The organism is Sphingomonas sp. UNC305MFCol5.2 (genome assembly GCF_000712135.1).
Classification (GTDB): domain Bacteria; phylum Pseudomonadota; class Alphaproteobacteria; order Sphingomonadales; family Sphingomonadaceae; genus Sphingomonas.
Genome location: NZ_JOOE01000006.1, coordinates 2,501 through 59,774, shown reverse-complemented (window position 1 = coordinate 59,774; position 57,274 = coordinate 2,501). Strand labels below are relative to the sequence as shown.

Here is a 57,274-nt window from a genome sequence, read left to right as displayed (position 1 = left end):
GGCGGGCAAGAACAACGATATCCGCGCCATTCTGGGCAATGACATCGCAGTGAAGGCCTTTCGCGAAGGCAAGCGCCCTTTTCCCGAAGGCGCCGTCATCGTGCGACTGGCGTGGCGATTTGAATCCTCGCCGCGCAACGACAGCGTCTTTCCCGCGCCCCAATCCTTCGTCGCCGGAGTGCCGGTTAACGTGCAGGTCAGCGTCAAGGATGCGAGGCGCTACGCCGCGAGCGGCGGCTGGGGCTATGGCCAGTTCGAGAACGGCGTGGCGAACCACGACCCCGCGCTCACCCGCGCCTGCTTCACTTGCCATGCGAAGCTCGACGCACTGGACAAGAATGCGGACCTCGTCTTCACCGACTATTCGCAATAGGGATCGCCCGCGACCGGCGACGCAGGGGCGAAGCCGGCCGCGGGCGTGGCGCCGGCGGCGTTGGGGGGAACGCCGGCGCTCAGCTCATCGGGCGGTCGCCGCCTTTTCGATCAGCCCGGCCACCGTCGCCGCGTGCGAAACCATCACCACATGCGAGGCGCCCTTCACCACCACCGTATCGCGCGACTTCGCCCGATCGGCCATGAAGGCCAACGCGGCAGGCGGGATGTTCCGGTCCTTGTCGCCATAGACGAACCACGAAGGGACGTGCTTCCACGCGGGCGCTGTGGACGCTTCTCCCAGCGCCGCCTCAGCGATCGGGCGCTGGCCGGCCGCCATCAGCCGCGCCTCGGTCGCGGGCACGTCCGCCGCGAACTGATCGTGAAAACGTGCCTGGAGGATGTAGAGGTCGTTGCCGCCGCTCGCGAGCTTGACCGGGGGCGCCAGCGTGGGCGGCAGGGTGCTGCCCGGGAACTTGCCGGTCAGGCCGAGCGCGGTCTCGCCGGCCTCGGGCGCGAAGGCGGCGACATAGACCAGCGCCTTGACGTTCGGCGCGCCCTCGGCCGCCTCGCTGATCACCGAGCCGCCATAGCTATGGCCGACGAGCACGACCGGACCCGGGATGCTGTCGACCAGACCGCGCACCGCGTCGGCATCGGCACGAACGCCGCGCAGCGGATTGGCCGCGGCGACCACGGTGTAGCCGTCGCGCTCGAGAATGGTGATCACGCCGTTCCAGCTCGACGAATCCGCAAAGGCTCCGTGTACGAGCACCACGGTCGGTTTCGCGCTTTGCGCCTGCGCAGCGAGCGGCAGCGCGGCGGCGAGCAACAGCCCGCCGGCAATCAGCTTCTTCATGTCGGGTCTCCTTCGGAATAGGGGTCAGACGAGCCTGACGACGGCATCGATATTGCCCTTGATCGCCTTCGAATAGGGGCAGGTGCGGTGCGCGGCCTCGATGAGCTGGCGCGCAACCTCGAGCTCCACGCCGGGGACGCTCACATTCAGCCGGGCGGCGAGCGAATAGCCGTCCTCGCCGTGGCACAGATCGACCTCGGCATCGATCGCGAGGCCCGTCGGCAGGGTCATACCCTTGCCCTTCGCGGCGATCGCCATCGCGCCTTCGAAACAGGCCGACCAGCCGGCAGCGAACAGCTGCTCGGGATTGGTGCCGGCGCCGGGACTGCCGGGGACGGCGAGCGCGATATCGAGACGGCCGTCCGAGCTGCGGGCGGCGCCCTCGCGGCCGCCGGTCACATGCACGTGCGCGGTGTACAGGGTCTTGATGTCGGACATGGTGCTTCTCCTTGGGATCGAGGGCCTAGCGAAGCGGACGGAAGGCGGCGCGGACTTCCTCGCTGAACAGCGTCGGCTGTTCCCAGGCGGCGAAATGGCCGCCGTTTCTCGCTTCGTTGAAGTAGTAGAGATTGGTGTAGCAGCGCTCGGCCCAGCTCCTGGGGGCGCGGAAGATCTCGCCGGGGAACACGCTCACCGCGACCGGCAGGTCGATGATGCCGCGTGCGTTGAAATTGTTGGAGTGATCCTCCCAATAGATCCGGGCGGCGGATGCGCCCGTGCCCGTGAGCCAATAAAGCGAGAGGTCATCGAGGATCGCGTCCCGGCCGAGCACCCGTTCGGGATTGCCGGCGGGATAGGTCCACTGGCCGATCTTCTCGTACATCCACGCGGCCATGCCGACCGGCGAGTCGACGAGCGAATAGCCGATCGTCTGCGGCCGCGTGTTCATCATCGCAGCATAGGCCGCGTTGTCGCGGTAGAAGGCTTCGAGCTGGTCGAATGCGCCGCGCTCCCCGGGAGTCAGGGTCGCGGGGGCGGAATCGCCGGCGGCGAGGATCTTCGCGATGCCGGCGGGAACGACCGCGGGCATGTTGAGGTGGATGCCGATCAGCCCGGGCACATGCTGGAGCGCCATGCGCTGCGAGATCACCGAGCCGCAATCGCCGCCCTGGCTTACGTAGCGGTCATAGCCGACTCGTTGCATGAGCATCGCCCAGACGCGGCCGATATGATCCGATCCCCAACCGGGCGTCGTCGGTTTGCCCGAGAAGCCGAAACCCGGGATCGACGGGATCACCAGGTGGAACGCGTCCTCTGCCTTGCCACCATGCGCAGTCGGGTTGGTCAGCGGATCGATGACCTTGAGGAACTCGAGGATCGAGCCCGGCCAGCCATGGGTGAGGATCATCGGCAGCGCATTTTCGTGTCGCGAGCGGACATGGATGAAATGCACGTCGAGACCGTCGATCCGGGTCAGGAACATCGGCAGCGCGTTGAGCCTCGCCTCGATCTTGCGCCAGTCATAGCCCTGCGCCCAGTAGCGCATCAGCGGCTCGAGCGTCTGGCGGCGCACGCCCTGACCGTCATCGGGAACCGGTTGGGTATCGGCCCAGCGGGTCTCGCCGATCCGCCGCTGCAAAGCCCGAATGTCCCGCTCCGGAATAACGACTCTGAACGGTCGGATAGCGCTGTCTTCACCCTGGGCGCGTACTGCGGAAGGCATGGCACTGAGCGCCCCTGCCAAGCTCGCTCCGACGACGAACTGCCGGCGCGAGGGTTGATCTGCAAACATTGGGCTCTTCTCCGATCTGGTGCGGCCAGATGTAGAGGAGCGGCGCAGCGGCGCTCGTTAAGTGCGGTGATGCGGCGTTAGCGTTCGCGAGGGGAACAGGCGTACCGCACCCACTTTCAGGAACTAACGCGCACCCGGTGATGGCTAACGGGCGGCGCCCGCGCCGACGGCCTATTATCCGCGGGGACCGGAAGCAGGAGGCACGCACCATGGACCAGAGACGCTCGCCTGGCTTTGCAGCCGCCGCAGTCGTGGCGGCCGCCGCCGCCACCGCCATCTGCTTCGGCGATGCGCTCGGCCTCGCCCGATCCCCCGCCAGAGCCAGCAATGCCATCACCGGCGCGCCCTTCAGCGCGACCTCGCGCCCGATAGAAGTATTGGAGGACGCCGCGCCATGGCTTCTCCCCGCACCGGAAGGCCCCAAGTCGCTGCGCGGCAAGGTCGTGATCGTCAATTTCTGGACCTATTCGTGCATCAACTCGCTGCGCGCGCTTCCCTATCTGCGGGCGTGGAGCGAGCGCTACGCGAATAAGGGGCTCGAGGTGATCGGCGTTCACGCGCCCGAATTCGGCTTCGAGAGAGACCCCGCGAACGTCCGTCTCGCCACAAGTCGGCTCAATGTCCGCTACCCGAACCTGCAGGACAATGACTATGCGGTGTGGCGCGCCTTCGCCAACCGGGGCTGGCCCGGCATCTATTTCATCGACGCCCAGGGCAAGGTGCGCGGCTATCGGCTCGGCGAGGGCGGATATGACGAGGGCGAGCAGCTGATCCGCAGGCTGCTGGCCGAGGCCGGTCACGACGTCTCCGACGTGCCGCTGGCCCCGATCGCGGGCAAGGGCTTGGAGGCGCGGGCCGACTGGGCCGATCTGGGTTCGCCCGAAGCCTATCTCGGCTATGCCAAGGCCGCCGGCTTCGCCTCTCCGGGAGGTTTCCGCAATGATGCCGCGCGCAACTATGGCCCCGCCGCGACCCTGTCGCGCAACCGGTGGGATCTGGCGGGCAGCTGGAGGGTCGGCGGCGAATACGCGTTGCTGGAGAGCGGCCCGGGCACCATCCGCTTCCACTTCCACGCCCGCGACGCGCATCTCGTGCTGGGCGCTGCGGCCGACGGCCGCCCGGTTCGCTTTCGCGTGACGATCGACGGCCGGGCCCCCGGCGCCAGCCGCGGCGTGGACGTCGATGCGGCCGGCTGGGGTGAAGTGAAGGAGGATCGGCTCTACCAGCTGGTCCGCCAGCCCGGCGAGATCGCCGATCGCACCGTCGCGATCACATTCTCGCGCCCCGGCGCGCGCGCCTATGTCTTCACCTTCGGTTGAGAGGAGCAAGAGCATGAGACGAACCTGGCTGGTGACCGGCAGCTCGCGCGGCTTCGGCCGCGCGCTGTGCGAAGCGATCCTCGATGCAGGCGACAATCTGCTGGCGACCGCGCGCGATCCCGATGGGCTCGCTGGCCTCGGCGACGGCTGTCCCGGTAGGCTCGCCACTGCGCGGCTCGACGTGACGTCCGAGGAGGACGCCACCGCCGCTGTGGCCACGGCCATCGATGCGTTCGGCGCGCTCGACGTGCTGGTCAACAACGCGGGCTATGGCGACGTCGGCTCGGTCGAGGACACCTCGATCGACTCCTTCCGCCGCCAGATCGACACCAACCTGTTCGGCACGATCCTCATGACCAAGGCCGTGATCCCGCACATGCGCGAACAGCGCCGCGGCCACATCGTCCAGTTCTCCTCGGTCGGGGGCCGGGTCGGCGCGCCGGGACGCGCGCCCTATTCCGCGGCAAAATGGGGAGTCGAGGGCTTCTCCGAAGTGCTCGCACTGGAGATGAAGCTGATCGGCGTGCGCGTGACGATCGTCGAGCCCGGCGGCTTCCGCACCGATTTCGCCGGATCCTCGACCATGCTCGATGCGGGCCGTGCCGAATATGACGCCGTGGTCGGCAATGCCGCGCGGATGCAGGAGGCCTATCACGGCAAGCAGCCCGGCGATCCGCGCCTCGGCGCGCAGGCGATCCTCGAGGTGGTCGCCTCCGACGCGCCGCCGCTGCGCCTGCCGCTCGGCAGCGATGCCGTCGCCGCGATCGAGCACAGCGACAGAGCCCGGCTCGACGAGCTGGAGCGCTGGCGGGCGCTCAGCGTCTCCACCGATTTCCCAAGAGAATAATCGCCCGGCAGGATTGAGACGCGCCGCCACGCGCGGCATGGATCGGCCGACCGGACAGGGGTAAGGGCAGATCGTGGCGGACCTGGATCAGCAGCTTGGCGAACGCATATGCTTCGGGCCCTTCTGCCTGTCCCCGGGGGCGCGCCTGCTCACCCGGCATGGCGAGCCGGTCGAGATCGGCGGCCGCTCCTTCGACCTGCTCGTAGTGCTCACCGAGCAGCCCGGACGTGTGCTCTCCAAGCGCGAACTGCTCAAGCGCGTCTGGTCGGACGTGGTGGTCGAGGATGGAAGCCTGCGCTTTCACATGGCGGGGCTGCGCAAGCTGCTCGGCGACGGGATCGACGGCGTGCGCTACATCGCCACGCAGGTCGGCGTCGGCTATGCGTTCGTGGCGCCGATCGAGCGCCAGGGCGGCACGGCCCCGCGGCGCCCGGAAGATAGCGCCAAGGCCGCCGGCACGAACCTGCCTGCGCGCCTGCCTCATCTGATCGGGCGCGAGCGCGACGTGGAGTTCCTCGTCGACAGGGTCGCCGATACGTCGCTCTTCTCGATCGTCGGTGCAGCGGGCGTCGGCAAGACTTCGCTCGCCGTCGAAATCGGCCACCGGCTGGCCCCCATGTTCGAGGATCAGGTCGCCTTCGTCGACTTCAGCATGATCGAAAACATGGCGGTGGTGCCCTCGATGATCGCCGGCGCGATGGGGATCGCGGTCCAGGGCGAGGATCCGCTTGCCGTGATCCTCGGCCATATCCGCGACCGTCCCTTCCTGCTCATCCTCGACAATTGCGAGCATGTCATCGAGGCGGTCGCGGGCATCGTCGAGCGGATCGTCGAGGAGGCGCCCCGGGCACGGGTGCTGGCCACTTCGCGTGAGCCGCTGCGCGTGCGCGCCGAACATGTCCTGCGCCTGGATGCGCTCGGCTATCCTGAGGACCTCTCCGGACTGACGCGCGATCAGTTGCTGGCCTATCCGGCGGTGCAGCTCTTCCGCGAGCGCGCCACCGCAGCTGACAGTGCCCTGGTGATGGATGAGGAGGCCGTCCGGCTCGTCGCCGAGATGTGCCAGCGCCTCGACGGCATGGCCTTGCCGATCGAGCTGGTCGCCGTTCGCGCGGCGACGCACGGTATCACCATCACCGCGCGCCAGCTTGGCGAGCGATTCAGCCTCGGCTGGGCGGGCCGGCGCACCGCGCAACCGCGCCAGCAGACGCTGCAGGCCACGCTCGACTGGAGCTACGATCTGCTCTCCGATGTCGAGCGGGTTGTGCTCGAGCGTCTCTCAATCTTCGTCGGCCCCTTCTCGATCGATGCTGCGCTGGAAGTGGTGGCGGATGCCGGGATCGGATCGGACGAGATTGCCGTCGCGCTGGACGAGCTCACTTCCAAATCGCTGATCGCCCCCGATCGCTCGCGCCGTACGGGCACTTATCGGTTGCTCGAGATGACGCGCGCCTATGCCCGCGAAAAGCTGGTCACGCGCGGCGACGCGGCGCAGGCCGCCGTTGCCCGCCACCACGCCGCTTTTTTCCTCACCGAACTCGAAATGGCCGAGCAGGACGAAGGCGTGCTGCAGGACGCGAGGCCGCTCCGCCCCCAGCTCGGCAATATCCGCAGCGCGCTCGCCTGGTGCTTCGGCCCCGATGGAGATCGCCGGATGGCGGTCCGCCTCGCCGCCGCCAGCGCGCCCGTGTTCCTCAACCTGTCGCACCTGATCGAATGCCGCATTTGGTGCACCCGCGCGCTGGGCGAAATAGTGGACGACCAGCGCTGTACCGCATTGGAACTGGAGCTTCAGGCGGCGCTCGGCATCACCCTGATGTTCACGCGCGGCAACAGCGAAGCGGCGGGGAACGCGCTCGCCCGCGCGCTCGAGATCGCGACGTCGCTCGACGACAAATGGAACCAGCTGCGCCTGCTCGGCCGGCTCCACATCTTCCATGAGCGCGTCGGGGAATATGCTGTTGCGATGTGCCACGCCGAGCGCGCGGTCGCGGTTGCCGAAGCCATAGGCGCACCCGAGGCCATCGGTATCGCCTGCTCGCTTTCGGGAATCTCGCACCATCTCGGCGGGGACCAGAAACGTGCGCGGCACGCGCTGGAGCTTTCGCTGCAGATGAGCCAGCCTTCGGCCCGGGGCCGGACCATCCATTATGGCTTCGATCATCGAAACCGTTCCGGCATCGCGCTCGCACGAACCTTGTGGCTCTCCGGCGATGCCGAGCAGGCCGGCAGGATCGCGCGACAGTTCGTGCGCGAGGCGGCGCGGCTCGATCATCCGCTCACGCACTGCATCGCGCTGATCTGGTCGTTGTCGGTCTTTCTGTGGATGGAGGATTTCGCCGCAGCCGAGATCGATCTCGCTGTCTTCACCGAATGCGCCGAGGTCAATGCATTGGGGCCCTATATCGCTGCGGCGGCGGGGTTTCGCGGCGAGTTGGACATCCAGCGTGGCCGGACCGGCGACGCGCTCGGCGCGGTCGAGGAAAGCCTCTCTCGATTACGCGCGGCGCGCTACGAACTGCTGACCACACCTTTCTCGATCGCGCTCGCCCGCGGCCTCGCCGCGGAGTCGCGGACCAGCGAAGCACTGACCCTGGTCGACATCACGCTCGCTCGCTGCGAGGCCAATGGCGAGCGGTTTGCGGTGCCGGAACTGCTTCGCCTCAAGGCCAGGATCGTGCGATCCGCCGGGGCGGAAGAGAATATAAGCATCGCGCTGCTCGAAGAGGCGCTCGCCCTCAGTCGCGAACAAGGCGCGAGTGCCTGGGAGCTGAGGGCCGCGGCCGATCTCGCTGCGAGCGATTGATCGATAGAAGCTCCCGCCGATACCGAAAGCGTTGCCTTTCAGCTGCCCAAGCTGATCGCGGCCATCTCTACTCGACGCGAAACTCGAGGAACGGTGGTCGTGACTGACGACCCGTATCGCGCCATCGAACGCGCAGCCCGACCTCGATGGCGGCGCCAGACTCCGTGCCGACGCGATTTGCGGGCTGCTACATACGCATATCCGGAGTAGCCTTGGGTGGGCCGTACGCAGCTACGCGGTTACACTACAGAACGTCAGCTTTCAGGTGCCACCGCGGGCGCACCGAACGGCCGAAGATGGGCGCATAGCCGCCGATGCTATCGCCTGAAGGGCTCGCAGGCGATGCCATCACCGTCACCCTCCATGCGAGTACCGTAGGCCGGCTTCCTGCGATGTGGAGGGCCGGCACCGACACGACGAGCCTCGGCGCAATTTCCGTAACTCCAGCCGCTGACCATAGGTTGCGACCCTGCCCGGACATTACGCACGCGCGCCGTGGGTGGTGACGTCAGCGCGTCTCGAGTGGCCAATCTGTGCCTAACCAACCGACTGGTCCCAATCAGAACGGTAGATCGCGTGTCCTCGAACGGCAGCTTCCGGTTCGACGGATATCGTAAGGTAGTCAGATTCCGGACCCACAGTGGTCGTTGTCGAGCGATAAGCGTTATTTGCTCCGGGCGTCGAGCCTCCACCCGGCTGGGCACGGATTTAGCCTCTGCGGCCGCCTCGTTGTCCTGCGGGTGGCCGCGGTGGGGTCCGTTGCGGCGCTGAGAGAGGTAGATTCGGACCCGCCGCCGTGGACGTGCATCAAGCCAAGCGCTGAGGCTATCGCTTTTTCAGGGGGAACGAGTGGAAGCGATTACGGATTGATGCCTTCGGAGGATCGATGGTGGCGCCCCCCATCCGTAGCGGCAAGATTCTATTCGCTTCGTGCGCAATTCTCGTCTCTGCTTCGCTCGGAGGCATCGGTCTCTCACGGTACGTGGAGGGAGATGCTTTTCAATTCTACCAGGATCACCCCGCGCAGTCCCCCCAAATCATAGCATCGAGCGCCGCGCCGAACGATCTGACATATCCGGCGCACGCGGCCGAATATCGGCCAGAGCTCTATCCCGAGCCGGCCATTACCGCCGGTCAGGTCAGCGATACTTGGGCCTCGAACGATGAGGATATTTATCCTTCTTATGAGGAACCTAAGGTGTCGTCGGGAGAGGTATCCGACGATCCGCCGCAGTGGTTGGTTGTGCCCGTCATCGAACCACCGCGCATTTCGCCAACGCCGCCGGGAAAGCCGCCCGTCGCGTCGCCGGATCGATTGCAGGGCGACTCTAGGGCAGTGGCCGACGACGAAATCGGCTTTGCCGCGGAGCAGATGCCCGACGAGCGTCCGCGGGCGAGCTCCGCGGCCATCGTTTTAGGGACTAGGCCGGAAGAGGCCACGCCTAAGTCCTGACGTATCGACGTTATTCGGCCGGTCCGGGAGGGCGGAGCAACTGCTTCATATCAGCGCGGTTCGCATGGTCTCGGAGAGACAACAGCTTAGCCTTGTCCTCAGACCGATGCGCTTCCGCTTCATCCTGCCTTATCGCATCATTTGGGCGTCTCCACCTTGATGTCGGCGTCCACCTTCTTCGTCGTGCCGTTCAGCAGACCCTGACCGAACAGGAAATAAGCGACGACAAGGATCGCGATTATGCCAACCACCACCGCGATGACGGTGCCGGCGCCGCCGCCCCGGGTCTCGACTACAGTCGTTCTATCGTCGGCCATCGTTCACTCCTTCGGGATGTTGCCAGTGCGAAACGGCCACATCCTTAGCGGGGTTCCCGGCCATGCTCCCCCGGGGTCATCGGAAACCCCAGAGCTTAACCTTAATCTTATCAAGCGGTGGCCGGGATGATGCCCGACAGCTAACCGTCGCTGCGCGGACTACGCAAAAGCAGCCAAAAGAGGAGGATCTGCCACTCCCGCCAAAGGCAAAGCCAGGGCCTCCCAAAAGAAGGCAAGCGGCGCTTCGGGAAAGATCAGCAGAGCCGGCGTGCCGGCAATGCCGCGCTTATTCCCAGCTGAGCACGACGCGTCCATTCGCCGGGATACGAAAGTCGATGCGATCCTCGGATCTTTCGTGGGGGCGCAGTGCGTCGCCGTCGATCGTCACCAGCCGCACCTTGGGAAGCCTGCGGCGCCGTTCGCGGACCAGGCTCAATCCGGCATTACAGGTTTCACCGCCGTCGAGCGTCAGCGTGAGCGCACGATCACCGGTGCGTTCGCTCGCGCGCAGGAAATGATCGCAATAAAGGCGGAAAGGCGCGCCCTCGACGAGGTGAAAGGCGCGGGTCGCGAAGATGAGCGCGGCGCCAGCGCCGTAGATTTCTTGCCCGACCTGCCCCGCGAGCTGGCCGTCGGCGTAGAGATCCTCGAGCGGAAACGAGAGCGCCCGGTCGACATGGCCATTGGTCTCGCGCTGCTTTCGGGAGATCGCCTCGGGCGGAAGCGCATCGGGATAATAATACCAAGCGCGATCGAGCGCGTATTTGCAATATTCGGCAATGAGCATGCGCGCTGCGGGCTCAAGGTCGGGACCGCTGTCGACGAGATATCGTTCGAACGCGGCAAACGAGTCGAAGCACTCGTAAATCGCCATATACGGCGCGTCCTGCAGGCAGGTTACCGCGAGGAAATTGCGGAAATGCCGGGCAAGCTCGATCTCGCTCTCCCAGATCTCGCTGTTGTGGAAGAAGCTGCCGAGATAGACGTAGCTCTGCTCGAGATAGACTTGCCGGGTGGTGATCCGCCAGAGTCGCATGCAGGCCGCGGCGCCCCAGGCGGTCAGGTTAGCCTGATAATTGACGTTGAAGCGCAAGCCCATCGCCGCGTCGATTGCGGTGCGCGCTTCGTCGAGGAAACGCTTGTCGTCGGTCAACTCGAACGCCTGGAGCATCACCCAGGCGTAGATGCCGCCCACGTCGGTCTGCCCGCGCCCGTCTGCTTCGGCGACCTCGGTGATCACCGAAAAATCGGTGACCTTGTACTGAACCGGCCACCTGTAGCTGAAATGATGCGCGGCCTTGATTCCATAATCAATCGACTTGAGGAACAGGCGGCGCGCTGCGACGTCGCCATCGAGCGCGAGATGACCCAGATTGAGCAGCGGATGGTAGAGATACCAGCTGTCGACCGCATCCGCGTCCTTATCGTCGCCTACATTGGGCAGATAGCGTCGCAGCGTCCCCAGCTTCGCATTATAGAATTTTCCAAGACCCGCCTTGAACTCGGCTTCGAGCGGATGCGGTTCGCCCCGCCACTTGCCCCACTCGTGGATCGCCTGGACCAGCGACATCTGCACCATGATGTCGGGATATTCCGCCCCGGTATAGGGATGGACATAGCGATGGCCGTAGTGTCGAATCGTCGCTTCTGGAGCCTGATCGAGATCCTGCAAGGTCTGCTCGGCGCGGCGGACCCAGTCGCGATAGTCGGTACGCGGCAGGTCGATCAACTTGTAGGCGACGCCGAGCATCTGAAGGAATTGGCGCGCCGACTCGCGCTCGTGCGGCGGCGCCTCGTGACGAAAGACAAGAATCGCGTCGGAGAGCGTGACTTCCTCGCCGGCCGGAATCGGGCGGGGCGGCATCCCATCGTTCTGCGTCGGTGTCGGGAGCAGGTAACCGAGCTCGGGCCAGACACCGCCCACCGCGCCGTCAGGCTTGGTCTTCGTTGCGCGATAATAATCGTTCATCGCCGTCAGGTTCTGGAAATAGAGTATGTTGCCGAACGCAGGCTGGTCGATCCGGAAGTAAAGCAGTCCGGAATTGAGTCCGCGCTGCGCCGCCTCGATGCTGCCGACCGCGCCCAACGGATCGTCGTTCGCATCGAGCGGATAGAGATCGCGCGGCATGAACGGCACCAGAAGCGGCGCCGCAGGTGTGAATTGCACGGTCATGCGCAGGTGTTCGAACGCCTCGCCACCCGTCCTGAACACGACGCGGTGCTCGCCAAGCGCGCTGGTCACGCGAACGCGAAGGACCTCGCCCGCTTCCGGCGCAAGCTGCTCGCACGTGAAGTCGCCGGCGAAGAATCCCGCGCGCAAGGCCAGGCCGCCGCGCCCCTCGCGGCGGATCAATGCCCACAGCGAATCGCCGCCAGCGCGGAGTTCGACCGAGAGGTCGCCCATGTCGAAACGGGCGACCGCTTGCTTGGCGCCTTCCAGCGTCTGGCGCAACGCCAGGAGATACGGACTGACGCCTGGCACATCTTCCTTTATCGCGATCGTCGCCATCCGCGCACCTTCACAACATTGGGGACGCCGTTTCCGGCAGGTTCCGAACCGGAGATTCGGGAGGAAGTTCCGCAATCCCGCAAACAGAAAAGACGAATTTTACCCGACACTTCCGCGACGGTCGTCGGCTGTACTTCCAATCCGAAGGCGACGACGCGTTCCGACTGACGGAAGCGGCAGCGCCTCAGAGCGATCAAGCGAAAGCGGACTTGGGAATATGCGTGATCCGGCAGGCGAGATCGGCTTCGCCCGACGCCACGACATAATGGTCCCCGGCGTCTGCGATGCCGGTCGTGAAAACCACGTCGCGGACATATAATTGGTGCTCGATCGGCCTGGTCAGCTCGGGGTCGGCCTCCAGCAAGGGCGTGTGGTCGCCGCGCAGAATGCGGGAAGGATCGTCCTTGTCGAGGATCGACCAATAGGTGCGGTAGATGCCGACGATCTCCTTGGGTTCGACGCCGTGCCACAAGGTCAGCCAGCCGGCGTCGGCGAGGATGGGCGGCGTGCCTCCGCCCATGCGCGCCGTCGCGACCGTGCCGGCATGCGGACGGATGCCGGGTTCCAGATGGGGTCGCCAATGGCGCCCATCGGGTGAAGTCGCCAGATTGATCGAAGGACCGGCGCGCCATTCACTGCCGGGCGGATAGGCGAAATAGAGATCGCCGAGCGGGCGGGTCTGCGCCCAATATTGGCCGCTGATCAGCCCTTCGAAGATCAGCATGTCCTTGTTCTGGTGGTCGAGGACGATCCCGTCGAATTCCCAGTCGAGGCCATTCCCCGAACGATACAGCGTCGTCGAATGGCGTTCGGGGCTGACCGAGCAGGTCGTCATCAACCACTCGTTGCCGACGCGGCTGATCCGTGCATCCTCGACGCCATAGCATTGCCAGCTGCCGGCCGGGGCCACCGCGCGGTCATAGTGGATCGCGACGACCGTCAGGCCGTCCGGCGTAAGCTCGACCGGAAGCAGCCAGGACAGCGACGTCAGCGCCATGATCTTCCAGCCGCCGCCGTGGAGCAGGAACTTGCGCGGATCTGCGGTGTTGACGAGCTCCAGCGGCCAGCCATCGAGGACATAGCCCTGCTCCGACCAGCGGATCGCGTGGACCTTGCCGCCGCGGATCGGCTCGCGCAACGCCTCGGCCACACGCACCATCATCAGCAGATTGCCGCCCGGCAGCCGAGTCAAAGCGGGGTTGAACGCGCCCAGTACATAGGTCTCGGCGTCGAGATGACCCGCCAGAGGCGATTTCGACAGGTCGATGTCGTCCGGGACCAGGACGAGCCGATCGATTTCGTAGCGCCTCACGGATGCTCGAGCCGGGTCTCGACACGCACCAGCGAAACCGCGGTTCGCCGCGGCTGGGTCAGCATGAAACGGGTGGCGACCGCGATATCCTCGGCGCGCAGCATCCTGCCTTGCTGGATCAGGTCACGCTGCCTCTCCGGCGGGAAGTCGGGATATTGGAAATCGGCACCGGTGAAGCCGGGTTCGATCAGCCCGACCTTGATATCCTTCTCTGCCAGCTCCTCGCGCAGCGACTTGGCGAATCCCTGGATGCCCGATTTGGCGGCGACATAGATCGAATTGCCGCCCGTGCGCGACACCGCGGACATCGATCCGATCAGGACGATGTCGCTCCCGGCCGGCATCCGTTTCGCGGCGTGGGTCGTCGCAAGGTACGAGGTGAAATCCACGGCGATCTGATAGTCGGTGTCTTCGCGCGACGTGTCGGCGAGCGCCTCTACGGGAACCGCGGCATTGATTACCGCGATATCGAGCCCGCCAAGAAAGTCATTCGCAGCCGCGAAGAACCGCTCGGTCTCTTTGGGATCGGCAAGGTCCACGTTGATCCCATCCCCGACACCCACCTCGCGAATTCGCTTGAGCGCGTCCTCAAGATGCTGGGGCGTGCGCCCGCAGACGAACACTTTGGCGCCTTCCGATGCCAGCAACACGGCGATCGCACGACCGATGCCCGTCGTCCCTCCGGTCACGACTGCCTTGCGGCCCGCCAGGCCAGGCTGTTCAGTATGGGCGTCCGCGATATCCTCAGGGTCGGCGAGATCCGGCATGGTGAGCCCCGATCAAGCCGGCTGCAAATTGACCGCCCGCGGCTGCGCCGGAGGCAGGCCCTCGCGCTCCGCTTGGAGCATCAGTTCCTGCTTGCGGGACACCATCAGGTCGCGAAGCGCCACGAGATCGACATCGGTCTTGCGGCACTGGGCGAACATGCCTTCGGAGGGCATTTCCTCCTCATGAACGTGGTGCTTGATTTCCTCGAACAGCACCGTGACCTTGGCATCGTAGAAATCATCTTCGGGGCTGCCCGCCTCGATGTCGTTCACGAGCACCTTGGCCCCGTCGTGCTCGACATAGGCTTCGTCGAGCGTGTCGTCCTCGATTTTGCCGCGAAAGGCGGGGTAGAAAATCTCCTCCTCGACGGTCGTGTGGATTTTGAGTTCCGTGCAGATCTGTCGTGCGAGCTTCGCCTTGGGGCCGGCCGCCGCGGCTGCGAATTGTTCGAACAGCCCCTCGACCTTGCGGTGATCCGCCTTCAGCAGCGCGATCGCGTCGGTAAAGCTCTCTTGGGCCATCAAGAATCTTCCTGTTTCCCGCAGGTTCTAAAAGCGCCAATCGTCTCGCGGTTCCTGCACAACCAAACGACAACGATCGCGGTACGATCACTCCTTGCCAAACAAAGTGCGCAGTTCGTCCTTCGCTTTCTCGAGCGTTTCGCGCCGCTCCGCGGGCAGGTTTTCGCCCGCCCTTACCGCTCAATCGGCCACCCCGACCCGGCCTCGATAGACCATTTCCCAGCCACGCCAGCCATTGTAGAGCAACAACAGGGTGACGCCCGCCGAGACGACCAGTCCGGTGGGAACGACGAAAGCATCGCCCTGCTCGAGCCGCTGCCAGAGATTTACTATTTCGGCCAACACTGCGACGATATTGCCGATCATATGATGCCAGGCGGCGCGCAACGCGCGTACCCTTGGTTCGCCGAGGAAATCCGTCAAACCGGCCGTCGCCGCCAGCGCGGCCATCACCAACCCGGCGCCCAGCAGCCAAAGGGTATCAGCATCGGATGGATCGGATGGCCGGCAATCTTCGCCGTCGATCGCGGGTTGGAACCGTCCATCATATGCCTCCTTTGCCTGCGGCATGCACCGTAAACCATTGCCCCTCCGGGCCGGTTCCGTATTGCGCTCGGGCGGATTGCTGCCGCGAAACCTCCTTTCCAAGTTGTTCGAGACCCGCCTCTCGCGCCGGAGGACAGCTCAGCCATCTCGCGGTCGGCGCCAAGTCGCCTCGCCCATCGCCGGCGTGAGAACCATGCTGAAGCATGCGCCTTCGCCTTAAGCCGAAGCCTGACATGCGCGCCGGCAGCGGATGCCTTCTCATAAGCGCCCGAGCTTCTCACGCCACGACAGGTCATTGAGGCCAATCCGCCACGCAGGAGGCATATCGCAGCGCGAGGAAAGGCGAGGCAGGGTTCATGCTTTTACACCGCCATGACTCGATGTCGGTTCCGCCACAGCGTCACGATCGATTGCTTCAGAGAGTCTATCTTCGCCGTGGGTACAGGGATGCCGAGCGCTTCGGCGACGCCGGCTCTCCGCGCGATGCCGGCGATTTCATTTTCCCAGGCAAGGAACCAGGCGACCTTCTCGTCCTCGAGCTCATAGCCGTCGTAAATGCGCTCGAGCCCCGTCTTTACATGGTTGAGCATCGCCTCGGCCGTCTCGAAATCTACCCGCATCCGTTTGGTATTGCTGCGAGCGGTGCGGCGAAAATCGTGCGGCGTGAACCGTTCAATCGGCCGGCCGGCCACCTCCTCCATGCGCGCGAGCACGCGATCACGCGCCTTGTACCAGCCTGTCTTTCGCGGGCCGTCGACTTTGATCGCGGGAAACACCCACTCCGAGTTCGTAGCCATGAGCGATTGCCCCCATGGTCCGAGCGCGATCGCATGCGCGACGGAATTCTTCGCTCGGTCCGCCGGGATTGTCCACACGCCGTCGACGATCTCGTCGCTGTGCGCACGGGTTACTTCCGAAATCCGGGCTGCGGTGAGCAGCCAGAGCAGCATTCCGCGACGGAAATCCTGCTCCTCCAGCACAACGGCCTTGAGGAACCAGCCGATCTCCTCGCGACTGAGCTTGCGCTCTCGCGGCGTCTCCGGGAAGCGCAGGTCGCCCAAACGTCGGGACGGATCAACCTCCAGGCCAATCTCGAGCCCACGCAGGCTGGCGGCCCAGCCGAAGAACACCTTCAATTCCGCTGCCAGCCGGTTGGCGCGGGCCTTGGCGGTCTTTCCCTTTTTGATAACGAGATCGATCAGTTCCCGCTCGGTGACCAGATAGATCGACTTCGTGGCCAGCCTGGGCGCGATATCGCGCTGGTAGATTTCGAGCTTTTCTTTGATGGTGCGTGGCTTGTTCTTGCGCTTTGCGCGGGATGCACGGCCTTCCCCGACAGCCTCCATGTATAGTTTGTGGGCACGCGCGACCGTCATGGTGTCGCGGGCCTCCTCGGCGCGCTTGCGCTCGGCCTCCGCGCGCATGGCGACGCGTGGGTCGATACCGGCTTCGACCTGCTCGTTGATCGCTGCCCCCCACTCTCGTGCCGCCGCCAGCGTAAGCGCCGGGAAGCGTCCAAAGGTCAGGCGAACGGGAGCGCCGATCGCAACCAGCCGTCGCTCGTATTTCCAGACCTTCTTGCCGCTGCCCAGCACCTCGATCATCAGACCAGGCGTCCGATTGTCGTGAAGTTTGCCCTTGGTAAGCGCGTCGATTGCGGCGGGCGAAAATGTGAAAGCGCCTGAGTTCCTTGCCATTTTGCCGACTCCAAAGTCGGCTCCCCGGCACTAAAAATCATGTGAAGAATCGTGTGAAAAGTGCCGTCGAATCCGGTCCAAACAGGTCCAACCCGGTCCTATGTGCCGATGACGCCAGCTTCACAATCCTCCTTCTTATTCAGCGCCTTAGGAGCCGAATCAGAGGAGAGCGCTGGCTGGGGCGGCAGGATTCGAACCTGCGAATGCCGGTACCAAAAACCGGTGCCTTACCACTTGGCGACGCCCCAACGGGAAGCGGGCTTATAGGGCCTTAGAAGAGCCGTTCAACCCAGCCGTGCGGATCGGGCGCAGTTCCGCGCTGGATCGCGACGAGTTGCGCGCGGAGCTGCTCGGTGAGCATGCCCGGGCCGCCGTTTCCGATCGCGAAATCGAAGCCGCGGCCGCGCACCCGGCCGATCGGCGTGACCACCGCGGCAGTGCCGCACGCGAACGCCTCACGCAGCCGCCCGCTGGCCGCATCGGCCTGCCATTCCTCGAGGCTGTAACGCTCCTCGCGCACCGTGATCCCGGCATCGCGCGCGAGCGTAAGCAGCGATTCACGCGTGATGCCCGGCAGGATCGTGCCGGTGAGCGGCGGGGTCTGGATCGAGCCGTCGTCGAACACGAAGAACACGTTCATTCCGCCCAGTTCCTCGACATAGCGGTTCTCGGCCGCATCGAGGAACACGACCTGATCGCATTCGTGGCCGATCGCCTCGGCCTGCGCGACGAGGCTGGCGGCATAGTTGCCACCGCATTTGGCGGCGCCGGTGCCGCCGGGCGCGGCGCGGGTATAATGCTCGGAGACCCAGAGCGTCACCGACGGCGCGCCGCCCTTGAAATAGGCGCCCGCCGGCGATGCGATCACGATATAGAGATATTCCTGCGCGGGCCGGACGCCGAGGAAGGTCTCGCTCGCGAACATGAAGGGGCGCAGATAGAGCGAGGCACCCTCGCCTTCGGGGATCCAGTCGCGGTCGGTGCTGACCAGCTCGCGGATCGAGGCGAGGAACAGTTCCTCGGGCAGTTCGGGCATCGCCATGCGCTGCGCCGACTCGGCGAAGCGGCGGGCATTGGCGTCCGCGCGGAACAGGGTCGCGCCGCCATCGGGCATGCGATAGGCCTTGAGGCCTTCGAAGATCTCCTGCGCATAATGGAGCACGGCGCAGGCGGGATCGAGCTGGATCGGACGGCGCGGCTCGATCCGCGCATCGTGCCAACCCTTGTCGGCAGAGTAGCGGATCACCGCCATGTGATCGGTGAAGATCTTGCCGAAGCCGGGATTGGCAAGGAGCGCCGCGCGGTCGGCCACGGCCACCGGATTCGCATGCGCCTCGAACTCGAAATCCAGGATCGTCGCGTCTTCCATCATATCCTTCCCGAGAGCACCGACCGACTCCGGCCGGATCGACTTGCGGTGGACTAGGCTGCGAGGCTAGAATGGTCAACATGGCTGCCCCAATTCCCGCATCCCCGCTGTTCCTGCGCGAGCCCGAGATCCGCCGCGGCATCGAATTGCTCTATTTCGGCTATGCTAATCTGACGCGCTCGATCGATGCGGGCCTGGCCAAGCAGGGGCTGGGACGCGCGCATCACCGCGCGCTCTATTTCATCGCGCGCGAGCCCGACCTGACGGTGAGCGCGCTGCTGGCGATCCTCGGAATCACCAAACAGTCGCTTGGCCGAGTGCTGGGCGAGCTCGCCGATCGCGGCATGGTCGAGACCCGAACCGGCGAACGCGACCGGCGGCAGCGGCTGTTGCGGCTGACGCCCACGGGCGCGACGCTCGAAGCCGAATTGTTCGACGCGCTCCGCGAGAAGATGTCCACTGCCTATTCGAGCGCCGGCCAAGGCGCGGTCGGCGGGTTCTGGGCCGTGCTCGAAGGGCTGGTGCCCGAAAGCGACCGGAGCAGCGTCTCGGGGCGCTGAGCAGCGCGCTCAGGCGACCTTGAAGCCTTCCTTGTTCATCGTCATCGTGAGCGCCTTGTTCTTCTCTTCCGAGAGCTGCGAGCGGAGCATCGGGAAGAGGTGCATCTCTTCCTCCTGCATGTGCTTTTCGATATCGGCGCGGAATTCCCGGACCTTGGCGATCCAGTCAGGTGACGCGGCGGGCGTATTCTCCAGCTCGTAGAGATACTGCTTCACATAGCCATGCTCTTTGGTGAGCGCATCGGCGGCGTCGCGCTGGCCGATCTCGCGGAGCGCGGGATAGATGACATTCTCTTCCTCGACCGCGTGCTTGAGCAAAGCATGTTTGAGATGCGAGAGCAGCATCGCCCGCTTGACCGTATTGTGCTCGTCGGTCGCCTCGATCGTGTCGAAGACCTTGAGCGTGGCCTGGTGTTCGACGACGAGCGCCTCGTCCCAATTGCCGGCGAGCGCGGTCGGCGCCTGCACCGCGGCCTTGCGGCCGAACATCGCGAGAATGCCGAGCGCCGCGCCACCGGCCACCGCACCGGCGACCATGCCGAGATTGCTCGACCGCCCCTCATTGCTCTTCGACGAAGAGGAGCCCTTGAAACGTCCCTTGCTGTCGCGCGTCGCCGTGGTCGTCGCCATTACCGCCTCCGTTCATGCGTGAGTCGGAAGCAAAACAAATCGCGAGGGCCAGCGTTCCGTGTAGGATTTCCGAGGCTTAACTTCGCACTTTTCCCGCGGATTCGCTTCTTTCGTTGCGCGAATGAGCAAGAAAGTTGCGTGGCCGCCTATGGACTTCCCGACGAATTCAAAGAGCCGCCAAGGCTATAGCACAAAACAGGAACAAAGTCTATTTGCGTGCCTCGGCGGCCATCTCGGCATTGCGACGCTGCGAGGCTGCGAGAGTCTCGCGCAGCAGCGCCTTGAGCGCATCGTCGCGGTCGAGGACGTTGAGACCCTGCCGGGTCGAACCCCCGGGGCTGGCGACGCGATCGGCGAGCACCGAGGGCGGCGCATCGGCCTGGGCGGCGAGCAGGCCCGCCCCCTCCACCGTCGCGACTGCCAGGCGCTGCGCCTGATCGGACTGCATGCCGAGCGCGGCACCCGCCTCGGCCAGCGCATCGATGAAGCGGTAGACAAAGGCCGGGCCGCAGCCCGAGAGCGTGGTGACCGCTTCGAACAAATTCTCGTCGTTAATCCACTCGACGAGACCGAGCGGCGCCATCAATTCGTCGATGCCGGGCGCGCGCGCGCCATGGAGCCCGACGACGCCCTTGCCGAGCGCGACCGGCAGATTGGGCATGGCGCGGATGACCGGATGGCCGGGAAAGCGCGCCTCGAGCGTCGCCACTTCGGCGCCGGCGAGGATCGAGATCAGCGGCACCCCGCCCGAGGGGAGGGAAGCGATGAGCGTGGCGACGTCGTCGAGTTGTTGTGGCTTCATGCCCAGCTGGACGAAATCGGGCGCCGGCTCGTCGGGAAACGCCCTGCCCTGGCGGACGCCGGCGGGAAGTTCGCGATCGTGGCGATTGACGACGAAGACGTTCTCCGCTGCGACCGCGCCGCTTTCGATCCAGCGGCGGAGCATCGCCCCGGCCATGTTGCCGCAGCCGAGCAGCCAGAGCCGCAGCGGCTCCGGCGCGCTCACGCTTCGCCCTGCGTCTCGATCAGCGCGGCGGCGATCGCCTCGGCAGGGCTCTTGCCGCCCCACAATACGAACTGGAACACCGGATAGAAGCGTTCGCACTCGTCGATCGCGCTTTCGACCAGCAACTCGGCCTGGTTGAGCGTCAACGTCGGCTCGCCCGCGCCGTCGATCAGCGCAGCGTGACGGAAGAGCAGGATGCCGCTCGCCGACCACAATTCGAAATGGCCGATCCAGAGCTGCTCGTTGACCAGCCCGATCGTCTCATAGACCGCGGCGCGGCGCTCGTCGGCCACGCGGATGTCGGGGAAAGCGAGGAACTGGAGGACGCCATCGTCCTCGCGCCAGATCGCGCGCAGCTCATATTCGGTCCAGCTGCCCTTGAACTTGGCGACGATCTCGTCGTCCTCGCGCTCGAAGGTCCAGCCATGCGCCGCGAAATAATTCTCGAGCATGTCGATCGGCGCGGCGTCGTCGCGGTCGTATTCGGCCTCGTCCAACATCCTTACCTCCACATGCCGGGATTGGCTGAGCGGAATCCTGCCAATCGCGCCCCGAGGGCACAAGCGCGCGGTTCGCAACCCTGTCGAAAAGCTGTGGACAAGCGGTCGTTAACCGGTTGGTTCAAGCGTCTGCCTTCGGAGCCTTGGGCGCGCGTGCGGGCTTCGCCGCGCCGCCGAGCTGCGCCTCGAGCGCGGCGATCCGCGCCGCGAGCGCATCATTCTCGTCCCGCGCCGCGACTGCCATCGCCTTGACCGCGTCGAATTCCTCGCGCGACACGAAATCGAGTCCGCCGATCCATTCGCGCGCGCGCTCGCGGGCCGAGGCCTCGGTCTCGCGCGCCATGCCGGCCACGGTGCCCGCCGCACCGTTCACGAACTTGACGAAATCGTCGAACAGGCGGTTGTCGGTCTGCATCTTCAGCTTCCTAAACGAACTTCAACGGATCTCAATCTGGTCAACCGAGCGCGAAGGTACAAGGGACCCGGCGTCCGGATTGAGTGCATCGATCTGCCAGAACAGCACGAGGGCGAAGCAGAGCCACCCGAAATACGGCACCAGCAGCGCGCCCGCCACCTTCCGGACGCGCCAGAACAGCAGGATCGTCAGCAGCACCAGCACGAGCAGAGCGCCGAGCATCAGCAATGCAATATCGACCTTATGCAGGCCGAAGAAGACCGGGGTCCAGGCCAGGTTGATCGCGAGCTGGGCGACGAAGAAGAGCAGCGCGAGGCCGCGGCCGCGCGATCCGCGCGCGTTGATCACCATCGCCAGCGCGAGGCCCATCAGCACGTAGAGGATCGCCCACGCGGCGGCGAACGCCCAACCGGGAGGCATGATCGCGGGCTTCGCGAGCTGGACGAACCAGGGATTCGCGTCGCCACTCGGCACCAGCGAGCCGAACCCGAGCCCCAGCAGCAACATGAACGGGACCGTGACGATGGCCCAGCGAAAATAAGCGAGCCGCAACTGCCCCCTGGACGCGATCTCTCTCAACCTGGTTCCTCCCTTTCCGACGCGTGAAACACGCATCGTCCCCGGAACGATCCCCTAATCGAAAGAATGCGCAGTCGCAAAGATGTGATGGCGGCAGGCGGCGCCTTGGCTCTCTCTGGAGGGTGTCGGGCAGAAGTCTTGTGAGAACGACCGGGATTAGTGGAAGCGGACGCTAGCCGTTTCCGAGCTAAGTGACAAAGAATCGCGACTTTATGTCAGGTTATATTGACATAACCCGCGACCTTCGGTAGTCAGGTAAACCTTACATGCTAATGGAGGTGGCGATGCCCGGCTTCGTGAAAAGACTCTACTCACCGTTGCTGTTTGATTGCCTGTTCGCCCTCTCGGGCACTCTCGGTGTGATCGGAGTCGTGCTCGACGCGAGTCGAGCTTACCCCGCGATTTCGCCCGCTACCCAACCGCTGACCAAGGGCGCCGCACTTGTCGGCGCTATCGTTGCGGCCGGGCTGGTGGCCATCGTCACCACACGGTTCGATCAGAAGCACGCCGACGATTTCGTATTCCATACGCTAACCAAGTCGGCATTCATTGCCATGTTCACCATGCTCTTCGCGCTCGCACTCTGGCAGATGCTGTTCGCCGCCAAACTGGGGGCCGTGTCGTCGTATGCGACGATTGGCGTGCTCGTCGCCTCCTGGTCGTTCGGCTATTTCTACACGCGTGCCCGGGGCACCGGGTCGTGAACAACCGTCTGAAGGTCCTGCGCGCGGAGCGAAACTGGAGTCAGGCCCAACTGGCGGTGCAGCTCGACGTCTCGCGTCAGGCGATCAACGCGATCGAGACGGGCAAGCACGACCCCTTGCTGCCGCTGGCCTTCCGCATTGCGCGTCTGTTCGGAATGCCGATCGAGGAGATTTTCAATGACGGCCAAGGGTAAGCGCCGCAACGTCGATATCAACGGGATCGCCGATAGGCTCGTCGCCGGCAACGCGTTCACGGTCACCTGAACCGCGCTGCCTTCGTCCGCTATTAGGGGTTTGCCGCGTTCGCATTTATGCGCCTGAGCTAGTCAGCCGCCGCGCTCTGCCCCGATCAGGAATTCGATATTGCCCTCCGGCCCAGTGATCGGGCTGGGAGTTATGCCGAGGACGCGCCAGCCTTGCGCGGCCACCCATTCGGCGACTTCGCGGCACACCCGCTCGTGCACCGCCGGATCGCGGACCACGCCGCCCTTGCCCACTTCCTCGCGCCCGGCCTCGAACTGCGGCTTGATAAGCGCGGCCAGCCGGGCGTTCGGTTTGGCGAAGCGGAACGGCACTTCGAGCACCTTGGCGAGGCCGATGAAGCTGGCGTCGCAGACGATCAGGTCGACGGCCTCGGGGATATGCGCTTCGGTGAGCACGCGCGCGCTGGTCTGCTCGTGGACCACGACACGCGGGTCCTGACGGAGCTTCCAGGCGAGCTGGTTGGTGCCGCTGTCGACGGCATAGACGCGCGCCGCGCCGCGGCTGAGCAGCACGTCGGTGAAGCCGCCGGTCGACGAGCCGACGTCGATCGCCACCGCGCCGGCCACGTCCCAGCCGAAATGATCGAGCGCGTGCGCCAACTTTATGCCGCCGCGTGAGACCCAGGGATGATCGCGGCCGCGTATCTCGAGCACTACGTTTTCGGCCAGTTGCTGGCCCGATTTGTCGACCTTGCGATCGCCCGCGAAGACGAGCCCCGCCATGATCAGCGCCTGCGCGCGGGTGCGGCTCTCGGCCAGCCCCCGGTCGACGAGCATCTGATCTGCGCGCTGCTTGGCCATCCGTCGCCTTTAGGCGCGCCCTCGCCCGCCCTGCAACCACTCTGGATGCAAAGATGATGGCCAAATGCGCAAGTTGATCCGATACATTCCAAATCGACTTTGGGGGAAGTTCCGATGACGCCAAGTTCCGCGTGCACCGCGCTGGTGCAACAATTCGAAGGCTGCGCGAAGAAACAGGCGGATGGCAGGTTCATTGCCTATCCCGATCCTGGAACCGGCAGTGATCCCTGGACGATCGGCTGGGGCACCACGGGTGTGGACATCAAGCCGGGCGTGATCTGGACCCAGCAACAATGCGACGACCGATTGGCGCAGGACCTCGCCGGCTTTGCGGCCAAGGTTTCCAGGGTGATCGGCACGTCGCCAACCAGCCAGCATCAGTTCGATGCGATGGTGAGCTTCGCCTACAATGTCGGCGTGACCAATTTGGCGAACAGCACCTTGCTGCGGCTCCACAAAGCAGGCGACTTTGCGGGCGCGCAACAGCAATTCGGGCGGTGGAACAAGGCGGCGGGCAAGGTGCTGCCCGGCCTGACCAAGCGGCGCGCGGCGGAGGCGGCGCTCTACGCCGATTGAGGCGGGGAACGTTTCGCAGCCCGCCGCGCTTCGCTCACCATGACGAAGCAGGACGATCATGTGCGGGTCCATGGGCGCTTCGAGGAGGTAGTGAACATGGCGCCCGCCGAAATCGAGGCGTGGCTGGAGCTTCGCGCTGGCGTTATTCCTTGAAGGACTGGGACTGTGATCCGCTAAAGGACTGATCAAATGACGCTACGGAAACCTGGCGGAAACAAGGTTCCGATGCCGTCCACAGTTTCCTGCCCGTTAAGTCTATCACATGCTTGCCACGCCCCGCCCCCTTCGCCACAGCCGCCCCGGCAACCACCGAAGGGGCATCGTCGATGGGCGCGCACGTCGTGCTTTCCAGGGAACAGTTGCTCCGGCTGATGCAGCTGGTCGAGGCGATCGCCGCACAGCGCGGAGGAGACGCAGACGCGGCGATCTCGTTCCTCCAGGATGCGGTCGCGGCGAAGCTGAACAAGCCATCCTATAAATCGGTCACGCAGTTCGCGGCGGGGATGCGCGCTATCCGCCTGCGCCGGAACGAACTGCTCGGCAAGCCGGTGTTCCGCGATCCCGCGTGGGACATGCTGCTCGATCTGGTGGTGGCCGCCGACGAGCGCCGCGCAGTCTCGGTCTCGGGGCTGTGCCATGCCTCGGGCGTGCCGACGACCACGGCGCTGCGGCATGTCGAGCGGCTCGAGACGCTCGGTCTGCTCACGCGGACTCCCGATCCCGCCGACAAGCGCCGTTTCTGGGTGGACGGCGAGCCAGAGGCGCTGGTGCGGGTGCGCGAGATCATCGCGCGGCTGCAGGCCGAAGCCTGACGGCACACTTGGTCGAGGGCGAGACGCGCGAGGACGAACGGCTCGACTTCGCGCCCTCCCGATCGGAGCGCCAGCGCAACTTTCCCCGGCGCCATGCATTCCCTTGTCATGGACATCTTCATGGGAGAGTAGATATGCGCACCATGTTGTTGGGATTACTCGCCGCCGGCACACTCGCCGGCTGTGCGGACACGGGCTATGGCACGTCGAGCTATGACAGCGGCTATCGCAGCTATGACTGGAATCGGCCCGACCCCGCGTATGGCGGCTATTATGCCGATCGCTATTATCGCGACGACCGCAGCTATCGCGAACGCCGCCTGTCGCGAGACGAACGGGTCTATCGCGGCCGGGACGGGCGCTATTATTGCCGCCGTTCGGACGGAACGACCGGGCTGATCGTCGGCGGCGTGGCCGGCGGTGTGCTGGGCAACATCATCGCACCGGGCGGTTCGGAGCTGCTGGGCACGGTGCTGGGTGCCGCAGCCGGCGCCGCGGCCGGCGCGGCGATCGACAAGAACGACGTGCGCTGCCGTTGACAATCGGGGCCGCGGCGGCAGGTTGTCGCCGCGTCCCAACATCCGAGGGGGAAATCCGTGACGACACGCACCGCGACCGCACGCTACCAGGGCTTCGGCAAGGAAGGCAAAGGCCAGCTCGACACGCCGTCGGGCGTGCTCGACGCGACGCCCTATAGCTACAATACGCGGTTCGGCGACGAGAAGGGCACCAATCCCGAAGAGCTGATCGCCGCGGCGCATGCCGGCTGCTTCACCATGGCGCTGAGCTTCGCGCTGGCGCGGGCGGGGTTCAGTGAAGGCAGTCTCGAGACGACTGCGGCGGTCAAGCTCGAGCAACAAGGCGACGGCTTCGCCGTCACGCGATCGGACCTGACATTGAAGGCCGAAGTGCCGGGCATCTCGCCCGAGCAGTTCGACGAGCTCGCCGCCGGGGCCAAGGCCAATTGCCCGATCTCGAAGCTGCTCAAGGCCGAGATCACGCTCAGCCATACGCTGGCCTGAGCGGCTTTTGCGCTCAATCTCTACTCGATGACTGGGAATCCGCTGGCGGGAATCGCCGGATCGGATTAGGATTGCTTGTCAGCTGATGGAGTGCGCCCTGATGACTGCGCTATCTCTTCCCGCCAACCTGTCGCTCGTCGAAATCTCGGGTGCTGCCAGCGCGCCGTGGCGCAGCCTGTTCGCCGGGCCGGCGCGGGAGCACATTCCCTATCGCGCAGGTACGCAATCGGAGCGCAATTTGCTCGCCGCGAAGCTCGATGCGGCAGTGACACGTGCCGACGACGCGGTGCTGCTGATCGCCGAAGGCGCGAGCTGCTTCGCGACGGCGTGGTGGGCGCGGCTGTCGCCCGCCTCCTATGTCTCGCGTGTCGCGGGCGCCTTGTTCTTCCAGCCGATCGACGAGCAGGGCGAAAGTGTCGAAGCCTTGCTCGACACCTTCGCTTCGCCGCGCACCCCGCTCCCCTTTCCGTCGATCGTGCTCGGAAGCGAGGATCGGCGATCATTGCGGGCGGCCCGGGTCCGCGTGCTGGCGGACAATTGGGGCAGCGGGCTGGTGGCGACTGCGCGCAATGCCGAAGCCCGGCCGATGCGACGCACACGCAGCGTCATCGAGCGCTTCACCGCCGGCGTGGTTGCCCGCGAAGTGCGCACCGCCACCGCGTTGGTCCGCCAGATCCGCTAAAGGGCCCGCCGGCGGGCTATCAATGCTCGCGGAACGAGGACCAGAAGCTCCCGATCAGCGGCTCGAGCGCATAATCCAGCGCGGTGCGCCTGCGTAAGGGGATCAGCACCTGGACGGGCATGCCGGCCCGGAGCGCGAAATCGGCGCCGCGCACGCCCTGAATCAGGCTCAATTGCTCGCGCGGCACCGTGATCTCGCCGGTGAAATAGCTCATCCCGCTCTTCTCGTCGGTGAAGCTGTCGGCGGAAAGGCGCGTCAGCCTGCCTTCGAGATTGGGCAGAGTGCGTTCGTGGAGCCCCGAGAATTTGACGAGGGTGCGCTGGCCGACATTGAGGTCGTCGGCATCCTCCGGCGATATCCGCGCCTGGATCAGGAGCGGCGTGCGTTCAGGGACGATGTCCATCAGCTTCTGGCCGGGCGCGACCACCCCGCCCGGCGTGAATACCGACAGGCCGACTACCGCGCCGGTCGCAGGCGCGCGGATCGCAGTGCGCTCGAGCTGGTCGCGCGCAGCGGTCCAGCGCGGCAGGATGTCGCCCAGCCGGGTCTCGACATCGCGGAGATCGGCGGCGGTACGCTCGCGGAAGCTGCGTTCCGCCTCGAGCACCTGGATCTCGTTCTCGCGCGCGGCGCCGCGGGTCTGGGCGACGCTGGCATTATACTGGCCGCGCTGGCCCTGGAGCTGGGCACGCGCCCGTTCGAGCTCGCGCATCCGCGTCGCCGAGACGAAGCCCTTGTCGGCAACGGGCTTGAGCGCCGCGATCTGCTCCTCGATCAGGCGGAGCTGTTCGGCCGACGACACTGCCTGTTCGCCATAGCCGCGGCCCTGCTCGCCCGACTGGACGACGCGCTGGCCGAGCGCGCCGCGCTGCGCGGCGAGCACCGAGGTGCGCGCCTGCAATTCGGTCTGCTGCAGCCGCATCGCCAGCGCCGCTTCCTCGCGGTCTTCGGGCGAAAGCGATGCGAATTCCTTTGGTGCCAGGATCTGGCCACGCCCGAGCTGCTCGGCCTCGAGCCGCGCACGCTGGGCGAGCAGCCGGATCGCCTGCGAGGCGAGTGCCCGCTCCTGCGCCTGGACCTCGGCAGCGGCGAGCTGGACCAGCAATTGCCCGCGCTCGACACGCTGACCCTCGCGGACATAGATCTTGCCGACGACGCCGCCATCGCGGTGCTGGACCGATTGGCGTTGGCCAGAGACCACAAGCGTGCCCGGCGCATAAGCGGCAGCATCGAGCCGCGCGAACATGGCCCAGCCGAGGAAGATCACGAAGAAGAGGCCGGCGATCACCAGCCCGATGCGGATGTCCCGCCGCGGATCGGCGACGGGCGAGGTGGAGACCGTCGCGTCACCCGAGGGCGCGAGGAGGATCGGCATGCTCATGCGCCACCCGCAGCGGCAGTGGGCGGAGCGACGCGCCGGAGATTGGGCGGCGCGATCTTGGGCAGGACTTCGTCGCGCGGGCCGTAGAGCTCGACGCGCCCTTCGCGCAGAACGAGAATCTTGTCGACCACCGGCAGGATGCCGAGCTTGTGCGAGACGATCAGTACCGTGCGGCCTTCCGCCTTGAGAGCCGCCAGCGCGGCGACCAGAGCGGCATCGCCTTCGGTATCGAGATGGGCATTGGGCTCGTCGAGGATCAGGATGCGCGGATCGCCATAGACTGCGCGGGCGAGCGCGATGCGTTGTGCCTGACCGGCCGAGACGCCGCGGCCGCCCAGCTTGAGCTGATGGTCATAACCGTTCGGCAGGCGGCGGATCAGCGGATCGGCACCCACCTTGCCGGCGGCAGCGACCACCGCGGCATCGAGCGCGGCGCGGTCTTCGCCCAGTTCGCCGGCGAAGCGCGCGATGTTTTCGGCGACCGATCCCGCGAACAACGCGGCATCCTGCGGCAGGTAGCCTATGTGCCGGGCAAGCTGCTCGGGATCCCAATCGCGCGTATCCGCGCCGTCGAGCCGGACCGTGCCGCGATCGGCGGGGAGTGCGCCGGCGATTGTTCGGACCAGAGTCGATTTGCCCGCGCCGCTGGGGCCGACGATCGCGACGACTTCGCCGGGCTCGAAGCGCAGCGAGATGCTGTTCAGGATGGCGCCGTCGCGGGCTTCGTTGAGGATAGTGATACCTTCCAGCGCGATTGCACCCTGCGGTGCTGGCAGCCGGGTCGGTTCGGGCCGGGCGACGCTGCCGTCGAGCAGTGCGTCGAGACTGCGATAGCTCTGATGCGCCTGGACGATCGTCTTCCACGTGCCGATCAATTGCTCGATCGGCGCCAGCGCCCGGGCGATCAGGAAGGAAGCAGCGAAGATCGCGCCGCCGGAGATGAGGTTGTCGATCGCGAGCAAAGCCCCCAGCCCCAAAGCGAGCGACTGGAGCGCGAGACGCGTGAATTTGGTGGCAGTGAGATAGTTGCCCGCGGCGAAGCTCGCTTCGGTCTGCGCGGCGAGCATCGCCTCGCGCTGGCGCAGCTGGCGCGCGACCATCGCCCGGCGCATGCCGAGCGCGCGGATGCTGTCGCTCGAACCCAGCAGGGCATCCTGGCTGGCATAGGAAGTGCTCGCGATCACCTGCGCGCGATCGAGCCGGCTGCGAGTCGCGCGCTCGTTCGCCCAGGCGATGAGCGGGAGGATCGTACAACCCAGGATCGCTACGACACCCAACCAGGGGTGCACGAGGAAGCAGACGAGGATGTAGATCGGCACCCAGGGCGCATCGAACAGCGCAAGCACGCCAGGACCGGTCAGCGTGCCGCGCATCGTATCGAATTCGCGCAGTGCCTGCCGCGCCACCGGCAGTTCGGGCCGGCCCAAAGTCGCGTCGAGGATCAGCGGCGCGAGCGTGGCATCGAGCTGCACGCCGGCACGGACCAGCAGGCGCGTGCGGATGCGATCGAGCAAAGAGAGTGTCCCCAGCGCAAACAGGAGCACCAGCGTGAGGAAGGCAAGCGTCTGCATGCCCTGCGTCGGCACCACGCGATCATAGACCTGCAGCATGTACAGCGTCGGCACGATGTAGAGCAGGTTGATCAGCGCGCTGAACGCCGCAGCGGCGAAGAAATGCCGCCGGCACAGCGCCAGTGCCTCGCGCAGCACGCCCATCGGCCGCTCAATCCGCATGGTTTGTCGCCCCAGAATGCACCGCCACGCGACCGGTTAGGTCGCGCAGCGGGGCTTCGAGACTATTCGTTACGCGATGTCGCAAATCGTCAGAACCACCCCGTGTCGATCAACTTCTGATGGTCAGCGTACAGGCTGTCGAAGATATCGCCAATGCCGTCGAGGAAGCCGCCGAGACCGGGCTGATGATCCGAATAATAATCCGGCGCGCCGAATTTGACCTGTGCCGCGTCGCTGACGCCCAGCAAAGTGACGCTGGCGCCCCAGCTCAGAGTGAGCGTGAGATCCTTGATTCCGTCACGATTGACGTCCTGCACCCTGGTGCGCGTGACCGACACGCCGTCGTCGAGGACGATCTTGTCCTCGGCGGTATCGAAATCGCCGATCGTGCCGCTGCCTTCGAGCCGGCCGAAATGGAAGCTGTCGGCACCGGCACCGCCATAAAGCGTGTCGTTGCCGAGCCCGCCGAACAGCACGTCGCGGCCGTTTCCGCCCCACAGGGTGTCGTTGCCGAGATCGCCGAACAGCACGTCGTTGCCGTCGCCGCCATAGAGCTTGTCATTGCCGATGCCGCCGTCGAGCCAGTCATGCCCGCCAAGGCCATTGAGCGTGTCGCTGCCGATCCCGCCCGACAATTTGTCCTCGCCCGCAGTGCCGTTGAGCGTATCGGAGAAGATCGTGCCGTTGCGGGTGATCCCGTCGGCCACGCCGGTGACGGTCACGTCGACGGTGGCGGTGCTGATGAGGCCGTTGCCGTCGGTGACGGTGTAGCTGAAGTGATCGACCTGCGTGGCGCCCGGCGCCAGCGCGTCGAACGCATCGGCATCGGCGACATATTTCAGCGTGTGACTCGCCGCGTCGAACACGAGGCTGCCGAGCGTGCCCGTCGAATCGACCGCGCTGATGGCCAGCGTCTGACCGGCATCGGGATCGGAATCGTTGGCGAGCAAGGCCGTCCAGAGGTTCGCGGTGGTCGCATCCTCGTTGACGGCGACGGCGTCATCCGCGGCGACGGGCGCCTCGTTGACGTCGGTCACGGTGACGGTGAAGCTCTGCTGGGTGGCCAGCCCGCCGCTGTCGGTCGCCTTGGCGATCAGCGCGTACTCCGCCACTGCCTCGTGGTTGAGCGGCGCGGTGGTAGTGATCACGCCCGTCGCCGCATCGATGGCGAACAGTCCGCCGGCATTGTCGACCAGCGCATAATGAAGCGTATCGTTGGCGGTGTCGGTGGCCGAGACCGTGCCGACCACACTGCCCGCGGGCAGGTTCTCGGCGACGCTGGCGTTGCTGAGGACGAGGTCCTTCGGCGCAGCGCCGAGGAACAGCAAGGAGACCTGCGGATCGTGATCGGTCGGGCGCGCGCCGCCGAACTGCGCGTTGAGATGGACCGCGTCATATTGCGCGTTGGTGACCAGACCGCCGGTGACGAGGATGTTGTCGATCTGCTGGGCGTTGCCGCCGAACATGTAGCTGTAGCGCTCCTGTTCGGGCAGCAGCGTGTTGAGATTGGTGAACACCCCGCCCTGCGCCGGATCGGTGAGTTGGGTCTGCGCGTCCTCGAAATAGAAGCCGTTCCAGTCGCCGAGCACGGCGATGTTGAGCGCCGGATTGTCGGCGAGATGCGCCTCGACATACGCCTTGACGCCGGCGGCCTGCGCGGTGCGTGCCGCGTCACCGGCATCGCTGGCGGGCTGGTTGTTGCCCCACAGCGGATCGCTGCCGAGCCGCGAAGTGAGGTGGACGTCGATCGCCGTGATCGTCTGGCCGGCAAAGGCGAACTGCGCGACCAGCGGTTTCCGCGTGCCGTTATAGGCGGCGCCTTCGATCAGTTCGGCGCTGCCCTCGATATAATCGACTCGGTCCATGTTGTAGAAATAGCCGCTGCGGATGTTTCCGCCCGGCTCGCCGCCGGTCGAGCCGGCTGTGGTCGGCGCGATCTCGATATAAGCGTAATGCAGACCGGACTGGGCATAGATCGCATCGATCAGGCCCTGCGCCGTGACCGTGCCCGACAGGTCCGCACCCGAGCCGGCGCCGTCAGTGTCCTGGATTTCCTGCACCGCGATGATGTCCGGCGCGCGGAGATTGTAGACGATGTCGGCGGCGAGGATGTCGAACTTCTGGTCCGAAGCGTCGAGATTCTCGAGATTATAGGTCGCCAGCGAGAGATAATTGGCGTCGCCGTGGAGCGCGGTCTGCTCGCGCGTCAGCGTCGTGTCCTGCGTGATAGTCACTGCCTCGGTGACGAGCACTTCGTAATTGTCGAACGAATAATTGACGATGCCGGTGACGCTGCTGAGCTGGTCGCCGATCGTGTAGCCGGGCGTAAAGCCGGCGAAGATGCCGCTGTCGTCGTCGATCTGGATCTTCTCGGGATTGTAATCGGCGACGCCCGTTCCATCGCCCGAGATGGTGATGCCGCCGCGATCATTGACGCCGCTGGCGCCCGCGCCGTGCGAGACGACGACGTCGGTCTCGCCGAACGACGTGGTGTTCGACACCGCCTGCGGCGTATCGAGCGTGACGCGCATGCCTTCGAGCGATTCCCAGAAGTCCACGCCGTCGTGGAGCGGATCGTAGCTGGTGAGGCCGTCGTCATCGATCACCTCGGACGGAGGCAGGATGCCGCCGGTGCCGATCAGCACCGCGGCGGGAAGCGCGTTGCCGTGGCTCTGGACCGTTACCACGGGGGCGGTGATCTCGGTGACCGTCAAGCCCGCCACGTCCCCCGCGAACTCGGCGACCGAACCCCGCACCGAGACGCCGTCGCCGACCGAAACCGTGGGGGCGGTGCTGGTGAAGACGAAGATGCCGTCCGACGTCGCGGCATTGCCGTCACCGGTCGCGGACTGGAGATAGAAGCCGTTGGTGTCGACTGCGGTGACGATGCCGGTGGTAATCACGGGCTGGCCGACATAGGCCGAGGCGTGGCCTTCGCCCTGGATCTGGCCGATCGACAGCGCGATCGGATCGTCGTTGGTGATCGTGCCGGTCGCGGCACCGTCGTCGATCACGACGTTACCGGTGGTCGCGCCGAGCGTGACGGTGAGCGTCTCGTTGCCTTCGCCGATCAGGTCGCCGTTCACCGGAACCACGATCTGCTTCGAGAATTCGCCGGGCGCGAAGCTGAGCGTGCCCGAGAGGATCGCGGCCGCGCCGAGATCGTCCGCGGTCGCGGTGCCGTCGAGATTGACCGCATAGTCGACCGTCGCGGCAAGCGCGGCGCCGCCGGCCCGGTTGACGGTGAAGACGAGGTTGGCCGTGCCGCCGTCGCCTTCGACGACTTTCGCGTCGCCGATCCGCAGATGGCCGGTTCCCGTCGCCGACAGAAAGGCCTGGCCGTCGTTGAGCGTGCCGAAGCTGTCGTCCGAAGAATCAGCCCAGCTGAAGTCCGCGGTGCTCGAGCCGGTGCCCTTCAGCTGGAGCGACAGGCCCAGCCCTGGCGCGGGCTCCTGGCTCACGCCGATATCGGTGCTGGTCACGCCGGCGGCGGGAGTGCCCGCGGCGGCGGTAAAGGTGCCTTCATAGGAAAGCAGCTGGATGACGGTGCCGTCGGGCGCGATCAGCGCGACGCCGTCGGCGGCGCCGTTCTGCAATCCGGCACGCGCGAAGCTGACCGCGCCGAACCCGTTGGATTCGTTATCGATGACGCCCGAGAGGGTGAGCGTATCGTACACCGGCGCCGCGGCGGGCGTGTTCGAGCCGTTGTAGAAGACCAGCTTGTAGCCGGTAAGATCCGTGCCGGCGGCACCGGCGATCTCGATCGCCTCGCCCGCATCGGTGCCGGCATTGTCGTAGTGGATCTCGTTGATGAACACATTGGCCGGCGGCGAAGGCGGCGCGACGTCGTCGTTGGTGATCGCGCCGGTCGCGACCGCGTCGCCCAGCGCGACGCCGCCCTGGGGCGCGCTCAACGTCACGGTGAAGCCGTCGTTCGATTCGAACGCCGTGTCGCCCTGCACCGGCAGCCGGATTTCGGCGGTAGTGGCGCCGTCGGCGAAGCTGACGGTACCGGTTGCGACGAAGCCTGCACCGAAATCGGCAGCGTCGGCAGTGCCGAACGCGACCGTCCAGGTGGCCGAAACCGCGCCCGCGCTGCCATCGGCGCGAGTCACGGTGAAGACGATGTCGTGCGTGCCGCTATTGCCCTCTGCGGTGGTCGCGTCGGCGATGTTGAGCGTGCCGGGCTGGGGCGGCACCACGCCGCCGAAGCTCTGGCCGGCATTGACGCCGCCGGGCGTATCGTCGGCGATCAGCGCCCAGGTGAAGTCCGTGACCGCGGTGCCGCTGCCGACCAGCCCGATCGAGGTGCCCGATTGCGTGCCGTTCTCCGACACGCCGACATTGACGCTGGTCATGCCCGCAGCGGGACCGTCGGCGGCGGTGAAGCTACCCTCGTAGCTGAGGAACTGGACGACGTTGCCGGCCGCATCGACCAGCGCCACGCCGTCGGGCGAACCGTTCTGGATGCCATCGGTGGGATAGGCGATCGAGATCGTGCCGAAGCCGTTCTGCTGGTTGGCGAGCACGCCACTCAGCGTCTTGGTGTCATAGACCTTGAGCGCGGTGCCGCCGCTCGTCGCGCCGTTGTAGAGAACGATCTTCCAACCGGTCAGGTCGGTTCCCGCGAGGCCTGCGATTTCGACAAACTCGCCGCTGTCGCCACCCGCATTGTCATAATGGAGTTCGTTGATGAACACGTTGGCCATGATCGATCCTCTGTTTGACGGCAGTCATGGTCCGGGCCGGCGCCATGACGGAACAATGCGGTGGGGAAGACTGGGGAATCTGTACTTCGCTAGGGGGCGATCATGACAGCAACATTGCGAGGCTCAACCGGCTTGTGCCGACGTTGCACACTTGTCGCGATAATCTGTGGATAATCGCGCCGCTCCCTTTGTGTACAACGAGGTAGCGCCGTTGCGTCGTCCGGAAATCGGACATCAAAACCGCCGGTGCACGTCGTTTCGACGAGATGTCCGCGAGCGCTTGCCCCCGATCGGCGCCAGTGCCTATGCTTGCCTCCCACCTCTTTGCGGGACCCCGCCCATGAAGCTGCTTTGTTCCGCCGTCTGTGCCCTCGCCCTGCTCCCCGGCATCGCTTCCGCCCAAGCCGGCGATACGGAAGCGCACGCGCTCGACATCGCGAAGCGCGCGATCGCCTTTCGCAGTGTACAGGGACCCGGCAACCAGACCCCGCAGCTTGCGGCATGGCTCAAGGAGCAGCTCGTCGCCGGCGGCTTCGCGGCAAATGAAGTGACCGTCACCCCGGTCGACGACACCGCCTATCTGGTCGCGCGCTGGCCGGGGACCGACGCCAAGGCCAAGCCGCTGGTGATCTCCGGGCATATCGACGTGGTGGAGGCCAAGCCCTCGGACTGGCAGCGCGATCCGTTCACTCCGGTGGTCGAGAACGGCTATCTCTATGGCCGCGGCGCGACCGACATGAAGCTCGACGCGGCGATTGCGATGGCGACGCTGATCGAGATGAAGAAGCAGGGCTACAAGCCGCGCCGCGACATCATCCTGCAATTCTCGGGCGACGAGGAAACCACGATGAAGACCTCGGCGATCATCGCCGAAAAGCTCAAGAACGCCGAGCTGGTAATCAATATCGACGGCGGCGGCGGGGTGCTCGACGAGAAGACCGGCAAGCCGCTCTATATGACCTGGCAGGGCGCCGAGAAGACCTATGCCGATTTCGAGCTGACCGTAACCAATCCCGGCGGCCATTCGTCCGAGCCACGGCCGGTCAATGCCATTGCCGAGCTGTCGGCTGCTCTGGCGAGGATCGACGCGTATCGCTTCCAGCCCGAGCTCAGCGACCTCAGTCGCGCCTATTTCAACGCCGCCGCGCGGTACGAAAAACCCGAGACCGGCGCCGCGATGAAAGCCTTCGCCGCCAACCCCGCCGACGAGAAGGCCGTCGCCACGCTGCGCGCCAATTATGCCACGATCGGCAAGATCGGCACGACCTGCGTACCGACGATGGTCTCGGGCGGCCATGCGCTCAACGCTTTGCCGCAGCGCGCGACGGCGAATATCAACTGCCGCATCTTTCCCGGCCACAAGCCCGCCGACATCATGGCCGAGCTCGCCCGCGTCGCCAACGATCCGGCAATCCAGTGGAAAGACGTCACCGAAGGATCGGTCGCGACCGACGCCTCGCCTATGCGGCCCGATTTCGTGCGTGCCGTCGAGAAGGCACTGAGCAAGGCCTATCCAGGCGTACCGGTCTTCCCGAGCATGTCCTCCGGCGCCAGCGACTCGATGTGGTATCGTTCGGTCGGCGTGCCGAGCTACGGTGCCAGCCCGGTCTTCATCAAGGAATCGGACAGCTTCAGCCACGGGCTCAACGAGCGCACGCCGGTCGCCGCGATTGCGCCGGCGATCGTCTATTATCGCTCGCTGTTCACTGATCTATCGAAGTAACGCCGCGATCTGCGCCTCGGTGATCGCGCGCGCTTCGACCGCGTCGAGCACCGTTGGCGACAGGCAGAGCTCGAGCCACAGCCCGTCGACCAGCGCGGTGATCGCGATCGCCGCGCGCCGGGTCGCCGGCGCGACCAGCCCGCAGGCGGCGAGCAACGCCTCCAGCTCCGTGCGATAATGCGCATATTGGGCGTCATGAAGCGCGGCGACGTCACCCCGCGCGATCACCAGCCCCCAGAATGCGGTCCACGTCGCCAGCAGCGCGCGGTCGGCGATCGGTGGCGCGAAGCTCGCCGCGACATAGGCGCTCAGCCGCGCCCGAGGGTCCTCGCCCGCGTCGGCCACCGCAGCATCGAGCGCCGCCGATACTTGCTCGCCGATATGGCCGTAGGTCGCTGCGATAAGCGCATGGACCCCGCCGAAATGATGCGCGACCAGCCCGGGCGACACGCCCGCCTCCAGCGCGATTGCCCGCACCGAAGCCCCCGCCGCCCCATCGCGTGCCAGGACGCGCGCCGTCGCCTCGATCAGCGACTGGCGCCGCGCATCGGGTTCGGCGCGCGTGAAGGCGGGGTTGCTCATGCCGCGAGCTTATTATACGATCGTATAACAAGCAATCTCGGAGTCCGGCCATGGCGACCCTCGCCTCCTCGCCCAACCCAGGCATCGATCCCGACGCCGACTGGTCGCTGCCCGGCTGGATCTATACCGATCCCGAATTCCTGAGCGTCGAGGCCGAGCGCATCCTGCGTCCGTCGTGGCAGATCCTGTGCCACGAGAGCGATCTTGCGGAAGCGGGCGACTGGCGGGCGATCAGCTATCTCGGCGAGAATGTCGTCGCGGTGCGTGGTCGCGACGGCACGATCCGCGCTTTCCACAATGTCTGCCGTCACCGCGCAATGCGGATCGTCGAGGGCGATGCCGGCTGCGCGCACAAGCTCGTCTGCCCCTACCATGCCTGGACCTACGAGCTCGACGGCCGCCTCTCGGGCGTGCCGATGCGGCGCGACTATCCGGCGCTCGACATGGATGCGAGTGGGCTCGTACCGGTGGACGTATCGATCTGGCGCGGCTTCGTCTTCGTTCGGCTGGAGGACGATGGCGGTCCTTCCGTCGCCGAGATGATGGCACCCTATGACGCCGAAATCGCCCCCTATCGTTTCGAGGATATGCGCCGGATCGGCGATGTTCGCACGCGCGAACGCGCGGTGAACTGGAAGAATGTCGGCGACAATTATTCGGACAATCTCCACATCCCGGTCGCGCATGACGGGCTGACCCGGCTGTTCGGCAAGAGCTACGCGATCGAGGCGTCGGGCTGGGTCGACAAGATGTCGGGCGATCTGGTCGACCGCCCCTCGGCCAATCCGTGGGAGGCATTCTACCAGCGCCATCTGCCGCGCGTCGATCACTTGCCCAAGGCGAACCAGCGGCGCTGGCTCTACTACAAGCTATGGCCGAACATGGCGTTCGACATCTACGCCGACCAGATCGACTTCATGCAGTGGCTGCCGACGTCGCCGACCAGTTGCGTGCTGCGCGAGATGGCGTTCGCGCTTCCCGATGATCGCCGCGAAATGAAACTCGTGCGTTATGCCAACTGGCGGATCAACCGCGTGGTCAATGCAGAGGACACCTGGCTGATCGAGCGCGTCCAGCAGGGCATGGCTTCGCAGAGCTACACTGCCGGGCCGATCGGCACGAGCGAGGTCTGCCTGCGCAGCTTCGCCGCCAAGATCCGCACGATCATTCCCGAGGCCCGGCTGCACCGCGCGCCGGCTCCGGGCTGGTCGCGGCGGCCGCGATCGGTCGATCCCTGACTTTCGTCACCCTGAACTTGTTTCAGGGTCCACCGCGCCACCAGCACCACCGTCGCCCGCTGAGCGGTGGATGCTGAAACAAGTTCAGCATGACGACTGAGGGGAAACGATGGCCAGGAAATACGACGCGATCGTCATCGGCGGCGGGCATAACGGCCTCGTTTGCGCATTCTACCTGGCGCGTGCCGGGCTCAAGGTCCGTGTGCTCGAGCGGCGCCACGTCGTCGGCGGCGCGGCAGTGACCGAGGAATTCCATCCGGGTTTCCGCAATTCCACCGCAAGCTACACCGTCAGCCTGCTCCGTCCCAAGGTGATCGCGGACATGAAGCTGCACGAGCGCGGCTGGCGGATCATCGAGCGGACGATCAGCAACTTCTTTCCGCACGAGGACGGCTATCTCAAGCTCGGCGGCGGCACCGCGCGGACACAGGCCGAATTCGCCCGCTTCAGCCGGAAGGATGCCGAGACCTTCCCGAAATATGAGGAAGCCCTCGAGCGCGTCGCCGAGGTGCTGCGCGACATGGCGCTCAAGACCCCGCCCAACGCCGGCGGCGGGGTTCGCGCCTTGCTCGCCGCCGCGATGCAGGGAAAGCGGCTTGCGGCCATGGACATCGAGGCGCAGCGCGACGTGATGGACCTGTTCGTCAAATCGGCGCGCGATTTCCTCAATAGCTGGTACGAGAACCCGTACATCCAGGCGGCGTTCGGTTTCGATGCGGTGGTCGGCAATTACGCCAGCGTGGATACGCCGGGCAGCGCCTATGTGCTGCTCCACCACGTCTTCGGCGAAATCAACGGCAAGAAGGGGATGTGGGGTCACAGCGTCGGCGGGATGGGCGCGATCACCCAATATATGGCCGAGGCGTGCATCGAGGCCGGCGTCGAGATCAGCCTTGAGGCGCCGGTCGCCAGAGTGCTGGTCGACGGCAAGAAGGTCGCCGGCGTGCGCCTCGAATCGGGCGAGGAGATCGCGGCGAAGATCGTCGCGGCGAATGTCGGGCCCGCTTTGCTCTACCGCCAGCTCGTCGACCGCGCGGACATGCCCCCCGAATTCGCCCGTCGCATGGATAGCTTCAAGGCCGGGTCCGGCACCTTCCGGATGAACCTCGCGCTCTCCGAGCTCCCCGATTTCACGGTGCTCCCCGGCAAGCAAAAGGCCGAGCATCACACCGCCGGGATCATCATTTCGCCGACGCTCGACTATATGGACGCGGCCTATACCAGCGCGAAGGCAAAGGGCTGGTCCGACGAACCGATCGTGGAAATGAAGCTTCCCACCTCGGTCGACGACAGCCTCGCCCCCGAAGGGATGCACATCGCCAGCCTGTTCTGCCAGCAATTCGCCCCCGTGCTGCCCGACGGCCGGAGTTGGGACGACGAGCGCGAGGCCGCGGCGGACCACATCGTCGATACCGTCACGAAGCATGCCCCCAATTTCAAGGCGTCGATCATCGCCCGCCAGATCCACAGCCCGCTCGACCTGGAGCGCAAATTCGGGCTGGTCGGCGGCGACATCATGCATGGGCATATGTCGCTGGACCAGCTCTGGGCGGCGCGCCCGGTGCTCGGTCATGGCGACTATCGCGCGCCGATCGCGGGGCTCTACATGTGCGGATCGGGCACCCATCCCGGCGGCGGCGTCACCGGCGCGCCGGGACACAATGCCGCGCACGAGATCCTGCGCGATCGCTCGCTCGTCAGGTGGCTGTTGCCGATCTGAGGCTGGCCCGCCGCACCCACAGGAACACCGGCAGTCCGAGCGCGAGCAGCCCTAGGCCCCAAAGGTTCGCGCGCAGGCCGAGTCCGTAGATCATCCACAGCACGAACCCGGCAGCGACGATCGCCGCGAGCGTCACTGCGCGATCGCCTGCGAGCAGCTTGAGCGCGGCGAGCGCGCTGGCGAAATAAGCGAGCATTCCGGCGGCAAGGCTGATCGTCGCGATCTCGGCGAACAGCGTGGCTGTAGAACCGGTGTAATTGAGTGCCATCACCAGCGTCACCAGCGCGCCGGAGACCAGATGCGCGCGCGCCGGGGTTCCCTGCCGGCTCTCTTTGCCGAACCATGCGGGGAAGACCCCGCCACGCGCCATCGCCCACGGCATCTCGCCCTGCAGCAGGATGAAGCCGTTGAGCGTCCCGAGCGCGCTGATCGCGGCAAAGACGGCGACAATGAGCTGCGCGCCCGCCCCCCACGATCGCCCGAGGAATGCGGCGAGCGGCGCAGGCGATGCGGCGATCAGATCGGCGGGCATCATCAGCGCGATCGCACCAGCGACGAGGACATAGACCATCCCGGCCAACGCAGTCCCGAGCATCGTCACCAACGGCACGATCCGCGCCGCATCCTTGACCTTGTCGGCCGGAACGGTCGCCGATTCGACGCCGAGGAACCCCCAGAAGGTCAGCGCCACCGCCCCTGCGATCGCACCGGCGCTGATCGGCACCGGCTGGTTGGCGGCGATCGCGGATTGGCCGTCGCGCAACAACAGCCACAAAGCGACGAGGATGATCGCCGCGAGCGGCGCGAGCTTGAGCAATGCGGTGACCAGCTGGATGCGCCCCGCCAGCGCGACTCCGCGGATGTTGACCGCGACCAGCCCCCAGATCAGCACCAGCGCCGTCACGAAGGCCGGCGCCCCGCTTGCCAACGCCGGAAACGGCACGCCCAGCGCACTCACCACGGCGATCGCCAGCGCGCCATTGCCCGCCCAGACGAGGATCCAATAGCTCCACGCGACTGCGAACCCCACTACGGGCCCGAACGCCGCGTCGGCAAAGGCATAGGGCCCGCCCGCGCAGGGCAGCTTCGCCGCGAGCCGGGCGAACACAAAGGCGAGCGCCATCGCCCCGAAGATCGTCACGCCCCAGCCGATCAGCGCATTGGCGCCGAGCGGGGCAAGCGTCGCGGGCAGCAGATAGATGCCCGACCCGATCAAATTCCCCACTACCAGCGCCAGCGCCGGCCAGAAGCCGAGCACGCGTCGCGGCGAGGATGCGGTGTCGCTCACGCACCTGTTGTCACCGCGATGGAGGGGCGCGTCCAGCGGGAAAAGCGCGCGGAGCGCTTGATCGCGGGACAGCCGCGTGGTCATCTTCGCGCGATGCTCGCTACGCGCTTCCCCCCCGATCTGATGGCTGCCGCGCTCGCGCTGCACGACAACCGCCTTCCGGACGCCGAACGCGGGCTCAAGGCCTATTTGAAGCGCGACCCGTTCGACGCGCGCGCGATCCGAATGCTCGCCGAGCTGGCCGGGCGGATCGGGCGATTAAAGGATGCCGAGAATCTGCTGCGCCGCGCAGTCGAGATCGCCCCCGCATTCACTGCGGCGCGCGCCAATCTCGCGCTCGTCCTTTATCGCCAGAATCGTGCGAGCGAGGCGATGGAGGAGCTCGACCGGCTGATCGAAGCCGAGCCCGACCATCCCGGCCACGCTAATCTCAAGGCCGCCGCGCTCGGCCGGCTCGGCGCGTTCGAAGAGGCGATCACGCTTTACGAACGCGTGCTCGCCGAAGCGCCTGCGCAGCCCAAATTGTGGATGAGCTACGGCCATATGCTCAAGACCCTGGGCCGCCAGGCGGACGGCGTCGCGGCATATCGCAAGGCGCTCGCGCTTTCGCCGACGCTGGGCGAGGCGTGGTGGAGCCTCGCCAATCTCAAGACGGTGCGCTTCGACGATACCGATATCGCTGCGATGGAAGCCGCGCAGGCCGAGCCCGGCATAAGCGACGAAGACCGGTTCCACCTCGATTTCTCGCTCGGCAAGGCATATGAGGATCGACGCGAGGTCGGCCGCGCCTTCGCGCATTATGCCGCGGGCAATGCGCTGCGCCGGACGCAGCTCGTCTACGATGCTGACGAGACCGAGCGTTTCGTCGACGATTGCATCGCACTGGCCACACCGGAATTCTTCGCCGATCGCGTCGGCTGGGGCAGCGACGCGCGTGATCCGATCTTCATCCTCGGCATGCCCCGCGCAGGCTCGACTCTGGTCGAACAGATCCTCGCGAGCCACAGCCGGATCGAGGGCACCACCGAGCTTCCGGATCTCCCCGCCCTCGCCCGGCGCATCGCGGAATATCCGCACGGCCTGACCGCGCTGACCGCCGAACGCGCGCGCGAACTCGGCGAGGAATATCTGCATCGCACCGCGGTCCAGCGCCGCACCGATCGGCCGCTGTTCGTCGACAAGCTTCCCAACAACTGGGCGCATGTCTTGCTGATCCGGCTGATCCTGCCAAACGCCACGATCATCGACGCGCGGCGCGAGCCGCGCGCCTGCTGCTTCTCCAACTTCAAGCAGCATTTCGCGCGCGGCCAGGCATTCAGCTACGCGCTGGACGACATGGGACGCTATTATCGCGACTATGTGCGGCTGATGGCCCATCTCGACCGCGTTCAGCCCGACCGCATCCACCGCGTCGTCCACGAAGCCATGGTAGCGGATACCGAGTCCGAAATAGCCCGACTGCTCGATGCGTGCGGCGTTGCCTTCGAACCGGCGTGCCTCACGTTCCACCAGACCGAGCGCGCCGTGCGCACCGCGAGCTCCGAACAGGTGCGCCAGCCGATCTTCACCGGCGGCGACCGCGCCTGGCGACCGTTCGCGCCGCATCTGGGCCCGCTCACCGATGCCCTCGGGGAGCTGATCGAACGCTATCCGGACGTGCCGGCAAACTTGTAACGTTGCAGAAACATCACGGTCGACCAAGGATCGCACCTGCACGCCCGCGCAACGATTGACGCCTGTTGCGTCGCAGCACAGTCTCTCATGACATTGAGGTTACGCTGGGGATTGCGATGATCGTGTCAATGCGCCGTACCGTGATTTTCGGGTTGCTCGCTTCGACTGCCCTGACTCTCCCAGCCCTGGCGCAAGCCCAGGATGCGCAAAGCACCAGCGACTTGCCTTCCGATCGCGACGAGATTGTCGTCACCGCGCAAAAGCGCGACGAGAACATCCAGTCGGTTCCGATCAGCATCCAGGCGATCGGCACGCGCAAGCTCGATCAGCTCAACATCTCGAACTTCAACGAATATACTCAGCTGCTGCCGTCGGTGGCGTTCCAGACGTCGTCGCCGGGCGTCACCACTGTCTACATGCGCGGCGTCGCGTCGGGCGGCGACGGCAACCATTCGGGCTCACTGCCTTCGGTGGGCAGCTATCTCGACGAGCAGCCGGTGACGACGATCGGCGGCACGCTCGACGTCCATATCTACGACATTGCCCGGATCGAGAGCCTCGCCGGGCCGCAGGGCACCTTGTACGGCGCGTCGAGCCAGGCCGGCACGATCCGTATCATCACCAACAAACCCTCGACCACCGCGTTCGAGGGACGCGTCGATGCCGAGGTGAACACCGTCGCGCATGGCGGCCAGGGCGGCAAGATCGAGGGCATGATCAACACGCCTTTCTCGGATTGGGCGGCGCTCCGCGTGGTCGGCTTCTATCAGCGCGACGCCGGCTATATCGACAATGTCGCGAGCACGCGCAGCTTCCTGCCCACGCCCGGGGGGATCACCGTCGACAATGACGAATTCGTCGAGGAAAATTACAACGATACGGAAACGTGGGGCGGCCGCGCCGCGCTCAAGGTCGATCTCGACGACAGCTGGACCGTCACGCCGACAGTGCTCTACCAGGAGATGCGCAGCCACGGTACCTATGGCTTCGATCCGAGCGTCGGCGACCTCGAGGTGCAGCATTTCTATCCCGAATACCGTCGCGACCGCTTCATACAGGGCGCACTGACGATCGAGGGCAAGATCGGCAATTGGGATGTGACCTATGCCGGTGCCTATCTCGACCGCAAGACCTATTCCTCGAGCGATTACACCGATTATTCCGAAGCTTATGACAATCTCTACGCCTCAGTCGGTGGGCTTGCGGGCTATTTCTACTATCAGGACAATGCCGGCAACACGATCGATCCGCGCCAGGTCGTGATCGGTTCGGATCACTTCAAGAAGACCAGCCAGGAACTGCGCGTCGCCTCGCCGTCCACGGATCGCTTCCGGATCGTCGCGGGCATGTTCTACCAGCGCCAGTCGAATCTGATCCATCAGGATTATCAGATCCCAAATCTCGGCGCCGACGTGTCGGTCAATGGTTCCCCGGGGACCTTGTGGCTCACCCAGCAGCACCGCGTCGACAAGGACTATGCGATGTTCGGCGAGGCGAGCTTCGATCTCACGCCGAAGCTCAGCTTCACCGCGGGGGCGCGCGCCTATATCTTCGACAATTCGCTGATCGGCTTCTTCGGCTTCGGGAGAAACCCGGGCGTCGATCCCGCCGACGGACGCCCTTATACCGCGTCGCCGTTCAATGCTGCCGGAAGCTCGCGCACCGGCGTCGCTGGCTGTTTCCTCGCCGACGGACGGACGCTGCGCGATGCCTATCTCGACGGCAGTCCCACCAATACGCTGCTACCGGCGACGGTCGCAGGCGGACCCTGCACCAATCTCGCCACCTATGTGGGCGGTGAGCTGCGTCCCAAGAAGACGAGCGACCAAGGCGTCACCTATCGTTTCAACCTGACCTGGAAGCCCAGCGATGCGCTGATGTTCTATGCCGTGGCGTCGAGCGGCTTCCGGCCGGGCGGGATCAACCGCCGCGGCGACGTCGCCCCTTATTCCACCGATGTCCTCTACAACTACGAGCTGGGATGGAAGACGACGCTGGCCGACGGCCTGCTGCGTTTCAACGGCGCGATCTATCAGCAGAGCTGGAAGGACTTCCAATTCTCCTTCCTCGGCCCGAACAGCTTCACGATCATCCAGAACGGCCCGGACGCGCGCATTCGCGGGGTGGAAATGGACGCCAACCTGTTGCTGGGTGGGCTTAGCCTCACGGCCGCGGGGTCGTATACCGATGCCAAGACCCGCGAGGACCTTTGCGCGACGCAGATCTGCATCGGTGACGGCAGCGATGTGCTGGCGCCCGAAGGCACGCGGCTGCCAATCACGCCGCGCTTCAAGATCAGCGGCAACGCGCGTTATTCCGTGCCCATAGGATCGGGCCGCGGCTATGTGCAGGGGCTGATCGCGCATCAGAGTTCGGCTTCGTCGGACATCCGCGTCGCCAAGGCGGCAGCGTTGGGCCGAATCGAGTCCTACACGACCGGCAACCTCGCGGTCGGTTTCGAGTTCTCGCGCATGAATTTCGAATTGTTCGCGCAGAATATCTGGGATGAACGCGGCCAGATCTCGCGCTTCCAGCAATGCGGCGCGTGCGATCAGCGCCCCTACATCGTCCCGATCACGCCGCGGACCATCGGCATAAGGGCGGGAACGCGGTTCTAGGCGAAACGCGTCACTGCCGCGGCCCTGTTGCAACACCATCTGGATTTCTGGGTGTAGTGGCTGCGTGGTGCAGCCGTTGTTGTGTTCGGGACGCGAAAAAGCCCCCGGTTTTTGGCGGGGGCTTTGGTGTATTGCGGTGTTGAGCGACCTTGGTTGCGGGAGTAGGACCTTTTCCGATCTGATCAGCGCCACATCTATTTGAAATCGCTAAATAGTTATTGCGACCTGTGCCGCCGATACCCGGCTTATACCCCCACCTATCGCAAGACGCGATGAAACGCCTTCGGATCGAGCCGAGCCGAAGCGCGCCCTCGCCGGCATCGCAGAGGTACCTGGACTCGGTGTGCTTCCGATCCCTAGACGCTCAGCCGTCCTAAGCTTCGGATCCCCCCCTCTCCGCCACTTCCTTCTACTATCAGATTGATACTCAAAGATACTTCTTCGGTGGCCGGATCTCGGTCCCACTTACGGTCCCATTTACATTCGGGGATCTGATGGAGCGCCTTCGGGCTTCCCGAGCCGCGAACTCGACAGCGGAAGGCTAATGCGCCGCGCGGCCTCGCAAATCGGTCCGCCGTCTGGAGGCGGAACGCTGCCCTCTGTCGGCAGGACTTCGGTAGCGTCCCATGGAGTTGGCGGAGCCCACTCCATGGAACACGTCTCGTCAGTACGCTCTGTAGAAAGAATAATCCCACCACACAGTGGCACCACTTACTCCGCTTTGCGTCACTTGAACGTTGGGGCCGGAGAGGGAGATGGCCACATTCGCCGAGCCGGCGTTGTTGCGGAGCAAAATCGGTGCGGCACCGCTAGCTCCCGACTGCATTATGGTGGCGACGGCCGTATAGGCCCCACCTTCGCCTCCGATCCAGATTGATACTTCATGAAGCCCGGGAGTGGCCGGCACAGCGAAAATCGTAGTCGGGACCCCACTAGGGGCGGTAGTTGACCCGCTCGCGTCATGCACCGTACGTCCGGCGAGGGGCCCGTTGCTTGTGCCGTAAACGTTATCTTCGGGGCGAAAACCTCGAGATGGATTGGTGACATAAAGATCGACCCCGGCTCCGCTTCCTGCGGCTCCGTTTCCCGCGAGAACGTTGCCCTTCAGAATATTGGCAGGCGTTTGGCTCACGAGTCCATGGCCACCCATACCGGTGATGACATTCCCGGTCGCAGTCGATCCATTGCCCGCAATGATTATGCCGCCACAATCCAGGTTCTTACCTGGGCCGTCGAAGGCGCCCATTGTCAGGCCGGAAACGGTACAATAGCTGCCTATAGTAATGGCATAGGGTTTCGTCGTTCTGCAGTTGGCAACGCTGCCACCTGTCCAGGTGCAGTGATCACCCAGAAGCACGGCTCCATTCATGTACATCGAGCAGCCGGAGAAGCTCACATACTCTGCCGAACTCGCGTCGATCGAGATGCCCGTGCTTGCGGCCGATCCAACAAAGTGGACCCCTGTGACAGTCGCGTACGCCCCGCCGGCCTTGACGTGCAGCTGCCGCGCACCAACCATCGTGGGCTGGCTCTCGAACGAGTCGCCCGTGAGGATGGCGTTTGCCCCCTCGATAACGACTGAGGTATTATCGTTCCGACTAAACCGGTTGCCGATGAACTGGGTGTGGTGACCAGCGGTTTCCACGAAAACCTGATTCGTGGCAGCAATGTTTGTGTCAGCCTCGAACTGATTGCCGATCAATTTCACGTCGGCGGTCAAGGCGTTCAGGCGGACGTATGGAGCCCCGACGCAACTCTCGATCTTGTTCTCGCTGAAATTCGTCGCCTGCACGATGGGGCCGGTCGAATTTGCGCTCGCAAAATCGACTGCGGAATTCCCGACGTCGCCGCATCCGCGAATATAATTTCCGCTCAGGTTGGATCTTTGAAGGTTAATCGCTTTTATTGCAGAACCCTTGATGTAGTCGAAGCGGCACTTCTCCACGGTTCCCTGCGAATAATTGACAAGCTCTAGTGCAGCCCCGGTGACCGTGTTGCCACCCTGAATCCCGCTGGAAGTCTCCCCAGGATCATCGTAGAATCGCAACCCTCTGATCTCCCCGCCTGCAGAGGACAGCTGGATCACTGATCCGGTAATGGGTGCGTTCACTTTGATATAGCTCTCTTCCCCGGTACCCATCGATCCGATAATGTTCACAGTCTTGTCGGTCGTGCCCGAGATCTGGCTAGTCACACCGTACTTACCGTCCGGGAATCTGAGCGTCCCTCCGCTCGCGCACACCGCATCCAACGCCTGCTGAATGGCACTTGTGCAGTCCGAGCCGTCAGCGACCGCGCCAAAATCCTGAGGGGTTACATGTACCATCGTATGCCTCCGTCGCTCTTGTTGGAACAAACAAAGAACACGCCAAATCCTACATTTCAAGCGTCACGACGCAGAGCGCTCCGGCTCAAAAGTAGCTTCGGAGAGGCGACGATCGTCGCAAGTGCTGTGGCGATAGCTGATGATCATAGCCTCTACGAACGGCTGCATAAGCTCGTTCGTGGGCACGGGCACACTTACGGTCACGTACCGGGATTGCGCGCCCGGCGGCGCTGGCCATAGAGCTCGACCCACTCCGTCCGTGCTGGCGCCAGGGAACCAGCAAAGTCTTGAGTGCGCGATCCTGCGGCGTTCGCTGCCACTGGCGAGCATCTGGCCCGCAACGGCAGCTATCGCGCCCTTGGCTCCCAAAAGCTGCCCGTCTGAAAATCCCGATACCAGACACACCGGTCGCAGCACACAACCCGGCGCAGGTGTTCCATCCAAATAATGGGCGAGCAGTGATCGAGCCCGGTGGGCGCCTTTACAAAGCGAGGAAGCGCGGGAGGGAGTTGAGATTCCTGCACAAGGTATTGGAATGGTTGTAATAACTGGGAGTGTGTCGACGCAGACTGACGTGCTCCCCAGAAACTCCTCCCGTTTGAGCTAGAGTCCTTCATTGGGGAGGACGACGATGAAGCACAGCAGGTTTAGCGAGGAGCAGATCATAGCGATCCTGCGTGAGCAGGAAGCTGGGTCATCGACGGCGGACGTGTGTCGCAAGCACGGCGTGAGCAGCGCGACGTTCTACAAATGGAAGGCGATCTATGGCGGCATGGATGTGTCGCAGGCGCGCAAGCTGAAGGTGTTGGAGGACGAGAACGCGCGGCTGAAGCGACTGCTGGCCGATGCGATGCTCGACAATGCGGTGCTGAAGGAGGTTGCCTCAAAAAACTGGTGAAGCCTGCCGCTCGCCGAAGGGCTGTCGAAGGTGTTCGACAGACCTTCGGCATCAGCGAGCGTCGGGCGTGCGCCATCCTCAGCGTGGATCGATCGTCGATGCGCTATGCGCATCGGCGTAGTGATGATGGCGACCTGCGGTCGCGTCTTCGCGAGATCGCGCTCAAGCGTCGCCGGTTCGGTTACCGTCGGCTGGGGATCATGCTGGCGCGCGAGGGTCTCGTCATGAACCACAAGAAGCCGCTGCCGCTGTATCGCGAAGAGAACCTGCGCGTGCGTCGCCGACGTGGTCGCAAGCGGGCGATGGGCACGCGAGCACCGATGACCTTGCCGCAAGGGCCTAACCAGCGCTGGAGCCTGGACTTCGTCAGCGACACGCTGGTGTGTAGCAGGCGTATCCGCATCCTGGCCGTGGTCGATGACTTCACGCGCGAGAACCTCGCGCTGGTGGTCGACACGTCGCTGTCGGGCGCTCGTGTTGCCCGCGAGCTCGATGCGATCATCGCGGCTCGCGGCAGGCCGCTGACGACCGTGAGTGACAACGGGACCGAGTTGGCCAGCCTGGCGATCCTGCGCTGGACGCAGGACCGGCAGATCGAGTGGCATTACATCGCGCCCGGCAAGCCGCAGCAAAACGGCTACGTCGAGAGCTTTAATGGTCGCTTGCGCGACGAATACCTGAACGAGACGCTGTTCGCGTCATTGAGCCATGCCCGCTCGGTGCTGAGCAGCTGGCGCTATGATTACAACCATGTGCGGCCGCATAGCGGGATAGGCGGGCTGACGCCCGCCGATGCTGCCAGGCGGGTTGTACAGCCCCGCCCGCAAGGGCACGATGATAACCCCGGACTCCAGTTATGACTGGAGGAGTTTTGGGAAGCACGTCACCGACGCCGCTCGAGCACGGTCTCGGGAAGACGCGACCGAAGGTCGCCATCGTCACATGGAGCCCAACCTGGCGGTCGAGTTCTACAGCCGTTGATGCGGGGATTTAGCGCGAGCCAAATCCGGCAACCATCAGCGGCTCGGCCGGCGGCACCTGAAGCGCCGACTGCCCGGCTTTGCCGCGCCAGCCCTGCCAAAAAAGATGGGGAGGTCCTTTGGTGCTGCCCCTTTTCTTCAAGGCTGCAGGCCTAAGGCGGCCCGCAAAAACGCGTCGGACTTGCCGAGCAAGGTCTTGCGCGCGGAGACGCTGTCGAGCTGGTGGTCGAGGTTCTTGAACTCGACATAGTCGACCTTGGCGCCGGCATCCTTGAGAGCGTTCTGCATCATCCTGGATTCGCCGACGCCAACATTCTCGTCGAGGTCCCCATGGAACAGCAGCACCGGCGCCTTGATCTTGCCAGCGTTACGCGCCGGCGATCCTTCGCGGATATGCGGGCCGTTGCCGATGAACCGGTCGACCAGTGGATAATTGACGTAGCGGCGGGATTCGGATCGCAGCGTCTCGAGATCGGTGACCGGCGCCACTGCGACGATCGCCTTGAATAAGCCAGGGTCGAGCACCGCCGATTGTAGCGCGGCATAACCGCCATAGGACCAGCCGACAATCGCCAGCTTGCCCGGTGCGGCGATGCCCTCCTTCAGCAGCCACCGCCCGCCATCGTTCACGTCGCCGATTGCGGTACGCCACGATTGGAAGCCGTTCTTCTGGAACCACTCGCTGCCATAGCCTGTCGAGCCGCGGAAGTTGGGCTGGAGCACGGCATAGCCGCGTGCCGCAAAGAATTGCGGCAGCCAGTCGAAGGTCCACTCGTCGCGCGCACCGGGTCCTCCGTGCGGCATGACGATGGTGGGCAGGTTCTTGCCGTCGCTGTCTGGCGGCAGGGTGAGATAGCCAGGAATGCGCGTCCCGTCTGCCGCCGGGAAATCGACGGGCTTGACGGTGGCCAGCGCCATGCCGGCCAGCTCTTTGCGCACCGGCATCAATTCCTCCAGCGCGCGCTTCGCCTTGTCATAGCGATAGAATATGCCTGGATTGGAATCGCTGCCGGCCCATAGCAACAGCTTGCTCTCGTCGGCGCTGGCGTCGACCCACTCGAGCAGAGGAGTCTTGGGCAGAGCCTTGGCGAGCGCGGTTTGCAACTTGCGCAACTCGGGATCGAAGAATTCGGCCTGGCGGCGGTCGGTGGCATAGCTCACGCCCACCACCCGGCGCTGGCGTCCGACCCGGATCAGCGTGTCAACGTCGACCTGCGGGTGCGCGAGCACCAGGCTGCGCGTCAGCTTGCCGTCCAGCGAGATGCTGTAGAGCGCACGGCGTCCATCCTTGTCGTCGAAGCCGTAGACAAGGTTCTGCGCAGGATCGACGGCATAGGGATCGAAGCCCGAGACCTGCCCGCCCTCGAGCGTGAGCACACTCAGCGGTTCCCAGTCGCGATTTTCGGCAAGTCGATAGAAATAGCTCACCTTGCTCTTGAGGTAGCCCGACGAGTCGGAGCTGCGCAGGCCATAGATGCGCACCTTGCCATGACCGTCACTGATATATTCGCTCGCGCCCTTGCGCGGCTGTTCGACCAGGCGACGCTTCATTGTCGTCGCCTCGACCAACTCGACCGCCATGCCGCTTCGCCTCTCTGCGAGCTGCGTGCCGGTGGAATATTCGGGTACGATCTCGCGGGTCATCAGCACCGAACCGTCAGAACCATCCGGGCCAAAATCGATGACGTTGCCACCCTGCTGCATCGGTCCCAGCGCATTGCTGCCGGCGCGGCCGGTCAGCACCTGCAACTTGCTGCCGTCGTTATTGACTGCGATCAGCCGCGTAAACGACAAGTCGTTGGAGCCCTGCGCGATCATGTAGACGCCGCAGACGAGCCGCGTGTTGCTTGCCCAGCGGCAAAAGCGCAGCCGGTCGGGATTGCCGCCGGCCGCTAAAATCTGCTTGGGCACCGACCCCGCTACCAGATCGGCAACCAGCAAGGCCTCGCCGTGATCGCCTGCCGCGCTGATGATTGCAACCTTGCTGCCGTCCGGCGACAGGCTGATTCCGCGCACCGTCTCGCGCGCAGCGAACTTTGCGACGATCTCCTCGCCGGTCTGCGCCATAGCGGGGGGACTCAAAAGCATCGTGGAAACCGCAAGCAAGCAGCGCATTGAAGTCATTCTTGTCCCCCCAATCCTGTGCGAGAGTTGCGGCTTTTTTCCGCTTGGGCAAGAGCCCATGATTCGACCTGCCGGAGGCACGCCGGGCGACCATAAGGACCAGAACCAGGCGATCGGCTGGATATGGCAGGACGGCTATGAACGCGATTGGCTCAGCGGTGGCTGACCTTCTGGTGGAAGTCTCATCTTGAATACCTCTTCCGCAGGAATTGCCAGGGCGCGTGGAACGAGAACGATGACGCAGCCATCACTTAATATCCCGTGTCGCGCGACGTTATCCGGACTGTGGCGCGGTCGGGCATCTCGACCGTCGTATCCGAGGAAGGGGAGGACGGGAGCGCAATCGACCCGGTGCACGAGGTGCTAGGAATTGCCGGCTGCTATGCCTGGCCCTAGTTTACAGTCTGCAAAGTTGGCGGAGCTATAGCCATATGTTCGCCGGCAGCTTTCGCAATTGTTCGTCTGCAAGCCGACAGCCCGCATACGGCCCAGTTCCAGCCCCCCGAGATTCGAGCGCACGATGTCTGCTTTCCGGGCCCGGGCGGCTGAAAGCGGTCTGCCCGCTGACGGCCCGAATCACGCCGTCGCGGGCGCGAAATCTGCGTCCGATCGCATATCCTCATCGCGATCGATCGCTCCAGCTATCACGCCGGCCCAAGTCTCGAGCATGCGTCGACGGGGCGTCAGATAGAGTGCGCTGTTGTAGGCGCTGCGGACATCGTCGCGATCGGCGTGGGCGAGCGCCATCTCGATCCAGTCTGATCGATAGCGCTCGGCCTCATTGGCCCATGTGGATGCAAGCCCGCGAAAGCCGTGGACGGTCTGGCGGCCTCGATAACCTATGCGATAGCAGGCATAGATCATGGTATTCTGGGAGATGGGCTGGCCGGCCTTGTCGCCGCCAAAGACGTAGCCACGGCTGGAGTATGCCCGCACTTCGGCAAGCAGCGCCACCACTTGCGGAGCAAGGGGCACGATGTGCTCGCGCTCCATCTTCATGCGGCCGGCGGGCACCCGTCAGAGCGGCTCTGCACCGGCGAGTTCCTCAAACTCGTCCCATGTCGCAAGACGGGTCTCGTTGGTGCGCGCCCAGGTCAGCAGCGTGAAGAGCAATGCGGCACGGGTAACGGCGCGTCGGCGTGGCGTTTCCTCGCCGTCATACCGGTCGATCGCCCGCACGGGTGCCGGAAGCTCGCCGAGCCCTACCCGCGCCATATGACGCGTCCGCGGCTTTGGCTTGAGGAGGTCGCTGAGATAGGCGGCAGGATCCTGATCGGCCCAGCCCTGCGGAATGGCAAAGCGATAGATCTGGCTGACATGCTGCTCGAGGCGTCGGCTGACGTCGAGCGCTCCCCGCGCCTCAACCGAGCGCACCATGGCGAGCACGTCCCCGATGGTGACAGCACGCAGGTCCCGGCTCCCGAGCGCCGGAAAGGCATCACGCTCGAGCCGGTCAGCAATCGTGAGGCGTGCCCGGCGTCGAGCGCCTCGAGCCGATTCTTGTGCCATGCGCGGGCAGCTTCCTCGAAAGTCATCACCGGCGCCGCGGTCTCCCTCGCGCCGGGATCTGTGCCCTTCCCCAGCGCCACCTTGGCCTCAGCGCGGCGCAGTCGCGCCTCCGCCAGGCTGAGCTCAGGATAACGGCCGAGCGAGAGCAGCTTTTCCTTGCCGTCGAACCGATATTTGAAGCGCCACAGCTTCGAGCCGTTGGGCCGGCCGAGCAGGTAGAGGCCGTCGCCGTCGGCAAGCTTGTAGTCCTTTGCGCGTTTCGTTGCGTAGCGGGCTTCGAGTTCCTTGAGAGCCATTTGGCGGTACTCCGCAGGTTGTCTGCGGTATTACCCCCGAAAATACCCCCAAATGCAAATCGACGCAGTGGCATCCGGCGGCATCCGGAGGGACGCTCTGGGGCTTCGCGACTCGGCTTAAGCCACAGAAAAAGGGCACAAAAAAACCGCCCCGGGATGTCCCGAGACGGTTTGATTATTACGACCTTGGTTGCGGGAGCAGGATTTGAACCTGCGACCTTCAGGTTATGAGCCTGACGAGCTACCGGGCTGCTCCATCCCGCGCCATGGGCGCGACCGGAGGTCGCTTAACTTGTGAATGGGTTTTTGCTGATTTGCGTTTCGCACGGGCTGCAATGCCTGGCGACGACCTACTCTTCCATCGCTTGAGCGATAGTACCATCGGCGCTGTCTGGTTTCACGGCCGAGTTCGGGATGGGATCGGGTGGTTCACAGACGCCATAGCCACCAGGCAATGGAGCCCGTGCGACGGGCAGCCTGGGCTGCCCTTTGGGCGCAAATCAGGGTTTCAAATCGATACCGTGCACACGGGTTTGAATAAAGCTGCGACTGGATCATCCGACCAGAATGTCAGCCAGAGCTGTCATTGATGGTGGAACTCTCAAGCGCGAATAGGACAATTAGTATCGGTTAGCTCCATGCGTTACCGCACTTCCACATCCGATCTATCAAGGTCGTGGTCTTCGACCGTCCTAAGAAATCTTATCTCGAGGGAGGCTTCCCGCTTAGATGCTTTCAGCGGTTATCCCGTCCATACATAGCTACCCAGCTGCGCCGTTGGCACGACGACTGGTACACCAGAGGTATGTTCAACCCGGTCCTCTCGTACTAGGGTCAACTCCTCTCAAATTTCGACGCCCACGGCAGATAGGGACCAAACTGTCTCGCGACGTTCTGAACCCAGCTCACGTACCACTTTAATTGGCGAACAGCCAAACCCTTGGGACCTGCTCCAGCCCCAGGATGTGATGAGCCGACATCGAGGTGCCAAACAACCCCGTCGATATGAGCTCTTGGGGGTTATCAGCCTGTTATCCCCGGCGTACCTTTTATCCGTTGAGCGATGGCCCTTCCACGAGGGACCACCGGATCACTATGACCGACTTTCGTCTCTGCTCGACTTGTCAGTCTCGCAGTCAGGCTGGCTTATGCCATTGCACTCTAACAGCCGGTTTCCAACCGGCCTGAGCCAACCTTCGCGCGCCTCCGTTACTCTTTAGGAGGCGACCGCCCCAGTCAAACTACCCGCCACAGAGGGTCCCAGCACCGGATGACGGTGCGTGGTTAGACATCAGAAAACAACAGGGTGGTATTTCACATTGTGGCTCCACACTGGCTGGCGCCAATGCTTCAAAGCCTCCCACCTATTCTACACAGTTCCTTCCTAATGCCACTCTGAAGCTGCAGTAAAGGTGCACGGGGTCTTTCCGTCTAACCGCGGGTACTCCGCATCTTCACGGAGAATTCAATTTCGCTGAGCATGTCCTGGAGACAGTGGGGAAGTCGTTACGCCATTCGTGCAGGTCGGAACTTACCCGACAAGGAATTTCGCTACCTTAGGACCGTTATAGTTACGGCCGCCGTTTACCTGGGCTTCATTTCGGAGCTTGCACCCCTCCACTTAACCTTCAGGCACCGGGCAGGCGTCAGACCCTATACGTCGTCTTGAAGCCGACTTAGCAGAGCCCTGTGTTTTTGCTAAACAGTCGCTACCCCCTGGCCTGTGCCCCCTTGAACTGCTTGCGCAGAACAAGGGCCTCCTTCTTCCGAAGGTACGGAGGCAATTTGCCGAGTTCCTTCAGGACACTTCTCTCAAGCGCCTTGGTATACTCTACCTGACCACCTGTGTCGGTTTCGGGTACGGTCTATACGGTGGGGCTATTTCCCGGGACCTCTTCGAAGCACGATCAATCCGATAAGATCGTACAACACACGAGATCCGTCACACACCACCAGGCCCACGAATATTAACGTGGTTCCCATCGACTACCCCCTTCGGGCTCGTCTTAGGGGCCGGCTCACCCTGCGCGGATTAGCCTTGCGCAGGAACCCTTGGTCTTTCGGCGAGAGGGCATCTCACCCTCTTTATCGCTACTCATGTCTGCATTCGCACTTCCGATACCTCCACAGCCCATTACCAGACTGCTTCACAGGCTTACGGAACGCTCCGCTACCACGTGATCTTGCGATCACATCCTAAGCTTCGGTGCATCACTTTAGCCCCGTTACATCTTCGCCGCAGGAACCCTTGTTTAGACCAGTGAGCTGTTACGCTTTCTTTAAAGGATGGCTGCTTCTAAGCCAACCTCCTGGTTGTTTTGGGATTCCCACATGCTTTCCCACTTAGTGATGACTTGGGGACCTTAGCTGTAGGTCAGGGCTGTTTCCCTTTTGACGACGGACCTTAGCACCCGCCGTCTGTCTCCCGGATAGTACTCATAGGTATTCGGAGTTTGGTTAGGTTTGGTAGATCTCGCGACCCCCTAGCCCATCCAGTGCTCTACCCCCTATGGTATTCGTCCGAGGCACTACCTCAATAGTTTTCGCGGAGAACCAGCTATTTCCCGGCTTGATTGGCCTTTCACCCCTAAACACAACTCATCCGGTAACTTTTCAACGTTAATCGGTTCGGACCTCCAGTGAGTGTTACCTCACCTTCATCCTGGTCATGCCTAGATCGCCGGGTTTCGGGTCTAATACACCAAACTAAGTCGCCCTATTCAGACTCGCTTTCGCTGCGCCTACACCTATCGGCTTAAGCTTGCTTGGTACATTAAGTCACAGACCCATTATGCAAGAGGTACGCTGTCACCCCATAAAGAGGCTCCAACTGCTTGTAGGCAATCCGTTTCAGGTACTGTTTCACTCCCCTCATCGGGGTGCTTTTCACCTTTCCCTCACGGTACTAGTTCGCTATCGGTCATGTACGAGTATTTAGGCTTGGAGGGTGGTCCCCCCATGTTCAGACAGGATTACACGTGTCCCGCCCTACTCGAGTCCCTCAACATCACTTTCGCATACGGGGCTGTCACCCGCTATGGCGCTCCTTTCCAGAAGCTTCTGCTAGTTGAATTGAGGGCACTGGCCTGGTCCGCGTTCGCTCGCCACTACTAACGGAATCTCGGTTGATGTCTTTTCCTCCGGGTACTGAGATGTTTCAGTTCGCCGGGTTCGCTTCACGAAGCCTATTTTATTCAGCTAAGTGATACCTTTCTCCCATTACCCCGACCGTCATTGCTGACGCTCGAGATAATCGGATCAGGTGGGTTTCCCCATTCGGAAATCGTCGGATCAAAGCTTGCTCACAGCTCCCCGACGCTTATCGCAGCGTGCCACGTCCTTCATCGCCTGTACATGCCAAGGCATCCACGAATTGCCCTTACCTCACGCTTGAGAGTCCACACCACCAACGACAACACTGGATGGGTCATAAGACCCACACGAAACTCGGCAGAGCAGTGATGCGTGGTTTTACCAGGTCTCCACTCAGGCAACGCC

At 64.4% G+C, this 57,274-nt stretch carries 48 protein-coding genes, 2 tRNA genes, 2 rRNA genes and 2 pseudogenes (1 of these 54 only partly in view); 21 read left to right on the top strand and 33 right to left on the bottom strand.

The genetic code is table 11. The annotated features are described in order from the left end of the window. On the top strand, nt 1–373 hold the 3' portion of the coding sequence (locus tag BR78_RS0120140) for a cytochrome P460 family protein (RefSeq protein ID WP_025587172.1). It extends 161 nt beyond the left edge of the window; 373 of the gene's 534 nt are visible here — the last part of the coding sequence; its start codon lies off the left edge, out of view; its stop codon occupies nt 371–373. An 84-nt stretch (nt 374–457) separates the two neighbouring features. On the opposite strand, the gene BR78_RS0120135 is transcribed toward BR78_RS0120140, so the two are convergent. The 3 genes from BR78_RS0120135 to BR78_RS0120125 are packed head-to-tail and all read right to left on the bottom strand — an operon-like array spanning nt 458 to nt 2,963. Further along, nucleotides 458–1,231, bottom strand: coding sequence for an alpha/beta fold hydrolase (locus tag BR78_RS0120135; protein WP_025587170.1), 774 nt, complete (start codon nt 1,229–1,231; stop codon nt 458–460). A 24-nt stretch (nt 1,232–1,255) separates the two neighbouring features. Beyond that, the gene (locus BR78_RS0120130; protein ID WP_025587168.1) at nt 1,256–1,669 is read right to left on the bottom strand and encodes an organic hydroperoxide resistance protein; all 414 of its coding nucleotides are present in this window, start codon (nt 1,667–1,669) and stop codon (nt 1,256–1,258) included. Between the two features lie 25 nt (nt 1,670–1,694). Further along, nucleotides 1,695–2,963: an epoxide hydrolase family protein gene (locus tag BR78_RS0120125; RefSeq protein ID WP_025587167.1), complete on the bottom strand. Its 1,269-nt coding sequence runs from the start codon at nt 2,961–2,963 to the stop codon at nt 1,695–1,697. A gap of 209 nt (nt 2,964–3,172) precedes the next feature. On the opposite strand from BR78_RS0120125, the gene BR78_RS0120120 reads away from it, so the two are divergent. From BR78_RS0120120 to BR78_RS0120110, 3 genes are all read left to right on the top strand, one after another. Continuing rightward, the gene (locus tag BR78_RS0120120; protein ID WP_025587166.1) at nt 3,173–4,282 is read left to right on the top strand and encodes a redoxin domain-containing protein; all 1,110 of its coding nucleotides are present in this window, start codon (nt 3,173–3,175) and stop codon (nt 4,280–4,282) included. Nucleotides 4,283–4,295: 13 nt separating this feature from the next. Continuing rightward, on the top strand, nt 4,296–5,129 hold the full coding sequence (locus BR78_RS0120115; protein ID WP_025587165.1) for an oxidoreductase: 834 nt from the start codon (nt 4,296–4,298) through the stop codon (nt 5,127–5,129). Nucleotides 5,130–5,202: 73 nt separating this feature from the next. Continuing rightward, on the top strand, nt 5,203–7,935 hold the full coding sequence (locus tag BR78_RS0120110) for an ATP-binding protein (protein WP_025587164.1): 2,733 nt from the start codon (nt 5,203–5,205) through the stop codon (nt 7,933–7,935). Between the two features lie 317 nt (nt 7,936–8,252). On the opposite strand, the gene BR78_RS21455 is transcribed toward BR78_RS0120110, so the two are convergent. Beyond that, nucleotides 8,253–8,393: an excalibur calcium-binding domain-containing protein gene (locus BR78_RS21455; RefSeq protein ID WP_081855876.1), complete on the bottom strand. Its 141-nt coding sequence runs from the start codon at nt 8,391–8,393 to the stop codon at nt 8,253–8,255. 428 nt (nt 8,394–8,821) lie between these two features. On the opposite strand from BR78_RS21455, the gene BR78_RS0120105 reads away from it, so the two are divergent. Then, nucleotides 8,822–9,388: a hypothetical protein gene (locus BR78_RS0120105; protein WP_025587162.1), complete on the top strand. Its 567-nt coding sequence runs from the start codon at nt 8,822–8,824 to the stop codon at nt 9,386–9,388. 137 nt (nt 9,389–9,525) lie between these two features. On the opposite strand, the gene BR78_RS0120100 is transcribed toward BR78_RS0120105, so the two are convergent. Further along, nucleotides 9,526–9,705: a hypothetical protein gene (locus tag BR78_RS0120100; protein WP_029728513.1), complete on the bottom strand. Its 180-nt coding sequence runs from the start codon at nt 9,703–9,705 to the stop codon at nt 9,526–9,528. A gap of 286 nt (nt 9,706–9,991) precedes the next feature. Then, nucleotides 9,992–11,878 carry a hypothetical protein gene (locus tag BR78_RS0120095; RefSeq protein ID WP_231478361.1) on the bottom strand — a complete coding sequence of 629 codons (1,887 nt, stop codon included), beginning with the start codon at nt 11,876–11,878 and terminating at the stop codon, nt 9,992–9,994. Nucleotides 11,879–11,884: 6 nt separating this feature from the next. Between BR78_RS0120095 and BR78_RS22270 the strand changes: the two genes are divergently transcribed. Next, nucleotides 11,885–12,382, top strand: a complete 498-nt coding sequence (locus BR78_RS22270) for a hypothetical protein (protein ID WP_231478357.1) — start codon at nt 11,885–11,887, stop codon at nt 12,380–12,382. Between the two features lie 25 nt (nt 12,383–12,407). On the opposite strand, the gene BR78_RS0120090 is transcribed toward BR78_RS22270, so the two are convergent. From BR78_RS0120090 to BR78_RS0120060, 8 genes and pseudogenes are all read right to left on the bottom strand, one after another. Then, nucleotides 12,408–13,526: a glycosidase gene (locus tag BR78_RS0120090; protein ID WP_025587156.1), complete on the bottom strand. Its 1,119-nt coding sequence runs from the start codon at nt 13,524–13,526 to the stop codon at nt 12,408–12,410. Beyond that, the gene (locus BR78_RS0120085; RefSeq protein WP_025587154.1) at nt 13,523–14,293 is read right to left on the bottom strand and encodes an SDR family NAD(P)-dependent oxidoreductase; all 771 of its coding nucleotides are present in this window, start codon (nt 14,291–14,293) and stop codon (nt 13,523–13,525) included. The genes BR78_RS0120090 and BR78_RS0120085 overlap by 4 nt, the downstream gene beginning before the upstream one ends. Nucleotides 14,294–14,305: 12 nt before the next feature. Next, nucleotides 14,306–14,815 carry a hemerythrin domain-containing protein gene (locus tag BR78_RS0120080; RefSeq protein ID WP_025587152.1) on the bottom strand — a complete coding sequence of 170 codons (510 nt, stop codon included), beginning with the start codon at nt 14,813–14,815 and terminating at the stop codon, nt 14,306–14,308. Nucleotides 14,816–14,902: 87 nt separating this feature from the next. Next, a pseudogene (locus tag BR78_RS21450) lies at nt 14,903–14,977 on the bottom strand (DUF3175 domain-containing protein); the annotation flags it as partial. Nucleotides 14,978–14,995: 18 nt separating this feature from the next. Beyond that, the gene (locus BR78_RS0120075; protein ID WP_025587150.1) at nt 14,996–15,385 is read right to left on the bottom strand and encodes a DUF2231 domain-containing protein; all 390 of its coding nucleotides are present in this window, start codon (nt 15,383–15,385) and stop codon (nt 14,996–14,998) included. A 338-nt stretch (nt 15,386–15,723) separates the two neighbouring features. Beyond that, complete coding sequence (locus BR78_RS0120070) at nt 15,724–17,058, bottom strand: tyrosine-type recombinase/integrase (protein WP_081855875.1); 1,335 nt, start codon at nt 17,056–17,058, stop codon at nt 15,724–15,726. 173 nt (nt 17,059–17,231) lie between these two features. Then, nucleotides 17,232–17,306 (bottom strand) — tRNA-Gln (locus BR78_RS0120065). A gap of 23 nt (nt 17,307–17,329) precedes the next feature. Beyond that, nucleotides 17,330–18,427, bottom strand: a complete 1,098-nt coding sequence (locus tag BR78_RS0120060) for a branched-chain amino acid aminotransferase (protein ID WP_025587117.1) — start codon at nt 18,425–18,427, stop codon at nt 17,330–17,332. Nucleotides 18,428–18,507: 80 nt separating this feature from the next. On the opposite strand from BR78_RS0120060, the gene BR78_RS0120055 reads away from it, so the two are divergent. Beyond that, a complete protein-coding gene (locus tag BR78_RS0120055) occupies nt 18,508–18,987 on the top strand; it encodes a MarR family transcriptional regulator (RefSeq protein ID WP_025587118.1) in 480 nt (159 codons plus the stop codon). Between the two features lie 9 nt (nt 18,988–18,996). On the opposite strand, the gene BR78_RS0120050 is transcribed toward BR78_RS0120055, so the two are convergent. From BR78_RS0120050 to BR78_RS0120030, 5 genes are all read right to left on the bottom strand, one after another. After that, a complete protein-coding gene (locus BR78_RS0120050; protein WP_025587120.1) occupies nt 18,997–19,617 on the bottom strand; it encodes a hemerythrin domain-containing protein in 621 nt (206 codons plus the stop codon). Between the two features lie 208 nt (nt 19,618–19,825). Next, a complete protein-coding gene (locus BR78_RS0120045) occupies nt 19,826–20,623 on the bottom strand; it encodes a pyrroline-5-carboxylate reductase family protein (RefSeq protein WP_269320221.1) in 798 nt (265 codons plus the stop codon). After that, nucleotides 20,620–21,123 carry a YbjN domain-containing protein gene (locus tag BR78_RS0120040; RefSeq protein ID WP_025587124.1) on the bottom strand — a complete coding sequence of 168 codons (504 nt, stop codon included), beginning with the start codon at nt 21,121–21,123 and terminating at the stop codon, nt 20,620–20,622. The genes BR78_RS0120045 and BR78_RS0120040 overlap by 4 nt, the downstream gene beginning before the upstream one ends. Before the next feature lie 121 nt (nt 21,124–21,244). Then, nucleotides 21,245–21,538, bottom strand: coding sequence for an accessory factor UbiK family protein (locus tag BR78_RS0120035; RefSeq protein ID WP_025587126.1), 294 nt, complete (start codon nt 21,536–21,538; stop codon nt 21,245–21,247). A gap of 21 nt (nt 21,539–21,559) precedes the next feature. Then, nucleotides 21,560–22,117, bottom strand: a complete 558-nt coding sequence (locus BR78_RS0120030; RefSeq protein ID WP_025587128.1) for a TspO/MBR family protein — start codon at nt 22,115–22,117, stop codon at nt 21,560–21,562. 284 nt (nt 22,118–22,401) lie between these two features. On the opposite strand from BR78_RS0120030, the gene BR78_RS0120025 reads away from it, so the two are divergent. Then, the gene (locus tag BR78_RS0120025; RefSeq protein WP_025587130.1) at nt 22,402–22,821 is read left to right on the top strand and encodes a hypothetical protein; all 420 of its coding nucleotides are present in this window, start codon (nt 22,402–22,404) and stop codon (nt 22,819–22,821) included. Further along, nucleotides 22,818–23,015, top strand: a complete 198-nt coding sequence (locus tag BR78_RS0120020) for a helix-turn-helix transcriptional regulator (protein WP_025587132.1) — start codon at nt 22,818–22,820, stop codon at nt 23,013–23,015. The genes BR78_RS0120025 and BR78_RS0120020 overlap by 4 nt, the downstream gene beginning before the upstream one ends. Before the next feature lie 132 nt (nt 23,016–23,147). On the opposite strand, the gene BR78_RS0120010 is transcribed toward BR78_RS0120020, so the two are convergent. After that, the gene (locus BR78_RS0120010) at nt 23,148–23,885 is read right to left on the bottom strand and encodes a TlyA family RNA methyltransferase (RefSeq protein WP_029937506.1); all 738 of its coding nucleotides are present in this window, start codon (nt 23,883–23,885) and stop codon (nt 23,148–23,150) included. 114 nt (nt 23,886–23,999) lie between these two features. Between BR78_RS0120010 and BR78_RS0120005 the strand changes: the two genes are divergently transcribed. The 6 genes from BR78_RS0120005 (at nt 24,000) to BR78_RS21125 (ending at nt 26,977) form a co-directional block, all read left to right on the top strand. Further along, on the top strand, nt 24,000–24,461 hold the full coding sequence (locus BR78_RS0120005; protein WP_029727434.1) for a lysozyme: 462 nt from the start codon (nt 24,000–24,002) through the stop codon (nt 24,459–24,461). A 39-nt stretch (nt 24,462–24,500) separates the two neighbouring features. Continuing rightward, nucleotides 24,501–24,614 carry a DUF3140 domain-containing protein gene (locus BR78_RS22265; RefSeq protein WP_231478356.1) on the top strand — a complete coding sequence of 38 codons (114 nt, stop codon included), beginning with the start codon at nt 24,501–24,503 and terminating at the stop codon, nt 24,612–24,614. A gap of 173 nt (nt 24,615–24,787) precedes the next feature. Next, nucleotides 24,788–25,273 carry a MarR family transcriptional regulator gene (locus BR78_RS21130; RefSeq protein ID WP_051683439.1) on the top strand — a complete coding sequence of 162 codons (486 nt, stop codon included), beginning with the start codon at nt 24,788–24,790 and terminating at the stop codon, nt 25,271–25,273. A gap of 134 nt (nt 25,274–25,407) precedes the next feature. Further along, entirely contained in the window at nt 25,408–25,812 is a 405-nt protein-coding gene (locus BR78_RS0119990; RefSeq protein ID WP_025587140.1) for a glycine zipper 2TM domain-containing protein, read from the top strand. 57 nt (nt 25,813–25,869) lie between these two features. After that, nucleotides 25,870–26,295: an OsmC family protein gene (locus BR78_RS0119985; RefSeq protein WP_025587142.1), complete on the top strand. Its 426-nt coding sequence runs from the start codon at nt 25,870–25,872 to the stop codon at nt 26,293–26,295. A gap of 100 nt (nt 26,296–26,395) precedes the next feature. Then, a complete protein-coding gene (locus tag BR78_RS21125) occupies nt 26,396–26,977 on the top strand; it encodes an alpha/beta hydrolase (protein ID WP_025587144.1) in 582 nt (193 codons plus the stop codon). A 19-nt stretch (nt 26,978–26,996) separates the two neighbouring features. On the opposite strand, the gene BR78_RS0119975 is transcribed toward BR78_RS21125, so the two are convergent. The 3 genes from BR78_RS0119975 to BR78_RS21120 all read right to left on the bottom strand — a co-directional run bounded on the left by BR78_RS0119975 (nt 26,997) and on the right by BR78_RS21120 (nt 34,800). Next, the gene (locus BR78_RS0119975; protein ID WP_231478355.1) at nt 26,997–28,352 is read right to left on the bottom strand and encodes an HlyD family type I secretion periplasmic adaptor subunit; all 1,356 of its coding nucleotides are present in this window, start codon (nt 28,350–28,352) and stop codon (nt 26,997–26,999) included. 2 nt (nt 28,353–28,354) lie between these two features. Then, nucleotides 28,355–30,091, bottom strand: a complete 1,737-nt coding sequence (locus BR78_RS0119970) for a type I secretion system permease/ATPase (RefSeq protein ID WP_081855873.1) — start codon at nt 30,089–30,091, stop codon at nt 28,355–28,357. An 89-nt stretch (nt 30,092–30,180) separates the two neighbouring features. Beyond that, on the bottom strand, nt 30,181–34,800 hold the full coding sequence (locus tag BR78_RS21120; protein WP_051683438.1) for a cadherin domain-containing protein: 4,620 nt from the start codon (nt 34,798–34,800) through the stop codon (nt 30,181–30,183). 340 nt (nt 34,801–35,140) lie between these two features. Here BR78_RS21120 and BR78_RS0119960 point away from each other — a divergent pair, with 340 nt between their 5' ends. Continuing rightward, a complete protein-coding gene (locus tag BR78_RS0119960; RefSeq protein WP_029937502.1) occupies nt 35,141–36,523 on the top strand; it encodes a M20/M25/M40 family metallo-hydrolase in 1,383 nt (460 codons plus the stop codon). Here the strand turns inward: BR78_RS0119960 and BR78_RS0119955 are convergent. After that, nucleotides 36,512–37,105, bottom strand: coding sequence for a TetR family transcriptional regulator C-terminal domain-containing protein (locus BR78_RS0119955; protein WP_029937501.1), 594 nt, complete (start codon nt 37,103–37,105; stop codon nt 36,512–36,514). The two genes, BR78_RS0119960 and BR78_RS0119955, sit on opposite strands and share 12 nt — an antisense overlap. Nucleotides 37,106–37,155: 50 nt before the next feature. Here BR78_RS0119955 and BR78_RS0119950 point away from each other — a divergent pair, with 50 nt between their 5' ends. Together BR78_RS0119950 and BR78_RS0119945 are read left to right on the top strand one after the other, a co-directional pair. Then, nucleotides 37,156–38,343 carry an aromatic ring-hydroxylating oxygenase subunit alpha gene (locus tag BR78_RS0119950; protein WP_029937500.1) on the top strand — a complete coding sequence of 396 codons (1,188 nt, stop codon included), beginning with the start codon at nt 37,156–37,158 and terminating at the stop codon, nt 38,341–38,343. A gap of 109 nt (nt 38,344–38,452) precedes the next feature. Next, nucleotides 38,453–40,063, top strand: coding sequence for a phytoene desaturase family protein (locus tag BR78_RS0119945; RefSeq protein WP_029937499.1), 1,611 nt, complete (start codon nt 38,453–38,455; stop codon nt 40,061–40,063). On the opposite strand, the gene BR78_RS0119940 is transcribed toward BR78_RS0119945, so the two are convergent. Further along, nucleotides 40,041–41,351: an amino acid permease gene (locus tag BR78_RS0119940; protein WP_025561090.1), complete on the bottom strand. Its 1,311-nt coding sequence runs from the start codon at nt 41,349–41,351 to the stop codon at nt 40,041–40,043. The genes BR78_RS0119945 and BR78_RS0119940 overlap by 23 nt on opposite strands. Nucleotides 41,352–41,444: 93 nt before the next feature. Here BR78_RS0119940 and BR78_RS0119935 point away from each other — a divergent pair, with 93 nt between their 5' ends. Next, a complete protein-coding gene (locus tag BR78_RS0119935) occupies nt 41,445–43,025 on the top strand; it encodes a tetratricopeptide repeat-containing sulfotransferase family protein (RefSeq protein ID WP_231478353.1) in 1,581 nt (526 codons plus the stop codon). A gap of 128 nt (nt 43,026–43,153) precedes the next feature. Continuing rightward, nucleotides 43,154–45,643 (top strand): TonB-dependent receptor, encoded by a 2,490-nt coding sequence (locus BR78_RS0119930; protein ID WP_331280263.1) that lies wholly within the window; start codon nt 43,154–43,156, stop codon nt 45,641–45,643. Nucleotides 45,644–46,307: 664 nt separating this feature from the next. Here the strand turns inward: BR78_RS0119930 and BR78_RS0119925 are convergent. Then, complete coding sequence (locus BR78_RS0119925) at nt 46,308–47,969, bottom strand: hypothetical protein (protein WP_025561087.1); 1,662 nt, start codon at nt 47,967–47,969, stop codon at nt 46,308–46,310. Nucleotides 47,970–48,600: 631 nt separating this feature from the next. Between BR78_RS0119925 and BR78_RS0119915 the strand changes: the two genes are divergently transcribed. Further along, nucleotides 48,601–49,727 (top strand): IS3 family transposase gene (locus BR78_RS0119915; RefSeq protein WP_443027693.1). Its coding sequence is split into 2 segments (ribosomal slippage): nt 48,601–48,850 and nt 48,850–49,727, totalling 1,128 coding nucleotides; the frame shifts between segments, so codons are not numbered across the junction. 258 nt (nt 49,728–49,985) lie between these two features. Here BR78_RS0119915 and BR78_RS0119910 read toward each other — a convergent pair. The 7 genes and pseudogenes from BR78_RS0119910 to BR78_RS0119885 form a co-directional block, all read right to left on the bottom strand. Next, on the bottom strand, nt 49,986–51,935 hold the full coding sequence (locus BR78_RS0119910; RefSeq protein WP_049810784.1) for an alpha/beta hydrolase family protein: 1,950 nt from the start codon (nt 51,933–51,935) through the stop codon (nt 49,986–49,988). A 612-nt stretch (nt 51,936–52,547) separates the two neighbouring features. Beyond that, nucleotides 52,548–52,970 (bottom strand): tyrosine-type recombinase/integrase, encoded by a 423-nt coding sequence (locus BR78_RS22255; RefSeq protein WP_231478352.1) that lies wholly within the window; start codon nt 52,968–52,970, stop codon nt 52,548–52,550. An 18-nt stretch (nt 52,971–52,988) separates the two neighbouring features. Beyond that, nucleotides 52,989–53,480, bottom strand: coding sequence for a tyrosine-type recombinase/integrase (locus tag BR78_RS22250; RefSeq protein WP_231478364.1), 492 nt, complete (start codon nt 53,478–53,480; stop codon nt 52,989–52,991). A gap of 98 nt (nt 53,481–53,578) precedes the next feature. Continuing rightward, nucleotides 53,579–53,776, bottom strand: a pseudogene (locus BR78_RS22245) (Arm DNA-binding domain-containing protein); the annotation flags it as partial. 187 nt (nt 53,777–53,963) lie between these two features. Then, a tRNA-Met gene (locus BR78_RS0119895) sits at nt 53,964–54,040 on the bottom strand. 73 nt (nt 54,041–54,113) lie between these two features. After that, a 5S ribosomal RNA gene (rrf, locus tag BR78_RS0119890) occupies nt 54,114–54,228 on the bottom strand. A gap of 148 nt (nt 54,229–54,376) precedes the next feature. Next, a 23S ribosomal RNA gene (locus tag BR78_RS0119885) occupies nt 54,377–57,169 on the bottom strand. Nucleotides 57,170–57,274: the final 105 nt, after the last annotated feature.

Coding starts and splice junctions, on each gene's coding strand:
- BR78_RS0120115 (WP_025587165.1), top strand. CDS start 4,296: ATGAGACGAACCTGGCTGGTGACCGGCAGCTCGCGCGGCTTCGGCCGC.
- BR78_RS0119945 (WP_029937499.1), top strand. CDS start 38,453: ATGGCCAGGAAATACGACGCGATCGTCATCGGCGGCGGGCATAACGGC.
- BR78_RS0119955 (WP_029937501.1), bottom strand. CDS start 37,105: ATGAGCAACCCCGCCTTCACGCGCGCCGAACCCGATGCGCGGCGCCAG.
- BR78_RS0120085 (WP_025587154.1), bottom strand. CDS start 14,293: ATGCCGGATCTCGCCGACCCTGAGGATATCGCGGACGCCCATACTGAA.
- BR78_RS0119990 (WP_025587140.1), top strand. CDS start 25,408: ATGCGCACCATGTTGTTGGGATTACTCGCCGCCGGCACACTCGCCGGC.
- BR78_RS0120035 (WP_025587126.1), bottom strand. CDS start 21,538: ATGCAGACCGACAACCGCCTGTTCGACGATTTCGTCAAGTTCGTGAAC.
- BR78_RS0120100 (WP_029728513.1), bottom strand. CDS start 9,705: ATGGCCGACGATAGAACGACTGTAGTCGAGACCCGGGGCGGCGGCGCC.
- BR78_RS0120135 (WP_025587170.1), bottom strand. CDS start 1,231: ATGAAGAAGCTGATTGCCGGCGGGCTGTTGCTCGCCGCCGCGCTGCCG.
- BR78_RS0120105 (WP_025587162.1), top strand. CDS start 8,822: ATGGTGGCGCCCCCCATCCGTAGCGGCAAGATTCTATTCGCTTCGTGC.
- BR78_RS22250 (WP_231478364.1), bottom strand. CDS start 53,480: ATGGCACAAGAATCGGCTCGAGGCGCTCGACGCCGGGCACGCCTCACG.
- BR78_RS22255 (WP_231478352.1), bottom strand. CDS start 52,970: ATGAAGATGGAGCGCGAGCACATCGTGCCCCTTGCTCCGCAAGTGGTG.
- BR78_RS0119950 (WP_029937500.1), top strand. CDS start 37,156: ATGGCGACCCTCGCCTCCTCGCCCAACCCAGGCATCGATCCCGACGCC.
- BR78_RS0120055 (WP_025587118.1), top strand. CDS start 18,508: ATGGCTGCCCCAATTCCCGCATCCCCGCTGTTCCTGCGCGAGCCCGAG.
- BR78_RS0119935 (WP_231478353.1), top strand. CDS start 41,445: ATGCTCGCTACGCGCTTCCCCCCCGATCTGATGGCTGCCGCGCTCGCG.
- BR78_RS0120075 (WP_025587150.1), bottom strand. CDS start 15,385: ATGCCGCAGGCAAAGGAGGCATATGATGGACGGTTCCAACCCGCGATC.
- BR78_RS0119975 (WP_231478355.1), bottom strand. CDS start 28,352: ATGCCGATCCTCCTCGCGCCCTCGGGTGACGCGACGGTCTCCACCTCG.
- BR78_RS0120025 (WP_025587130.1), top strand. CDS start 22,402: ATGCCCGGCTTCGTGAAAAGACTCTACTCACCGTTGCTGTTTGATTGC.
- BR78_RS0120010 (WP_029937506.1), bottom strand. CDS start 23,885: ATGGCCAAGCAGCGCGCAGATCAGATGCTCGTCGACCGGGGGCTGGCC.
- BR78_RS21455 (WP_081855876.1), bottom strand. CDS start 8,393: ATGGTCAGCGGCTGGAGTTACGGAAATTGCGCCGAGGCTCGTCGTGTC.
- BR78_RS0120050 (WP_025587120.1), bottom strand. CDS start 19,617: ATGGCGACGACCACGGCGACGCGCGACAGCAAGGGACGTTTCAAGGGC.
- BR78_RS21125 (WP_025587144.1), top strand. CDS start 26,396: ATGACTGCGCTATCTCTTCCCGCCAACCTGTCGCTCGTCGAAATCTCG.
- BR78_RS0120040 (WP_025587124.1), bottom strand. CDS start 21,123: ATGTTGGACGAGGCCGAATACGACCGCGACGACGCCGCGCCGATCGAC.
- BR78_RS22265 (WP_231478356.1), top strand. CDS start 24,501: ATGACGAAGCAGGACGATCATGTGCGGGTCCATGGGCGCTTCGAGGAG.
- BR78_RS0120070 (WP_081855875.1), bottom strand. CDS start 17,058: ATGGCAAGGAACTCAGGCGCTTTCACATTTTCGCCCGCCGCAATCGAC.
- BR78_RS0120120 (WP_025587166.1), top strand. CDS start 3,173: ATGGACCAGAGACGCTCGCCTGGCTTTGCAGCCGCCGCAGTCGTGGCG.
- BR78_RS0120130 (WP_025587168.1), bottom strand. CDS start 1,669: ATGTCCGACATCAAGACCCTGTACACCGCGCACGTGCATGTGACCGGC.
- BR78_RS0120095 (WP_231478361.1), bottom strand. CDS start 11,878: ATGACCGTGCAATTCACACCTGCGGCGCCGCTTCTGGTGCCGTTCATG.
- BR78_RS0119970 (WP_081855873.1), bottom strand. CDS start 30,091: ATGCGGATTGAGCGGCCGATGGGCGTGCTGCGCGAGGCACTGGCGCTG.
- BR78_RS0120060 (WP_025587117.1), bottom strand. CDS start 18,427: ATGGAAGACGCGACGATCCTGGATTTCGAGTTCGAGGCGCATGCGAAT.
- BR78_RS0119925 (WP_025561087.1), bottom strand. CDS start 47,969: ATGGTACATGTAACCCCTCAGGATTTTGGCGCGGTCGCTGACGGCTCG.
- BR78_RS0119930 (WP_331280263.1), top strand. CDS start 43,154: ATGCGCCGTACCGTGATTTTCGGGTTGCTCGCTTCGACTGCCCTGACT.
- BR78_RS0120125 (WP_025587167.1), bottom strand. CDS start 2,963: ATGTTTGCAGATCAACCCTCGCGCCGGCAGTTCGTCGTCGGAGCGAGC.
- BR78_RS21120 (WP_051683438.1), bottom strand. CDS start 34,800: ATGGCCAACGTGTTCATCAACGAACTCCATTATGACAATGCGGGTGGC.
- BR78_RS0119910 (WP_049810784.1), bottom strand. CDS start 51,935: ATGCTTTTGAGTCCCCCCGCTATGGCGCAGACCGGCGAGGAGATCGTC.
- BR78_RS0119960 (WP_029937502.1), top strand. CDS start 35,141: ATGAAGCTGCTTTGTTCCGCCGTCTGTGCCCTCGCCCTGCTCCCCGGC.
- BR78_RS0120080 (WP_025587152.1), bottom strand. CDS start 14,815: ATGGCCCAAGAGAGCTTTACCGACGCGATCGCGCTGCTGAAGGCGGAT.
- BR78_RS0120005 (WP_029727434.1), top strand. CDS start 24,000: ATGACGCCAAGTTCCGCGTGCACCGCGCTGGTGCAACAATTCGAAGGC.
- BR78_RS21130 (WP_051683439.1), top strand. CDS start 24,788: ATGGGCGCGCACGTCGTGCTTTCCAGGGAACAGTTGCTCCGGCTGATG.